The organism is Pantoea sp. sgz302252 (assembly GCF_047713085.1).
Classification (GTDB): domain Bacteria; phylum Pseudomonadota; class Gammaproteobacteria; order Enterobacterales; family Enterobacteriaceae; genus Scandinavium.
In genome coordinates, this window is the sequence record NZ_JBLFJW010000015.1 from 1 (window position 1) to 56904 (window position 56904).

Genomic DNA, 56904 nt, shown 5'->3' on the forward strand with positions numbered 1-56904 from the left:
TGAGGGATATGTGAGGCCGGAAAGGTCGGGTGAGCGCGAAAACAGAGGGATGAGAAAAAATATCGCGATCGCGACCTGCGGTCGCTCATAAAACAGAACCCCACGAAAAACGCGGGGTTCGTCAGCAGTCTGAACGCTGGCATTCGCCAGCGTTGTCATCAGGAGCCTCACCGTACGGTGGGGCTTTTTATTGCTCTGAAGTACGGTATCCGGATTTAATCTCTTCAATCTGATTGTCTTTCTCAACCCACAGCGTGTTCAGCCAAAGCTGGAAGCCTCGTTTGAAGTTCTTATCATTAACGTAGTCACCATGCAGCGCCTCGGCGACTGGCATCAAATCAACACGAACAACGATGCGGGTTAGCTTACCGCTCAGCATATCGAAAAAAGGCGTCTTATCGTTTTCCGGGTAGCAGAGCGTCACGTTCATGAGCTTATCAAACTGGCTACCCAGCACATTCAGCGCCATGGCAATCCCTGCTGCTTTAGGCGGTAACAGATGGCGATAGGGTGAGCGCGTTTCCAGGCGTTTTTCTGCGGTAAAACGGGAGCCTTCCACAAAGTTAACAATCGTTGTCGGATGCTTGCGGAATTTCTCGCAGGAGTGGCGGGTGGTTTCCACATCTTTCCCGCGGCGTTCTGGATGGCGAATCAGGTAGCTTCTGGAATAGCGGCGCATAAAAGGCATATCTAACGCCCAGCACGCCAGGCCGATAAACGGCACCCATGCCAGCTGTTGCTTCAGGAAGTATTTGTTCATGGGGATGTGCTTACGGAAAAGTACACATAGCACCACGATATCCGCCCAGCTACGATGATTGCAGATAAGCAAATACCAGTTTTTCTTGTTCAGGCCTTCGAGGCCTTCAACATCCCATTTCAGCCACGGATTCAGGTGCAGCAGCAACGCCAGCCCGGAACACCAGCAATACATCATCAGATTGCAGAAAGCCGAGACCGAACGCCATACAAAAGGAATGGGCAGCAACAGTTTAATGATCCCTGCCGCAATAATGGGCACGGAACAAAGTACGGTCACAATAATGGTAAGGGCAATACTCAGCGGAAGCGTTATCGCAGCGAGTAATCTCGACATAATCAATTTATTCAGATAGTTAATTGTATAAAGCGCGGGTTTCACAGGCGCAAGGCGCTGATTTTACCAGAAATCACACCTAAAGACGGGTCTTACCAGAGCAGAAAAATAAGCATGAGTGATATCCACATGGATTAAATTGTCACCAGTAATGGAAATATAAGTAGGGATTTATCTTAACGACATGAAAATTAAAGTAAATTTTGTTACATTGTTCGTGAGGTGAACAGAAGTAATCCGACGGAATAAAATTATGCACAAACTTATCCACAGAATGATTTTGCGAGCGATCCAGAGGATCTCCAAATCTTTTGCTGCAATGACAGTGAAAAACTCATGTTTTAGCGCTGTCTGTGGCATCCTTTATCCCTAATCTGATAAACAGGCACGGAAATTATGGCTCAGATCCAAGAAAACCCCCTCATCCTGGTTGATGGCTCATCCTATCTCTACCGCGCATATCATGCGTTTCCTCCGTTGACCAACAGCGCAGGCGAACCGACAGGGGCCATGTATGGCGTACTGAATATGCTGCGTAGTTTGATCCTGCAGTATCAGCCAAGCCATGCGGCGGTTGTCTTTGATGCCAAAGGAAAAACATTCCGTGACGAGCTGTTTGAGCATTACAAATCCCATCGCCCGCCGATGCCTGACGATCTCCGTGCTCAGATAGAGCCGCTGCACGCGATGGTAAAAGCCATGGGTTTACCGTTGCTGGCGGTTTCTGGGGTAGAGGCCGATGACGTTATCGGCACACTGGCGCGTGAAGCTGAAAAAGCAGGCCGTCCGGTGCTGATCAGTACGGGCGACAAAGATATGGCGCAACTGGTGACGCCAGGCATCACGCTCATCAATACCATGACCAACACCGTGCTGGGGCCGGACGAAGTCGTTGCCAAGTACGGCGTGCCGCCAGAACTGATTATCGATTTCCTCGCGCTGATGGGCGATTCTTCGGACAACATTCCAGGTGTGCCTGGCGTGGGTGAAAAAACAGCGCAAGCCCTTCTGCAAGGATTAGGTGGGCTGGATACGCTCTATGCTGAACCTGAAAAAATTGCCGGTTTGACCTTCCGTGGCGCCAAAACCATGGCCGCGAAACTCGAACAGAATAAAGATATGGCTTACCTCTCTTACCAGCTTGCCACCATCAAAACAGATGTTGAGCTGGAGCTGACCTGCGAGCAGCTCGAAGTTCAGCAACCGGCAGCAGATGAACTGCTTGGCCTGTTCAAACAGTATGAATTCAAGCGCTGGATAACAGACGTTGAAGCAGGAAAATGGATGCAGGCAAAAGGCAGTAAGCCTTCGGCGATGCCATCTGCAGCGGCAACAGCCACGGTGGAAGAAGAAGCCGAAGAGCCTGCGACCGCGCTCTCTTCTGAACACTACGTCACCATTCTTGATGAAGAAACGCTGAAGCAGTGGATTGAAAAACTGAAGAAGGCACCTGTTTTCGCCTTTGATACTGAAACAGACAGTCTGGATAACATCTCCGCTAACATGGTGGGCCTGTCTTTTGCCGCAGAGCCTGGCGTGGCGGCGTATGTACCCGTCGCGCATGATTATCTTGATGCGCCTGAACAGATTTCTCGTGATCGGGTGCTGGAATTATTAAAGCCACTTCTGGAAGATGAAAAGTCTCTCAAGGTCGGGCAAAACCTGAAATACGACCGTGGCATTCTGGCCAACTATGGTATCGAACTGCGCGGCATTGCGTTTGATACCATGCTTGAGTCCTACACTCTGGACAGCGTGGCGGGCCGTCACGACATGGACAGCCTGTCCGATCGCTGGCTGAAGCACAAAACCATTACCTTTGAAGACATTGCCGGTAAAGGTAAAAATCAGCTGACGTTCAATCAGATAGCACTCGAAGAAGCAGGGCGTTACGCGGCAGAAGATGCAGACGTCACGCTGCAGCTGCACCTGAAAATGTGGCCAAAACTGCAGAAGCTTGAAGGCCCAGCCAATGTTTTCCAGAACATCGAAATGCCGCTGGTGACCGTGCTGTCACGCGTTGAGCGTAACGGTGTGAAAATTGATCCTGCTGTGCTGCACAACCACTCGGAAGAGATTGGTAAACGCCTGGTTGAGCTGGAACAGAAAGCTCATGACATTGCGGGTGAGCCGTTCAACCTCTCTTCACCGAAGCAACTTCAAACGATTTTATTTGAGAAACAAGGCATTAAGCCACTGAAGAAAACACCGGGCGGCGCACCGTCAACCTCGGAAGAAGTGCTAGAGGAACTGGCGCTGGATTATCCGCTGCCGAAAGTTATTCTCGAATACCGTGGGCTTGCAAAGCTGAAATCGACTTACACCGATAAACTGCCGCTGATGATCAACCCGAAAACGGGGCGGGTGCATACGTCTTACCATCAGGCCGTGGCAGCAACCGGTCGTCTGTCTTCCACCGATCCGAACCTGCAAAATATTCCGGTGCGTCATGAAGAAGGGCGTCGTATTCGTCAGGCGTTTATTGCCCCGGAAGATTATCTGATTGTTTCTGCGGACTACTCGCAGATTGAACTGCGTATTATGGCGCATCTCTCTCGCGACAAAGGGCTATTAACAGCCTTTGCGGAAGGGAAAGACATTCACCGCGCGACAGCGGCGGAAGTGTTTGGCATTCCACTGGATAATGTCACCAATGAACAGCGCCGCAGTGCGAAAGCGATTAACTTCGGCCTGATTTACGGGATGAGTGCTTTCGGGCTTTCACGTCAGCTCAATATTCCACGTAAAGAGTCGCAGAAGTATATGGACCTGTATTTCGAGCGTTATCCTGGTGTGCTGGAATATATGGAGCGCACTCGCGCGCAGGCCAAAGATCAGGGTTATGTTGAAACGCTGGAAGGTCGCCGCCTTTATTTACCCGGCATTAAAGCCAGCAATGCCGCTTTGCGTGCCGGTGCGGAGCGTGCGGCCATCAACGCCCCAATGCAAGGTACCGCCGCTGACATCATCAAACGCGCCATGATTGCTGTTGATGCCTGGCTGCAAAAGGAACAACCACGTGTGCGCATGATCATGCAGGTGCACGATGAACTGGTGTTCGAAGTGCATAAAGATGACCTGGAAGCCGTGTCGAAGAAGATCCATGAGCTGATGGAAAACAGCATGAAGCTGGATGTTCCGCTGCTGGTGGAAGTGGGCAGTGGTGAGAACTGGGATCAGGCGCATTAATGCTGACGGACAGGCTAAATTATCAGCAAATATGCGCGGGTTAAGGGCAGATTATGGGTTGGCGCTTTTTGTAAGTAAGCAACATAACTTATAGCGTTTTGTGATGATCATCGGAATTCGCTATGTAAAGAGTGAAAAAAAACTACAAAAAGTGCTTTGTGGCCTGCGAAAAAAAGAGTAGAGTTATTCGCGTAGGGTACAGAGGTAAGATGTTCTATCTTTCAGACCTTTTACTTCACGTAATCGGATTTGGCTGAATATTTAGCCGCCCCAGTCAGTAATGACTGGGGCGTTTTTTATTGCGCGAAAGAAAAGAAAAAGCGCGGACCTGGCCGCGCTCTGTCTTATTTTTTGCGAGGATAAAACGAATTACGCTTCGCTTTCTTCTTCCTGCTGTGGGGCAATCTCGCTATACCAGGTATCCAGCTTCTGACGCAGTTTATCCACGCCCAGTTTCTTCAGTGAAGAGAACGCTTCGACCTGAATGTCGCCGTCAAAATCTTTCACTGCTTCACGCACCATGTTCAGCTGCGCTTTACGCGCGCCGCTCGCCAGCTTATCGGCTTTGGTCAGCAGAACCAGCACTTCAATGTTGCTGTCGACGGCCCATTCAATCATCTGCCGGTCGAGATCTTTCAGCGGATGACGAATGTCCATCAGCACCACCAGGCCTTTCAGGCACAGGCGTTTTTCCAGATATTCACCCAGCGCGCGCTGCCATTTCAGCTTCATCTCTTCCGGCACTTCGGCATAGCCGTAACCCGGTAAGTCGACCACGCGTTTGCCTTCCGTCACTTCAAACAGGTTGATGAGCTGAGTACGGCCAGGCGTTTTGGATGTACGCGCAAGGCTCTTCTGATTGGTCAGGGTATTCAGGGCGCTCGATTTACCTGCATTGGAGCGTCCAGCAAAGGCCACTTCAATTCCGGTATCGGAAGGTAAGTGGCGAATATCAGGCGCGCTGAGAACAAAATGCGTCTGTTGATAGTTCAGGTTGATCAAGGGTCGTCTCCATAAAATCGGGCTATGCGGGGGAGTATACCTGAACAACAGCAAAAGGCGGCGTTTGTCCTGTGGATGCGGTGTAAGTATTAACCCTGTGCTTTGTGAGACATTTGCCATTGTTCCTATGGGAGATTTAGGAGAAGTTGCAGGTGAGATTTTTATCGATATCCTTTAAATCAATATGTTACTTGTTTGGACTAATCTGAAAATTGATATTTTTACCGGTGAGTTGCTTGTCTGAATAGCATAACAAGGTAAAGTAGCGGTCATCAGGCGGGGATGCCGGAAAGGATAAAGACTCAGGACGAGGGTCAGGAGCGCCAGGAGGCGAAGACGAAGGAACGGCCAGGAGGCAAACGTCCGGAGACGTTATAAAGGGATAAGGAATACGACACGGAGTGTTCAGTGCCAAGGGAAAGACAGGGTGTGTTGTTGGCAAACACGGAATGTGTGACCCGTTAAGGGTTGTGAGTCAAGAAAAAGGCGGCAGATTACTCTGTCGCCTTTTTTCTTTGTCTGCTTTCTGCTAGATTCCGGCTCAATTCTATACTGAAGAAAACAACGTAAGACACCTCATCATGAAAAAACCAACATCCGCACCGCGCAGCAAAGCACCGGGTAAAGCCCGTCGTAAGACGCGCGAAGAGCTGAATCAGGAAGCGCGCGACCGTAAACGCGATAAGAAGCATCGTGGTCACGTTGCAGGCAGCCGCGCGAACGGCGGTGAGGCAAACGCGGCTGGCAAAAAACAGGGCCAGCAAAAAGACCCGCGTATTGGCAGTAAAACCCCCATCCCATTGGGCGCAACCGAGCGTCCGGTGACCAGGCAGCACAAACCGAAGAGCGAGAAACCTATGCTTTCACCGCAGGCCGAGCTGGATTTACTGGAAAATGATGAGCGCCTGGATGCGCTGCTGGAACGTCTGGAAGAGGGCGAAGCTCTCAGCGCAGACGAGCAATCCTGGGTTGATGCCAAACTGGATCGCATTGATGAGCTGATGCAACAACTGGGCCTTTCCTACGACGACGATGAAGACGAAGAGGAAGAAGAAGGCAAAGAAGACATGATGCGTCTGCTGCGAGGCGGAAACTAACGTTTGCACCCACTCGGACTGCCTGTCCTGCTTATAACCCTTTTGGTTGTATGTTATCTGGGGTGGTTATTCATTAAACTACGGCGGTTGTCGCGGCGTCAACAGTGGCTGCGCAACCGGCTTATTGTCCGATCACCGGGCAAGCCGGCACGCCGCCGTTCGCGATACCACCGGAAGGAGTAAGCATGTCTGAGCAGTTAATCGACTGGGATTTGGCCCTGATCCAGAAGTACAACTATTCCGGGCCACGTTATACCTCATACCCCACCGCGCTGGAGTTTTCAGAGAGTTTCGGCGAGGCAGATTTCCAACAAGCGGTTGCCCGTTATCCTGAGCGCCCGCTTTCGCTGTACGTTCACATCCCGTTTTGCCACAAGCTCTGCTATTTCTGTGGCTGCAATAAAATCGTTACTCGTCAACAGCATAAAGCCGATCAGTATCTGGACGCGCTTGAGCAGGAAATTCTCCATCGCGCACCGCTGTTTGCCGGGCGTCAAGTCAGCCAGCTGCACTGGGGCGGCGGAACGCCAACTTACCTGAATAAAGCGCAGATTAGCCGCCTGATGCAGCTTCTGCGGGGGCATTTTGATTTTCAGGCCGAGGCTGAAATTTCCATTGAGGTCGATCCCCGCGAAATCGAACTCGATGTGCTCGACCATCTGCGTAGCGAAGGCTTTAACCGCCTGAGCATGGGCGTGCAGGACTTCAACAAAGAAGTACAGCGTCTGGTTAACCGTGAGCAGGATGAAGACTTCATCTTCGCGCTGCTCAACCATGCGCGTGAGATTGGCTTTACCTCAACCAACATTGACCTGATTTATGGCCTGCCAAAGCAAACGCCAGAGAGTTTTGCGTTCACGTTGAGCCGAGTGGCGGAGCTAAACCCCGATCGCCTCAGCGTTTTTAACTACGCGCATTTACCCACGCTCTTCGCCGCCCAGCGCAAAATCAAAGATGCGGATCTGCCATCTGCCCAGCAAAAGCTCGATATTTTGCAGGAAACCATCACCTCGCTGACGGATGCTGGCTACCAGTTTATTGGGATGGATCACTTTGCTCGCCCGGATGATGAACTTGCCGTGGCGCAGCGTGAAGGCGTGCTACACCGCAACTTCCAGGGCTACACCACTCAGGGTGACAGCGATCTGCTGGGGCTTGGCGTGTCGGCTATCAGCATGCTGGGCGACTGCTACGCGCAGAACCAGAAAGAGCTCAAACGTTACTATCAGCAGGTCGACGAAAGCGGTAACGCGCTGTGGCGAGGGATTGCACTGACGCAAGACGATTGCATTCGTCGCGACGTCATCAAGTCGCTTATCTGTAATTTCCGTCTCGATTTTGCTGATGTTGAAAAGGCGTGGGATCTGAACTTCCAGACCTGGTTTGCTGAAGATTTGGCACTGTTAGCGCCGCTGGCCAAAGATGGGCTGGTGGACGTCAATGAGAAAGGTATTCAGGTCACAGGGAAAGGGCGCTTGCTGATCCGTAATATCTGCATGTGCTTCGACACGTATTTGCGTCAGAAGGCGCGCTTACAGCAGTTCTCTCGCGTTATTTAACGCGCTGATGTCGGGCGGCACTCTGTTTGCCCGACCTACGGATTTTGTCGGCCCGGTAAGCGTAGCCACCGGGCATTACATTCTAGCTGAACAACCCAACCAGCGCCGCACACAGCACCGCAGCAACGGCGGTTTGTGGCGTATGGCTGGCGGCGGCTCCGCTTGATACAAAATTAATGATTGATTCCAGCATGATGCTCTCCTGTCTCTGCGAGCCGGATCATACTGAATTCATTTTGGCAGTAAAGTACAAAAATGCAGCAATTTGCGCTCACTTGCTCATCTTTACACAATGCCATTCGATCACTCCATTCCCAGTTCTTTCAGCTTGCGGGTCAGGGTGTTTCGCCCCCAGCCCAGCAAACGAGCCGCTTCCTGTTTATGCCCCTGAGTGTGACGCAGCGCGGTGGTGAGCAATGTGCGCTCCATTTCCGGTTGAGCTTCAGACAGCAAGTTTTGATGACCGGAACGCAGCGCCCGATCGGCCCACTGCGCCAACAGCGTGGCCCAGTTATCAGGCAGCGAATGAGAAGGGCTGTCTGGCACGGTGCTTTCAAACAGTTCAGCAGGCAAATCCTGAATCAGCACTTCCTGACCCGCGGCCATCACCGTCAGCCAGCGGCAGGTGTTTTCCAACTGACGCACGTTCCCCGGCCAGGCCAGACGCGTTAACGCCGCTTCTGTTTCGGCATGCAGCAGTTTGGCTTCTACGCCCAGTTCACGCGCCGCCACTTGCAGGAAGTGACGGGCCAGACGCGGAATGTCTTCCCGACGCTCGCGCAGCGGGGGCAGATGCACACGGATGACGTTCAGGCGGTGGAATAAATCCTCACGGAATTTCCCTTCCTGAACGCGCAGCTCCAGGTTTTGGTGGGTCGCGGCAATAATACGCACATCGACTTTCACCGGTGCATAACCGCCAACGCGATAAAACTGCCCGTCAGCCAGCACGCGCAGCAGGCGAGTCTGGACATCCAACGGCATATCGCCGATTTCATCGAGGAACAGTGTGCCCCCGTCGGCCTGTTCAAAGCGACCCTGGCGAATCGTGTTTGCGCCGGTAAACGCGCCTTTTTCATGGCCGAAAAGTTCAGACTCAATTAAATCTTTCGGGATCGCCGCCATGTTGAGCGCGATAAACGGCGCTTTCACGCGTGGGCTGTGACGATGCAGGGCGTGAGCGACCAGCTCTTTACCCGTCCCGGATTCGCCGTTAATCAGCACGCTAATGGAAGAACGCGAAAGACGACCGATGATGCGAAACACGTCCTGCATCGCAGGCGCTTCACCGATGATGTCGGTGGTTGGGCCAAACACCGGCGCGTTACGCGGCTGCTGCTGTTCCTGATAATGGCTGATAGCACGCTCAACCAACGCCACCGCTTCATCGATATCAAACGGTTTGGGCAGATAGTCAAAAGCCCCTTGCTGATAGGCGCTGACGGCCGCATCCAGATCGGAATGGGCGGTCATGATGATGACCGGCAGCATCGGATGGCGCTGTTTGATTTGTTTCAGCAATGCCAGCCCGTCCATGCCCGGCATACGAATATCAGACAGTAAAACGTCCGGCGTTTTGCTCGCCAGGGCATCCAGCACTTCGCTGCCGCTTTCAAAAGTGGTACAGGTCAATCCTGCCCCGGTGAGTGCACGTTCAAGCACCCAACGGATGGAACTATCGTCATCAACAATCCAGACTATCCCGCGTTGCATACAATGCACCTCTATTTCCGAATGGGCAGGTAAACCGAAAATTCGGTATGGCCCGGCCAACTGGTGAATTCAATTTTACCGGAGTGTTGGTCGATCAAATTACGGGCGATGGATAACCCCAGCCCGGTGCCGCCTTCACGGCCGCTGACCATGGGATAAAACAGCGTATCCTGCAGGTGCGAAGGGATACCTGGCCCGTTATCTTCCACATCAATACGAGCCGCCAGGCGATAGCGCACGCCATGCAGCGTGAGCTGGAACGCGGTTCGGGTGCGAAGAATAATTTCGCCGCCTTCAGGCCCAAGCGCCTGGAGGGCATTACGCACGATATTCAGCAAAACCTGCTCAATCTGGTCAGGATCGTGCGGTAACTCAGGCAAACTTGGGTCGTAGTCGCGCGTCAAACGTACGTTGTCGGGCAGCTCCATCGACACCAGTTTCACGACCCGTTCAGCCACTTTGTGAATGCTTTCGGTGACGTGCATACCGGGTTGTTGTGGCCCAAGCAGACGGTCAACCAGATTGCGCAGCCTGTCGGCCTGCTCAATGATCACTTTGGTGTATTCCAGCAGCGACGGATCAGGCAGCGCTTTGCTGAGCAGCTGTGCCGCGCCACGCAGGCCGCCCAGCGGATTTTTAATCTCATGGGCAAGCCCTCGCACTAAATCGCGAGCAGCGACCTGCTGAGCGTGCTGGAGCTGTTCCTGACTCAGACGTCGCTGGTTATCCATCGGCGCCATCTCAAGCAGTATCAGGCCGTCTGGCAGCCTCTGAGCGGTCACCGAGAGAATGTGCGAGCGACCGTCGATTACCAGCGTCACTTCGTTGTCGGTGAAGCCCTGGCCCGCCTGCAGGCTTTCATGCATCAGGCCAATGTTCAGCGAAAAATAACTCAACAGTTCCGGTAACGGTGTCCCGAATAATTTACGAGAGCTTTGCGCCAGCAATTGCTGCGCCGCCGGGTTGGCGTAATGCACCGCCAGCTCGTCATCGACCAGTAAGATACTGTTGATCAAAGAATTGAGGATCTGCCCAGCATCGGGCAGCACGCCTGTTGCCATTCAGCAGTCTCCTGAAAGGTGTGCACCATTTTAGTGCATTATAGCGGTTTTCAGCCGTTAAGCGCCTGAAATCAGACTGTTGCTGGAGAAAAAAGCCCATCCGAAGATGGGCTGAAAGTTTCCACGGCAACAAAAAATGTCCTGGGCCTCGGCGAAAGTCATAAAGGCCACAGGATGACTGCTAATTAAACGCTGTAGTACAGTTCGAACTCGACTGGGTGCGGAGTCATGCGCACACGGTCGTTTTCTTCAACACGCAGGGCGATGTAAGCATCGATCGCGTCGTTAGTGAACACGCCGCCAGCGGTCAGGAACTCACGGTCCTGATCCAGTGCGTTGAGCGCTTCTTCCAGAGAGCCTGCAACCTGTGGGATCTCTTTCGCTTCTTCCGGCGGCAGGTCGTACAGGTTTTTGTCCATCGCTTCGCCTGGGTGGATTTTGTTCTTGATACCATCAAGACCGGCCATCAGCAGCGCAGCAAAGCACAGGTACGGGTTAGCCGCTGGGTCCGGGAAGCGCACTTCGATACGACGCGCTTTCGGAGAAGCAACCACTGGAATACGGATGGACGCAGAACGGTTACGCGCAGAGTAAGCCAGCATCACTGGTGCTTCGTAACCCGGGACCAGACGCTTGTAGGAGTTGGTGGTTGGGTTCGCCAGGGCGTTGATCGCTTTAGCGTGTTTGATAACGCCGCCGATGTAGTACAGCGCCTGCTCAGACAGACCCGCGTACTTGTCGCCAGAGAACAGGTTAGTGCCGTTCCTGGACAGAGACATGTGGCAGTGCATACCGGAGCCGTTGTCGCCAAACATTGGTTTTGGCATGAAGGTCGCGGTTTTACCGAAACGGTGCGCCACGTTGTGCACAACGTATTTGTAGATCTGAATTTCGTCGGCTTTTTTGGTCATGGTGTTGAAGCGGGTTGCCACTTCGTTCTGACCAGCGGTGGCTACTTCGTGGTGGTGAGCTTCTACCACCAGGCCCATTTCTTCCATCACCAGACACATGGTGGAGCGCAGATCCTGAGCTGAATCTACTGGAGGAACCGGGAAGTAACCGCCTTTTACGGCTGGGCGGTGACCTTTGTTACCACCTTCGTATTTGGTGGAGGTGTTCCACGCGCCTTCGATATCGTCGATAGCCACGTGAGAACCGTTGATGGCGCTGCCGAAGCGAACGTCATCAAACAGGAAGAATTCTGGTTCTGGCCCGAACAGAACGGTGTCCGCGATGCCAGTAGAGCGCAGGTACTCTTCAGCGCGTTTCGCGATGGAGCGTGGGTCGCGGTCGTAGCCTTGCAGTGTGCCGGGTTCCAGGATGTCACAGCGAATGATCAGCGTAGACTCTTCGAAGAATGGGTCAATGACAGCGGTAGAGGCGTCTGGCATCAGCACCATGTCGGATTCGTTGATGCCTTTCCAGCCACCGATAGAGGAGCCGTCAAACATTTTGCCTTCTTCGAAGAATTCGGCATTTACCTGATGAGCAGGGATAGTGACGTGCTGTTCTTTACCTTTGGTATCGGTGAAGCGCAGATCAACAAACTTCACTTCGTGCTCGTTCAGCATCGTCAAAACGTGTTCAGCGGACATACTTAAACTCTCCCGGATTTGTCATTGTCGTCGTGGTAACGAACTATTCTTGGCACTGCTAATGTGGCGTTGTTGCCGTAAAAAAGATAAAGCGAAAACTGTGCCAACTTTTAAATGCCCCCCAAAAGGCGGTATGATGCGCACCATAGTGCAAAAGTGCTGCACCATGATGGATATCTTGCACCAAAGCAGTGCTTTCATGTAAACAATGAGCACTATTTTGGTGCAATTTACGTTATGGCGCACTTTTTACTCTCCGTGAAAGCGATCACAAAGCATCTCTGCAATACTTGTTTGCGGGGGATGTTTGTGATCCTGTTTTGTAGTGCGATTAATCCGTGTACAATAACGCGCTATTTCTAATGCCTGAGGCAAAGTTGTGATCGAAAATCTGCGTAATATCGCCATCATCGCGCACGTTGACCATGGTAAAACTACCCTGGTTGATAAGCTGCTGCAGCAATCCGGTACGTTCGATGCTCGTACTGAAGCACAAGAACGCGTGATGGACTCCAACGATTTGGAGAAAGAGCGTGGGATTACCATCCTCGCTAAAAACACCGCTATCAAATGGAATGACTACCGTATCAACATCGTTGATACCCCAGGCCACGCCGACTTCGGTGGTGAAGTTGAACGTGTCATGTCGATGGTAGATTCCGTTCTGCTGGTCGTTGACGCAATGGATGGCCCAATGCCGCAGACGCGCTTCGTAACCAAAAAGGCCTTTGCCCATGGTTTGAAGCCGATTGTTGTTATTAACAAAGTTGACCGTCCAGGCGCGCGTCCTGACTGGGTTGTTGATCAGGTCTTCGACCTGTTCGTTAACCTCGACGCCACTGACGAGCAGCTCGACTTCCCTATCGTTTACGCTTCTGCGCTGAACGGTATCGCCGGTCTGGATCACGAAGATATGGCGGAAGACATGACCCCGCTGTATCAGACCATCGTTGACCGCGTTCCTGCGCCAAACGTTGACCTGGAAGGCACCCTGCAGATGCAGATCTCTCAGCTTGATTACAACAACTACGTTGGCGTCATCGGCATTGGTCGTATCAAGCGCGGTAAAGTGAAGCCGAACCAGCAGGTCACCATCGTCGATAGCGAAGGCAAAGCCCGTAACGGTAAAGTCGGTAAAGTCCTGACTCACCTGGGTCTTGAGCGTATCGAGAGCGACGTGGCAGAAGCGGGCGACATCATTGCGATCACCGGTCTGGGCGAGCTGAACATCTCTGACACCATCTGCGACCCGCAGGCGGTTGAAGCGCTGCCAGCGCTGTCTGTTGATGAACCTACGGTGACCATGTTCTTCAACGTCAACACCTCTCCGTTCTGTGGTAAAGAAGGTAAATACGTTACCTCCCGTCAGATCCTTGACCGCCTGAACAAAGAGCTGGTGCACAACGTTGCACTGCGTGTTGAAGAAACGGAAGATGCGGATGCGTTCCGTGTTTCCGGTCGTGGTGAACTGCACCTGTCAGTTCTTATCGAAAACATGCGTCGTGAAGGTTTCGAAATGGCGGTTTCCCGTCCGAAAGTTATCTTCCGTGAGCATGAAGGCCGTAAGCAAGAGCCATTTGAAAACGTGACTCTGGACGTTGAAGAGCAGCATCAGGGTTCCGTGATGCAGGCTCTGGGTGAGCGTAAAGGCGACCTGAAAAACATGAATCCAGATGGCAAAGGCCGCGTACGTCTCGACTACGTGATCCCAAGCCGCGGCCTGATCGGCTTCCGTAACGAATTCATGACCATGACTTCAGGTACCGGTCTGCTGTACTCCACCTTCAGCCACTACGACGACGTTCGTCCAGGCGATGTGGGTCAGCGTCAGAACGGCGTACTGATCTCTAACGGCCAGGGTAAAGCAGTGGCATTCGCCCTGTTCAGCCTGCAGGACCGCGGTAAGCTGTTCCTGGGTCACGGTGCAGAAGTTTACGAAGGCCAGATCATCGGTATTCACAGCCGTTCTAACGACCTGACCGTAAACTGCCTGACCGGTAAGAAACTGACCAACATGCGTGCGTCAGGTACTGACGAAGCAACGGTTCTGGTTCCACCAGTGAAGATGACCCTGGAGCAAGCTCTGGAGTTCATCGATGACGACGAACTGGTAGAAGTCACCCCGACTTCTGTCCGTATCCGTAAACGTCACCTGACCGAGAACGACCGTAAACGCGCTTCTCGTGGTCCTAAAGAAGATTAATTTTTTAATCTGAATGAAAAAAGCCGCTGAATTTCAGCGGCTTTTTTATTGATTACAGCAGGGCGGCAGAGGTTTGCTTCTCTTTTAATTCCTTTGGAAGAGGAACAGCGTATTTCTTCCGTTTCCCTATTTCCGCAATGATAAAAGCAAAGCGCTCTTCATTCAGCTTATAGAAGAGTCCCATCGTCAGCGCCGCCATTATCGCCAGTGCACACGGCCACAGAAAGATGAGTTGCCGCAATCCCAGTAACGTCCCCGCACTTTGAACGACGTTTGGCACATAGCCAATTTGGGTCAACATAATGCCGGGCAGAAAACCGGCGAGGGCCGCTGAGATTTTGCGCGAGAAAGTGTATCCCGTATAGACGGAGCCTTCTGCGCGGATGCCGGTTTTCCATTCACCATAATCCACGGTGTCGGGCACCAGCGCCCAGTTAAGACTATTCACAAACGCGGTGCCAAAGAAGGCCATGCAGGAGAAGGTAACAAACAGCACAGAGTTGTTTCCCCAGACGAAATTCAGCACATCCCCTACAGCCCATAAGAGCAAGCCGCCGAGATAAACCTGCTTTTTGCCAAAGCGTTTCACGGCTCCCGGCACAAGGAACACGCCCACCAGAATGCAGCCCATGCTGAAAAAGCCCATCCACGACAACAGATGAACATCATTGAGGACGTATTGGGTGTAATAGACCTGAATCGCGAGCTTGATATTGAAGGCCGCCAGCGTACAAAGGTTGGCGATACACAGGACCAGCAGCGGCGGATTGCGGAAGATCGCGCAAAATGACTTCAGTATGCTGGGCTTGTGGTGGTCCGGCGCATTCTCGACGTAACGCTCCTTCACGCCGCTGTAGCACCACCACATGCAGCAGAGGCCCCCCGTTGAGAAAAGCAGGGCCGCCACCAGATAACCCAGCGAAGGTTTTGCGCTGAACAATGCCTGAACGGGCATAAATCCGACGGTACACAACAGCAGGCCCAGCGTCGCGCCACCCTGGCGCCAGGCCGCCAGATGAGCTCGCTCGTGCGAGTTTTTGGTGATGGCCGGAACCATGGCGCCATAAGAACAGTTCATCAGGCTGTAGAACAGGCCAAACAGCATAAACAGCACGGTAGCAATGGCGGTTTTCAGGGTCAGGCTGAAGTCATTGGCCAGGAACTGAGCCGATGAAATCAGCGCTACCGGTAACGAAGCGTACAAAATAAAGGGCCGGAATTTCCCTCTGGCGTCAATGTTACGGCGCGAATCCAGCAGAACGCCGGTCAGCATATCGGTGAAGGCGGTAAAGAACTTTGCCACCAGAAAGATAACGCCCCCGTAAAAGGCGGGCAGTCCTAACTGGTCGGTATAGAACTTCAGCAGGTACAGCGTGCCGATGCTCAGCATAAGGTTTGACCCTACATCGCCAATACCGTAGGCACATTTCTCACGCAGACTCAGTTTGAGCGTAAGCGGATCAGGAGCAGCCATCATCGCACCTCCGTTTTTCTCAGCGGTTGCTTGCGAATCTCTATCTCTTCAACGATGCGGACATACAGCTTTTCGTTGAGGTTATAAAAGCATCCCATTGCCACAATGGTCACGACTGCCAGCGCGCATGGCCAGATGAAGATCAGCTCGCGCAACCCTTCCACCGTGCTGGTGGACTGCACAACATTCGGCACATAACCGATTTGCGTCAGCATCCAGCCTGGGAAAAAACCAGCCAGCGCCTGCGAGACTTTGCGAAAGAACGTGAAGCCGGTATACACCGTGCCCTCAGAACGCACGCCGGTTCGCCACTCACCGTATTCCACCGTGTCAGACACCAGTGCCCAGTTAAGGCTGTTGACGAAGGCGGAACCAAAAAAGGCCAGGCAGGAGAAGGCGACAAAACTGACGGAACCGCCACCAAACTGGTAGTTGAGCAAATCGCCCGCGACCCAAATCAGCAACCCGCCGATGTAGACTTTTTTCTTGCCGAAGCGCCGTACCGCGGCAGGCATCAGGAACACGCCAATAAAAATGCAGCCCATGCTGAAAAAGCCCATCCACGAAAGCAGGATCGGATCATTGAGCACGTACTGGGTGTAATAGACCTGAATGGCGAGTTTGACGTTGAAGGCCCCAAGCGTACAAAGATTGGCGATGCACAGGATAAACAGCGGTCGGTTTCCGGCGATGGCGCGAAACGACTGCAACAATCCCGGTTTCTGCGTGGCGTGTGTCGTCGGTACTTCCACGTAACGCTCTTTGACCCCTGAGTAGCACCACCACATGCAGAGCAGACCGCACAGTGAAAACAGCGTGGCAGCGAAAATGTAGCCGCGCTGCGGGCTTCCCTCGATAAGATTCATGACCGGCACAAAACCGACGGTGCAGAGCAACAGGCCGAGCGTTGCGCCGCCCTGACGCCAGGCGGCCAGCGAAGCTCGCTCATCCGGATTCTTGGTGATAGCTGGCACCATCGCACCGTAGGAGCAATTCATCATGCTGAAGACCAGGCCATAGAGCATGAACAACAGCGTCGCGATGACCGTTTTGCCAGTCATTTCAAAAGGCGTACCGACAAAATTGGCGATAGCCAGCAGCGTGACAGGGAAGGCGGCGTACAGCACGAAGGGCCGGAACTTGCCTTTCGGGCCAATCTTTCTGCGTGAGTCGAGCATGATCCCCGTGCCCATATCGGTGAACGCGGTAAAGAACTTCGCGACCAGAAAGATAATTCCGCCGTAAGTGCCGGGCAGCTCCAGCACATCGGTGTAGAACTTCAACAGATAGAGAGTGCCGATATCCAGCAGGATATTCGAGCCTAAATCGCCCATGCCGTACGCCACTTTTTCTCTGAAAGGCAGGCGTAAACGGGCCGGATCGTTGTGATGTTCAGTCATGATGCGTTCTCCATCAGGCTTCACTCGCCGCGCGAATCGCGGCGACTTTCTTGCCAAAGAGCAGGTGCAGAACCAGCAGCAAACCAAAGGCCGGAGCCAAAGCCCCCAGAGCGGAAATGCCCGTTGCGCCTTTGATAAGCATCGCGCCGGAAGCAATCAGCAGCAGGAAAACCATTAGCCGAAAGACTTTCACCGAGATCCGCTTATGCACGTACTGGCCCACAAGCGAACCCAGGATCATGGTCGGGATGCAGAACAGCACCAGCTTGATAGTCGATATCGTCAGAATGCCGCTGGTGGTCAGCCCGCCGATAATGGCGATGTTGTTGGCGGTGAAGAAGGCATTCAGGGTGCCGCGAAACGCGGCGGGAGCCAGATTTCGCAGCATGCCGTAAATGACCACCGGCGGCCCGTTGGTGGAGAACGCAGAGCCTAATGCTCCTGCGATAACGCCAATGGGCATGGCAATCCAGTTTTTGTCGTAAACGGGCAGGCGTGGAATAAACAGGCTGTAAAAGGAATAGAGGATTAAAAAGCCGCCCAGGCCAATTTTCATGATGTGATCGGGCAAATAAGACAGGGCGTAAATCCCCACCGGAATGCCTGCGAAGGAGAACAGGATCAGCACCAACGCTGATTTCCAGTTCGTCTCCTTTCGGGACAGCCAGGTGGCATACAGCGCCGTTGCCGTGCCGACTATCACCGACATCGGCGCGGCCATTTTCAACGGCAACAGCAGAGTGACCAGTGGCATGGTGGTGAGCGCGCCGCCGAATCCGGCGCAAATACCCACAAAGGTGTACATAAACATGATGGCAATGACGATAGCGATCACGCCGTAATCCAACCGGATGCCGTCTGGCGTAAACAGGGTGAAAAAGTCCATGGTCGGTCCTTGTCTCAGGAAGCGCTGATCTGACGCAGTGAGGCGAACAAAGCGCTCCACTCACTCTCGGCACGATAAAAAACGGGCGGTTGGCCGATTGGTGCGGCCACCGACACTTCGCCACCCGAATACACTTCGCCCGTCCACGCGTGAATCCATTTGTCCTGCGGCAGGTACAGCGTCCAGTCGCTGCGGCCTTGTTCATAAACCGGGGCGACAAGCAGATCGCGACCAAACAGATACTCATATTTAAGGTCGTAGGTGCGAGCATCCTCTTCGTAATGCAGGAACAGCGGGCGCATCACTGGCAGACCGGTTTTCGCGTTCTGCGCGACGGCAGCTTTGATGTAAGGCTTCAGAGTGGTGAATACGGAGGTCATGCGAGCGAAGTGGGCGATGGTTTCTGCATCGCTGTCGAACTGCCAGTTGTCACCCGGACGGTTGCCCTCGTGGGTGCGCATCATCGGCGTAAAGGCGCTGAAATCACACCAGCGAAGCAGCAGCTCTTTGCTGCGTTTCATGTCGAACAGTGTGGTATAGCCGCCAATGTCGCTGTGATGCAAACCGTGTCCGGTCATCGCCAGAGAAAGTGCGGCCGGAACGACGGAGGCCAGCCCATCGTCGAGGCTCCAGTCCACGTTCTGATCGCCCGCCCACATCATCAGGGAATGTTTCTGGCTGCCGGTGTAACCCGCGCGCATAAAGAACAGAACTTCGCCCAGCTTGCCGGTTTCTTCCAGCGCTTCGTAGTTGCACTTCGCCCACAGCGCAGGCCAGGCGTTATGCATGATTTCTGCGCTCACACCGTTGTGCAGATAAGTGTCGGTTGGCAGGTATTCGCCAAAATCCGCCATCCAGCCGCCACACCCAAGCGCGATAAGGTTTTGTTTGATAACGCCCTTGTACCAGTCGTAGGCTTTGGGATTGGTCAGGTCAACAACGCCCGCGTAAAACTCACCGAACTCGACGTGGTAATCCTTGCCGTGAGCGTCTTTGGTCAGATAGCCCTGCGTCGCCGCTTCCTCACACAAATCACGGTCGCTGGCGACATAAGGGTTGATGTAGGTGAGGTATTGCACACCTTCCTGCTGCCACTGGGCAATGCGTTCGTCGAGCTGAGGGTAGAGGTCGCGATCCCACTTCCAGTTCCACATCACCCGCTTGCCGAAAGAGGTCATGCGAATGCCGGACCAGTCCTGCGCCCAGATGCCGTTCACCTTCACACCGCCCTTGCGCATCTTGTCGAGTTTTTGTTGGCAGAGTTCCGTTCCGCCCTGAACGCCGAGCGTCACGCCGTCATACACCCAATCGGGAAGCTCTGGCTGTCGGCCAAGCAGTGCTGTGAGTTTTTCCAGCAGTTCGATGTACGTTGGTGCACATTCGAAGCGCAATGTGGCGTTATCTTCCCAGAATGCCAGTTCGTGGTAGTCAGGCGCGCTGAAGTCGAAATTCATGTAGCCGCTGTTATCGACATGGCAGTAATACTTCTGCGTGCTGACGAACGTCGGCTGTGGGAAGAAGGTCCAGTAATAGTCGCCACCGGCATTTTCTTTGCAGTCGGCAAGCCAGGTAACCTGGGTTTTCTTATTGCGGCCCACGCCCTGTTCGCTGGTCCACAGCGGGAACGGTTTGCCGCGCAGATCGAAATAAGAAAATTGTTCGCCGCAGCCGTAAATATGATCTTCAGGCTGGGCGGCCAGCCGCAACCAGATGCGGTTATGGCTGACATCATCGTTGTGCAGTTTCAGTAGCAGGCGACCGTTATCGTCCAGCCCGACAGTGAGCGTAGCGTTCGCCGTATCGCTGCGAGAAAAATGAATCGTCCAGCCCGCGCTTTGTTTCACCACGGTGGCTTCGGTAAGCGCAATCTTTTCATTCAGCTTGTCTTTGATGCTGAAGTTGCCGCGAAACATGTCGATATCTGCCTCGCCCGCGCCAATCCACAGGCAGGGCGACTGGCGGGTATGACGCAAAATAAGGCGTTCCTCAAACGACAGCGTAAACCCGTCGTCGAGCGTAGCAAGATGCAGTGCAGGGTATTGCGAAGCCATTGTGACCTCCGTTGTAGGGTAAGGGGTTTTTCTTTTTTTTCGTTATTCACTGCCAATTTCAAACCGCAAAACATGGGTATCGCCGGGCTGAAGCCAGAGCCTGTCAATGCCGGAGTTGAACGCATCAGGCGGACAGCTCATCGGCTCGACGGCCAGGCCCCTGCGCTGGAGCTTTTCACCGGAATAAACCTGTATCCACGGTTGGCCGGATCGCAGCCAGACCGACATTCCCGTCTGCGGATGCGTCAGACGGACTTCCCATTGGGCTTCGTGCTGCGGCACGTTAAAGGTGTGATCGATGCAGGTATTGCCGATAACTTTGGTCTGCTGGAAATCGAGCGTTTTGTCCGTGTAGTAGCGGCTGGTGGCCACATCGAAGATCTGGCAAACGGGCAGGCGAAGCTCACAGCCATCAACGCTTTGCAGATTGCAGGTCAGATACGGATGAACCCCTGCGCCATAAGGCGCGGTGGTGTCACCAATATTTTTACTCAGAAGACGGGCGCTCAGGCCCGTCTGTTCATCCAGCCGATAAGTGACTTCGGCGGCAAGCATAAAAGGGTAGCCATAGTTTGGTGGCAAAAACGCCGACAGCACCACGTGTGCCGTGGACTGCTCAACAATCTGCCAGTTCTGCCACGCCAGCAGTCCGTGAATCGCGGCATTCCCGGCGCGATCGTTGATCGCAGGCGTTAACGTCACCCCTTCATGCTGATAGCTGCCGTTGGCGATGCGGTTAGGCCAGGGAATTAATACCTTTCCCAAATGCGCCAGAGGCATCGCTTCAGGGGGATGCGGGATAACCACATGACGGCCACGATGGGTGAGCGAGGCCAGTCCCGCGCCTACCGTGACAATCTGTGCCTGATACTCACCCGCCTGAAGCGCTATGGTCGTCCCGCTCTTATGCATGCTTTTTCCCTCGCCTTATTTTGCCAGGCTGTCGAGCAATCCGGCGGCAACAGCAGGCGCGAGCCCCGGAGCCAGCGGCAGACGTGGGATCACCAGGCAATGCAGCAGATGATAAATATCCTGTTTACCGTCCCAGACTTTGGTGGTGACTTCGTTATTGGTGTCGAGCTCCTGCCACCACGAACCGTTTTCATAGTCCATCAGGTATTTGATGCAGTACTCCCACCAGGTTTGATACCAGGTTTCGTACTGCGCTTCGCCGGTTACGGTCCACAGCGCGTAAGCGGTGCCCATCGCTTCCACAATCGGCCAGCGCACACGTTCACGCACGATCGGTTTGCCATCCCAGCCGACGGTGTAAACAATGCCGTCTGCGCCATCCGGTGCCCAGGCGTCGCGAATGGTGGCGTGGAATAGCCCTTTGGCATCTTCCAGCAGCCATTCCGGTGGCGTTTCGAAGCGGGCTTCCAGCGCCGCACGCAGATGCAGCATCAGACGACCCCACTCGATCCAGTGACCAGGCGTGCCGCCGTAAGCGCGGAAGCGGTGCGCCGGGTTGTCTTTGTTGTAATCGCGAATCGGGTTCCAGTTCGTGTCGAAATGCTCGTTCACGCGATACTCACTCTTGCGAGCCACGTCGTGAATAATCACCGACGCCACGCGCAGTGCGCGATCCAGCCATTTACGATCGTGGGTCACGTCATAAACAATCAGGAACGCTTCCACCGCGTGCATGTTGGCGTTGCCGCCGCGGTAGTCTTCCGTTTTGCTGAAGGCCTCATCCCAGGACTCCAGGCACATCTGCTCTTCTTCGCTCCAGAAATACTTCTCGATAATCTCGATGGTTTCATCCAGAAGCTGACGTGCGGCAGGATGCCCGGTGGTCACTGCGCTTGCTGCGCCCAACAGCACGAAGAAGTGCTGATAACCCTGTTTGGACGCATCGACCACGCCTTCATCGTTTACACAGGCGTACCAGCCGCCGTATTTTTTGTCGCGCAGCGCGCCGTTGAGGGCGTTGATCCCATGCTCGACCAGCGCATAAGCGCCGGGGCGACCCATTCCAGCGGCAACGGAATAGGTGTGCAGCATGCGGGCGGTGATCCACAAATGGGTGCCCATATCGGTTTTGATCTGACCGTTGTTGCCCAGCCAGCCGAAGCCTGTTGGGACGGCGGCATTCTTGCCGAAAGCAAAAATCCGGTCTGTTTCCTGCTCAAGCCAGCGGTTGTGGCTCAGGGTGTTAAACCATTTCATTGACGTGTCCTTTTGTTAGCGGCGAGCCATCATTTCGTCGACGATCTCGCCTAAACGTTGCAATTTCGGAGCAGAAACATCGCTCAGCATCAGGTCGGTGTCCGGCAGTCCAACCACGGATGACCAGACCGCTCGTCCAGCGAGGAAGCCGGAAGCGCCAGCCTGCATAGCCACGCGAACGGCGCGCGGGAACAGTTTGTCATCCACACCGGAGGAGAGAATCACCCACGGCATGCTTATCTGGTCATTCAGTTTTTGCGCGGCGGACAGCAGCGCCTGCTGGGTGCCTTTGCCGTACAGCGGCATTTCGCCTTTGTAGAGATCGGCTCCGCTGTCACCGAGTTCTTTTGCCGCAGCGACAATGGCTTGTTCGCGGTCGAAGTTGTCTCCCTGACGCGGCGGGCGTACCACGGGCTCGATAATGCTCAGCAGGCCATTGCTGTGGCAGAGCTGGTTGAACTCGTGAACCATCTGCAGACGCTGCTGTGGGTCTTCATCACTGCGCCACAGCACCAGCAGCTTCAGCGCTTTTGCCCCATCGCGTTTCACTGCCTGCGCGTTGACGTTGTGGTCGATGACCACGCTATCGACAGGAATGCCGTTGCCAGGAATAAACGCATCGGCGGCGACAATCATGGCGCAGCTTTTGGCGACGGCTTGCTGTTCAACGACCTGGCGGTAACAGAACTGCTGATCGAGCAGAATGGCGGAAGCAAACGGCGACAGGATTTTGGCGGCGTTCACTTTGAAATCAGTCAGGTGCTGGTCAGTGACCGGCGTTTTTACGCCTGCAGCGGAGAACATAGAACGCATGGCCTCTCGCTGATCGACGGCAAGCATGGCAAAACCGCCGGAAGGTCGGGTGATCTCTTTCAGGGTGTACTGCGTCATAACATCATTCCTTGTTGATACATGAATTTGAGGTGCGAAGCCCAGCGCTGATGCGGACTTGTTCGAGAATGGCGGACCAGTCTTCGCGACCGCGTCCGGCGGCCCGGGCCTGGCTGTAAACTTCACGAGAGGCTGCGCCAAGCGGCATTGGCACATGCAGTTGATTGGCAACATCAAGGGCGATGCCCAAATCTTTGTGGGCCAGGTCGATCATAAACGCCGGTGAAAGATCGCCTTTCAGCACCTTGTTCGGCCAGGTGGTGGTGAAGTGGCCTTTGCCAGCGGCGGTGCCGCTCATCACTTTCAGGGCGACGTTCAGATCCAGGCCCAGGGACTCGCACAGCACCGCGGCTTCAGCGGAAAGCGCGTTCAGGGCGATGCTCATATAGTTGTTGATAAGCTTCACGCGTATGCCCATGCCCGGGCCGCCTGCGTTAATCAGTTCGTTGCCCATGGCCATCAACACAGGCGTCGCGCGTTCCACTTGCGCTTGCGTGCCGCCAGCCAGCAATAACAGCGTGCCGGAGACTGCATTGTCAGAGGTGCGCCCAACGGGCACGTCCATCATGCTGAAGCCACGTTCGCCCATTTCGGCAATCAGCTTGTCAGTTTGCAGCGGATGGATAGTGGACATATCAATCACCAGCGCCTGTGGGGAAAGCCCCTCGCAAACGCCGTTTTCGCCGAAGAGCACAGCCCGAACCAGATCGCCGTTTGGCAGCATGGTTATCACAAACTCAGCGTCCTGGGCGGCTTGTGCAGGGGTTGCCACGCCTTGAGCGCCTTTAGCTTCCAGCGCCTGCACGGCCTGCGGGTTAACGTCATACACTCGCAGTGAATGCCCCTGTTTAAGCAGGTTGCTCGCCATGGGCGCGCCCATTTGCCCGAGCCCGATAAATGCGATGAGTGACATACTGTTCTCCTGATTCGGTGTCATGTTTTGTCAGAAATTGCGCGTTTGTGTTGTCTGTTTTTGATCGTATTTGTAATTTATGGTCAAAAAATTGACAGCCGTCACTTTTTAAACAATTGGCCAAATTAAAATGGCGGCAGGGTTTAACGAGGAAGGAATAACCATGATTCGCATTGCTTGTGTCGGAATTGCCGTGATGGACAGGATTTATTACGTCGGGGAGTTGCCCAGGGAAGGGGGAAAATATGTGGCGAATAATTATCGGGAAGTGGGCGGTGGCCCGGCAGCGACGGCCGCTGTGGCTGCTGCAAAACTGGGGGCGCAGGTAGATTTTATCGGCCGTGTGGGAGACGACGATACGGGAACCAGCCTGTTGCAGGAACTGGAGTCTTATGGGGTAAGTACGCGTTATACGAAGCGTTTCCAGAACGCCCGGTCATCACAATCTGGCATCGTGGTCGATGCCCAGGGTGAACGCATCATTGTGAATTATCCAAGCCCGGACCTGCTGATGGACGCCAGTTGGCTGGACGAGATCGACTTCAGCCAGTGGGATGTGGTGCTGGCAGATGTTCGCTGGCATGACGGTACGAAGAAAGCTTTTACTCTGGCGCGTCAGGCCAGTGTGACCACCGTGCTGGATGGCGACATTACCCCGCAGGACATTTCCGATCTGGTCAGTCTCAGCGACCATGCGGTGTTTTCCGCCCCGGGTTTACGGCGCATGAGCGGTGAGCAGGATTTGATGATCGGCTTAAAACAATCGAAAACGCTCACAAATGGACATGTTTATGTGACCCATGGATCGGAAGGGTGTTTCTGGCTTGAGAATCAAGATATTGCTCACCAGCCGGGCTTTGCTGTGGATGTCGTGGACACCACCGGCGCGGGCGATGTTTTCCACGGCGCTTTTGCTTTCAGTCTGGCTCAGGGCGTAGCGGGTGCAGAGGCGATTCGCTTCGCCAGTGCCGTCGCGGCGCTGAAATGTACGCGTCCTGGTGGACGCGAAGGTATCCCTGACTGTGATCAAACCCGCTCTTTTTTGTCACTTTATGTATAGAATGCGGGACGAGATGGGATTCAGAGGACAGCCTATGAGCCTTACCGAACTGACCGGTAATCCGCGCCACGACCAGCTACTGACGTTAATTGCCGATCGTGGGTACATGAACATTGATGAGCTGGCTCAACTGCTGGATGTGTCCACGCAAACGGTGCGTCGCGATATTCGTAAGTTAAGCGAGCAAGGTTTGATCACGCGTCACCACGGCGGCGCAGGGCGCGCTTCCAGCGTGGTGAACACGGCATTTGAGCAGCGTGAAGTCTCCTGGACGGAAGAGAAAAAGGCGATTGCAGAGGCAATCGCTGATTTTATTCCGGACGGCTCGACCATTTTTATCACCATCGGCACCACCGTCGAGCATGTCGCCCGGGCGTTGCTAAACCACAATCATCTGCGAATCATCACTAACAGTCTGCGTGTGGCTCACATTCTTTATAAGAATCCACGTTTTGAGGTGATGGTTCCGGGCGGCACGCTGCGTGCGCACAATGGCGGCATTATCGGGCCGGCAGCCACTGCGTTTGTTTCGGGCTTTCGGGCTGATTATCTGGTGACCAGCGTGGGTGCCATTGAAAGTGATGGCACTTTACTGGAATTCGATGTGAATGAAGCCAGCGTGGCACAAGCGATGATGGCGCATTCTCGCCACCGGCTGCTGGCTGCCGATCACACCAAATATCATGCTTCGGCCGCCGTAGAGATTGGCAACGTCAGCCAGATGACCGCCTTATTTACCGATGAAGCTCCGGGCACCGCTTTACACAACCTGCTTAAGGCCAATCAGGTCGAGGTGGTGAAAGTGAGCCTGGGCGATGACGGCAGCGCTGATCCCTGATCCCTCTCAACGTTCCTGCTGGGTGTAGCCGTTCAGCAGGACCGCAACGCGGAATAAATAGCAGCCTCGTTTTCTGCACAGTTATCCCGGTAGTCAAACCGGCCCTTTCCCGCTACAGTTATTTTTCCATGACGCAAAAGGAGAGGATCATGCTCTATATCTTTGATTTAGGTAATGTGATTGTCGACATCGACTTCAACCGGGTGTTTGGCGCATGGAGTGATTTCAGCCGTGTGCCGCTGGCGACGCTGAAACAGAATTTTGTCATGGGCGAAGCTTTCCATCAGCATGAGCGCGGTGAAATCAGCGATGAAGCCTTCGCTGAAGCGCTTTGCCATGAAATGGATTTGCCCCTGAGCTACGAACAGTTTGCCCATGGCTGGCAGGCGATTTTTGTCGGTCTGCGCCCGGAAGTGATCGCCATTATGCACAAATTGCGTGAACAGGGTCATCGCGTGGTGGTGCTTTCGAATACCAACCGACTGCACACCACTTTCTGGCCTGATGAATATCCGGAAGTTCGCGCGGCGGCTGATCACATCTATCTGTCGCAAGAGATGGGAATGCGTAAACCCGAAACACGTATTTATCAGCAGGTGCTGGCGCAGGAAGGATTTTCAGCCAGCGATACGGTCTTTTTCGATGACAACGCCGATAATATAGAAGGGGCCAACCAGCTCGGAATAACCAGCATTCTGGTGACCGGGAAGGACACCATTCCGGACTATTTCGCGAAGCAGCTATGTTAAAAACCATTCATCAAAAAGCCAGCCGACATCTCGGGCCACTGACGGCCTGGTGTAAGTTACTCTGGCGGCGGATTGATGAAGATAATATGACGACACTGGCCGGCAACCTGGCTTATGTGTCGTTACTCTCATTAGTCCCGTTAATCGCGGTGATCTTCGCCCTGTTCGCCGCTTTTCCCATGTTTTCTGACGTCAGCGTGACGTTGCGCCATTTCGTGTTTGCCAACTTTCTGCCCGCAACCGGCGATGTCATTCAGCGTTACATCGAACAGTTCGTGGCTAACTCCAGTAAAATGACCGCGGTCGGCGCCTGTGGGCTTATCGTCACCGCGCTGTTGCTGATGTATGCCATTGATAGTGCGCTCAATACGATATGGCGGAGCAAGCGGGTGCGGCCGAAAGTGTACTCTTTTGCGGTCTACTGGATGATCCTCACGCTCGGGCCGTTACTGGCGGGCGCGAGCCTGGCGATAAGCTCATATTTGCTTTCGCTGCGTTGGGCCAGCGAGCTCAACGGCGTCATCGATAATGTACTGCGAATCTTCCCGCTGCTGCTTTCCTGGATTTCGTTCTGGCTGCTTTACAGCATTGTGCCAACGACGCGAGTGCTTAATCGTGATGCCGTTGTCGGGGCGCTGATTGCTGCATTGCTGTTCGAGCTTGGCAAGAAAGGCTTTGCCCTCTACATCACCACATTTCCGTCGTATCAGCTGATTTACGGCGTGCTTTCGGTCATCCCCATTCTGTTTGTCTGGGTCTACTGGACGTGGTGCATCGTCTTGCTTGGCGCGGAAATAACTGTCACTCTCGGGGAATACCGAAAACTCAAACTCGCTGCACGCGAGGAACAAGACGAGCAACCATGATCGCATTAATTCAGCGCGTAACCCGTGCCAGCGTCACCGTGGAGGGAGAGGTGACGGGAGAAATTGACCAGGGACTTTTGGTGCTATTGGGTGTCGAAAAGGAAGATGACGAGCAAAAAGCCAATCGCCTCTGTGAGCGCGTGCTGGGCTACCGCATTTTCAGCGATGCTGAAGGCAAAATGAACCTCAATGTTCAGCAGGCGGGCGGCAGCGTGCTGGTGGTTTCTCAGTTTACTCTGGCGGCAGACACCGAACGCGGCATGCGCCCAGGGTTTTCACGCGGTGCGGCACCAGAGAAAGCCGAAGCGCTATACGACTACTTTGTTGAACGTTGCCGTCAGCAGGACATGCACACCCAAACAGGGCGTTTTGCTGCTGATATGCAGGTGTCACTGGTTAACGATGGCCCCGTGACCTTCTGGTTGCAGGTATGAGTCTTCATGCCGGTTGGGCGCGGGCCACAAAAGAGAGTTCCGCTATGTATCACCTTCGAGTACCGCAAACGGAAGAAGAGTTAGAGCGTTATTACCAGTTCCGCTGGGAGATGCTGCGCAAACCCTTACACCAGCCAAAAGGCTCTGAACGCGATGCCTGGGATGCCATGGCGCACCATCAAATGGTGGTCGACGAAGCGGGCAATCTGGTTGCCGTCGGGCGGTTGTACATCAACGCGGATTACGAAGCCTCCATCCGCTTTATGGCCGTAGACCCCGCCGTGCAGGATAAAGGCCTGGGCACGCTGATGGCGATGACGCTCGAATCCGTGGCGCGTCAGGAAGGCGTCAAACGCGTCACCTGTAGCGCGCGCGAAGATGCCGTTGAGTTTTTTGCCAAGCTGGGCTTTGTGAATCAGGGCGAAATTACCACCCCGCAAACCACACCAGTGCGCCATTTCCTGATGATCAAACCCGTCGCCACGCTGGACGATATTCTGCATCGCGGCGACTGGTGTGGGCAGCTGCAACAAGCCTGGTATGAACACATTCCCCTGAGCGAAAAAATGGGGGTGCGTATTCAGCAATACACCGGGCAGAAATTTATCACCACCATGCCGGAAATCGGTAACCAGAATCCACACAACACGCTGTTCGCGGGTAGCCTGTTTTCGCTCGCCACCCTGACTGGCTGGGGCCTTATCTGGCTGATGCTGCGTGAACGCCATCTCGGCGGCACCATCATTCTGGCAGACGCGCATATTCGCTACAGCAATCCAATCAGTGGAAAACCCAGCGCCATCGCCGATCTCGGCTCATTAAGCGGCGACCTCGACAGACTGGCTCGCGGGCGCAAAGCACGCGTTCAGCTTCAGGTTGAGCTGTTTGGCGATGAAACCTCTGGCGCGATCTTCGAAGGCATCTACATCGTGCTGCCGGCAAAACCTTTCGGGCCGCTGGAAGAAGGCGGGAACGAAGAAGAATAATGCCCCTCAGCCCGCTGCGCCGATGCGGCGGGCCACGTCTTTCATTACTTCCCTCGCCGACTCGCTGATCCCCCCTAATTGAAAGAATCCGTGTATCACGCCAGGGTAATGTGTGCGGGAACACTCGCCGCCTTGTGCCTGAATACGCTGCTGTAATTCCATTCCTTCGTCACAAAGCGGGTCGTACTCTGCGGTGATGATGTGGACTGGCGGCAGACCGTGGAAGTCTTCACGCCATAACGGACTGGCTTCAGGGTGTGTGCGTGCAAGCGTGCCGAGATAAAGTTCATATCCGCTCAAAAGCGTGTCGCGAGTGATCACGTAGTCTTGCCCATTGCGGCTATAACTCGCAAAACTCGCTGTTGCATCGACCATCGGGTAGATAAGAATGAGTTTCGCAGGTTGCCATTGTGCCGCAGTTTTAAGGCGAAGGGCGGTGACGAAGGCCAGATGGCCGCCAGCGCTATCGCCTGCGAGGGTGATACGGCCAGCATCGATACCGAGCTGATGGGCGTTTCGCCAGACTATCTTTGCACCCCTTTCAGCATCGTCGTGCGCTGCGGGATAACCGTGTTCAGGTGCCAGTCGGTATTGAACGGCGATGACGTGACAGTGACCCTGGTACGCCATCTGTCGCAACTGGTTGTCGTGTGTGGCAAACCCACCGCTGACAAAACAGCCGCCGTGATAGTAGATAACCGCAGGAAGAGGGCTTGTCACATTTTGCGGGGACACGACGCGAAAGCGCATGCCCTCAAGCTCAACATCGCTAACCTGCACGCGGGCTTCTGTTTCACCGGCAAGCGCCGTACTTGCCACATAACCCTTTCTCCGATCATCAATACTTTGATCCTTTGAGGAGGGACGACCCGCGGCAATGAAGTCCTTCACCAGTTCCGCAATACCGTGTTCCAGCGCCATCATCAATCCTTTTTACTGTTTGGATATCCAGTTTTATAACCTGGATTTGCGGTGATGAAAACAACCAAAATCGCACAAAATTTGAATCTGGAAAGCAGTACGCAAAAAGCGACAAATCTCAGCGGTTTGATGCGTATTCACGCGAGTTTTAAGCCAATTAGCGGTAGCGTATTTGAATTTGGTGTACGTCATTGACGTACTTTTTAATTATGCTACTCTAAGCCAATGGCGTACTATTATGATCTTTATCGAAACGAGTATGTTCACGGAAGACGTTGAGCAGTTGCTTGCCGAAGAGGAGTACAGGCAGTTTCAATGTTTTCTCACGATTCATCCGCAAGGCGGGGATGTGATCCCGGGAACTGGCGGGCTAAGAAAGGTTCGTTGGGTCGCAAACGGGAAAGGGAAAAGCGGGGGTGTGCGGGTGATTTACTACTATCGCCCACGAGCCGAAGAGATTCGGTTGTTGCTCATCTACCGTAAAGGCCTGAAAGATGATTTGTCAGCGCAAGAAAAAGTCATACTGCGAAAACTCAATGAGAGGTGGTAAATGGATAAGGCACTTTTTGAACGCTTAACGAAAAGCATGGCAGAGATGAATGATATCGCGGAAGGCACTCGTGAGCCTTCGCGTGTTTTCGAAGTCGATGCCATGAAAATCAAAGAAATTCGCCACGCATCGGGGCTTTCTCAGACGCGTTTTGCCAGTCTGATTTCTGTCAGTGTTGATACCCTGAGGAACTGGGAACAAGGTCGGCGTTCCCCTACCGGGCCTGCAAAAGCGTTATTGCGCGCCATTGCTAACGATCCGGTCAACGTGATTGCGGCTTTGGCACAATAAACCGGGCGCATTCGCACCCGGCTTTCACACGATTATTCCCCTTCGCCCGGGAACAGGAACGGGTTGATGGAACTGCGGGCAAAGCCCTCTTGTTCCATGCGTGCGTCCAGCACCAGCGAAGCGAGGTCATCGGCCACCGGCTCGACGTTCGGGTCTTTTTCCTGATAGAGAATTTTCAGGTAGGTGCCGCAGTCGCCGCAGCTTTCGGCTTTGATGGAAGCCTGCTCGTTATCCAGCGACCAGTAATGCAAATCACGGCTTTGCTCGCAGTTGCTGCACTTCACGCGCACCACATGCCACTCGGATTCACACAGGTTGCAATGCAGATAGCGCAACCCTTGCGTCGTACCAATCTGCACGACGCTGGACACCGGCATTGAGCCGCAGACTGGGCAGAACTGGCGGTGCTCGCCATATTCAGCGCGGGCTTTGCCAGGGATCAGGTTTGCCATTTGCGCCCAATACAGTGACAACGCAGCCCAGATAAACGGCGCTTTGTCGCTGCTGACGGAGGCAAAATCCGAAGCAAACAGCGCAGTGGCCATCTCTTCGAGTTCCAGATCGGACGCTTTCTCCAGATTCTCGATGACCGATAACGCGGGGCCGCTCATCTCGGGTTTCAGCTCGGCAATCATCGATTGCAGCAGCTTTTGCCAGTGTTTGTCGCGCGGCAGCGTGTGGATATCAAGCGGCGGTTTGCCCTGATCTGCGGCTTCTTTGATGCGCGCGGTTAAGTCCATCTGCAGAGGATGGTCGTACAGCACCACTTCCTGCGCGTGGGCAATCAGCGCCGCAAAACGCAGATAGTCGCCCAATGGATTTTCCTGCGCCAGCTGCAGCAGGCGTTCCGCCCGGCGGTGGTAGAGGTTCTTCAGTCGCGGGAATAATAACGGCGGAATTGCTTCCGCCGTACGTTTCTCGCTACTCCCCAGTTCATCCTGAGGGATTATGCGAATACTCATTCGGTCGATTTTTCCTGTTTCTGGCGGACTTCACGGTACCAGCGCGGGTGATGTTTCTTCGCCCAACTGCTGGTGACCCATCCTTCCACCATCGCGGTAATGGTGCCTTTAACCCAAAGGGCGGCGTAGATATGCACCATAATAACCACAATTAACGCTACCGCGGCAAATGAATGCAGCATCAGCGCGAAGCGGATAACCGGAATGGAGAAAGCTGGCGCGAAGTACGGTCGCCAGATAATGACGCCGCTCACCAGCAGTAACACCAGGAAGATAATCGCCGCCCAGAACACGCACTTCTGGCCGAAATTATAGCGCCCGGTATCCCCCACTTCCTCGTTGACGACGATCTTACGAATATTCTTCGCCCAAAAGATATCATCCCGATTGATTAGGTTGTGGTGCCAGTAGCGGAAGAACATGATGATGAAGGAAGCAAACATCACCACCCCGACGAACGGATGCAGAATGCGCGCCAGCTGCGGCGTACCAAGAATGTGCATCAGCCAGTTAAAGGACGGGAAGAAAAAGCCCAGCCCGCTCACCGCCGCCAGAATGAAGCAGAAGGCGGTGACCCAGTGGTTGATGCGTTCCGGTGCGGTGTAGCGCACGATGGTGTCACGACGTTTCATTTGCGCACCTCGTCTTTCTCTTCATGCAGATTGTCCTCTTCCTCTTCAGCGCGGTTTGGACCCACACCCACATAGTGGAAGATGCTGGCGGCAAACGTCGCCGCAAAGCCGACCGCGGCGAGCGGTTTCCAGATGCCTTTCCAGAACTTAACGGTCTGGCTGATTTCCGGGTTCTCCGGCAAGCCGTGGTAGAGCGTCGGTTTGTCGGCATGATGCAGCACATACATCACGTGAGTGCCGCCTACGCCCGCTGGATCGTACAGACCTGCGTTATCGTAACCGCGCGTTTTAAGCTCAGCCACACGTTCGCCCGCGAGGGTTTTCATGTCCTCTTTCGAGCCAAAGTGGATAGCGCCGGTTGGGCACGTTTTCACACACGCCGGTTCCTGGCCCACGGTGACACGGTCTACGCACAGCGTACATTTGTAGACGCGGTTGTCTTCCGGGTTCAGGCGCGGCACGTCGAACGGGCAGCCAGCGATGCAATAGCCACAGCCGATGCACTGCTCAGACTGGAAGTCGACGATGCCGTTGGCATACTGAATGATAGCCCCTTCCGACGGACAGGCCTTCAGGCAGCCAGGATCGGCGCAGTGCATGCAGCCATCTTTACGGATAAGCCATTCCAGTTTGTCGTTCTGCTCCACTTCGGAGAAACGCATCACCGTCCAGGACTTCGCGGTTAAATCGGCTGGGTTGTCGTACACGCCAACGTTACTGCCGATTTCATCGCGAATGTCGTTCCACTCCGAACAGGCCACCTGACAAGCTTTACAGCCGATACAGGTGGTCACGTCGATAAGCTTCGCCACTTCCTGTTGGTGATCCCGCGCCTGAGGCGCGGGGGTGAAACCGTTAGTCGCGGAACGACGGATGATATCTTGCGATTGATAAGCCATAAGTCGTCTCCGTTACACCTTTTCCACGTTCACGAGGAAGGATTTAAACTCCGGCGTCTGGGTGTTGGCGTCGCCGACGAATGGCGTCAGCGTGTTGGCGATAAAGCCTTTCTTCGCCACGCCTTCGTAACCCCAGTGGATTGGAATGCCAATGGTATCAATGGCTTTTCCGTCAACCGTCAGCGTGCGGATACGTTTGGTCACCACCGCCTTGGCCTTGATGTAGCCGCGGTTGGAGGAGACTTTCACCGTATCGCCGTGGCTGATGCCGAGCTTGTTCGCCAGCTTCTCGCCAATTTCCACAAACTGTTCAGGCTGCGCGATAGCGTTCAACAGCGCGTGCTTGGTCCAGTAGTGGAAGTGCTCGGTCAGACGATAAGTGGTGCCCACGTACGGGAACTTATCGGCTTTACCCATCGCTTCCATATCATCTTTGAACACGCGTGCTGCCGGGTTCGATATAACGTTCGGGTGCAATGGGTTGGTGCCGAGCGGCGTTTCAAACGGCTCGTAGTGTTCCGGGAACGGCCCTTCGGCCATCTTATCGATAGCAAACAGACGCCCCATCCCTTCCGGCTGCATGATGAACGGCCCGACGTCGGTGCCCGGTGCGGCAGCACTGTAGTCCGGAATGTCCACGCCGCCCCATTTCGCGCCGTCCCATTTCAGGAGCTGGCGTTTCGGGTCCCACGGTTTGCCCTGTGGGTCAGCGGAAGCACGGTTATACAGAATGCGGCGGTTAAGCGGCCATGCCCACGCCCAGCCGAGCGTGTTGCCCAGGCCTGACGGGTCGGCGTTATCGCGGCGTGCCATCTGGTTGCCGTCCGGTGTCCAGCTGCCTGCGAAAATCCAGCAGCCACTAGCTGTGGTGCCGTCATCACGCAGCTGCGCGAACGACATCAGCTGTTGGCCTTTTTTGACGATAACGGCGCCGGTTGCCGGGTCGGTGATATCCGCCAGCGCTTTACCGTTGCTTTCCATCGCCACTTCTTCCGACGCAGGCTCATCCGGCGTGGAGTAGTTCCACGTCATGTTGAGCACTGGCTCTGGTGCCGGGCCGCCATCTTTGGCGTACATCTCACGCAGACGCATGAAGATACCCGCCAGAATTTCGCCGTCGGTTTTCGCAATCCCCGGGGCGTCCGCGCCTTTCCAGTGCCACTGCAACCAGCGGCCGGAGTTCACGATAGACCCGTTCTCTTCGGCGAAGCAGGTGGACGGCAGACGGAAGACTTCGGTCTGGATCTTCGAGGAGTCAACATCGTTAGACTCGCCGTGGTTTTGCCAGAACGTCGAGGTCTCGGTGTTGAGCGGATCGATGGTTATCAGGTACTTCAGCTTAGAAAGTGAAGCCACAATCTTGTTTTTGTTCGGGAACGACGCGACAGGGTTGAAGCCCTGACAGATGTAGCCGTTCACCTGGCCTTTGTACATCATGTCGAAATACTGCAGGACGTCGTAACCCTTGTCCCACTTCGGCAGCCAGTCAAAGCCCCAACTGTTTTCCGCGGTCGCTTTGTCGCCGAAGAACGATTTCATCATCGAGACGAAGAACTTCGGATAGTTGCCCCAGTAGTTCACCTGGCCTTCCAGCAGCGGTTTTGGCGTGTTGGCGGTCAGATAACTTTGCAGGTCGGTTTGTTTTTCACTCGGCAGTGTCATGTAGCCTGGCAGGCTTTGTGACAACAAGCCCAGGTCAGTCAGACCCTGAATGTTGGAGTGACCACGCAGGGCGTTAACGCCACCGCCAGCCATCCCCATGTTACCGAGCAGCAACTGGATCATCGCCATGGTACGGATGTTCTGCGCACCAACGGAGTGCTGTGTCCAGCCCAATGCATACAGGAACGACGCCGTTTTATCCTGGGCGCTGGTTTCGGCGATGTATTCACAGACTTTCAGGAAGTCCGCTTTCGGCGTACCACAGATGTTCTCGACCATCTCCGGCGTATAGCGGGAAACGTGCTGCTTCAGCAGGTTCCACACGCAACGTGGATGGGTGAGGGTGGTATCGCGCTTCGCATGGCCGTTTTCATCCAGCTCATAGTTCCAGCTGGTTTTGTCGTACTTGCGTTTGTCAGCGTCGTAACCGGAGAACAGACCGTCTTCGAACGCGTAATCTTCACGCACGATCAGGCTGGCGTTGGTGTACGCCTCGGTGTACTCGCGGTTAATTTTTTCGTTGTTCAGCAGATACAGGATCACCCCTGACAGGAAGGTGATGTCAGTGCCGGAACGAATCGGGGTATAGAAATCCGCCACCGATGCCGTACGCGTAAAGCGCGGATCGATAACGATAAGTTTCGCACCGTTGTGGATTTTGGCTTCCATCGCCCAGCGGAACCCTACTGGATGCGCTTCAGCGGCGTTACCGCCCATCACCACAATCAGGTTGGCGTTCTTAATATCCACCCAGTGGTTGGTCATCGCACCGCGACCAAATGTTGGAGCAAGACTTGCTACCGTTGGTCCGTGTCAGACGCGTGCCTGGTTGTCCACCGCGAGCATACCGAGCGCACGGGAGAATTTCTGGGTTAAATAACCGGTTTCGTTACTGGAAGCAGAAGCGCACAGCATCCCGGTGGAGAGCCAACGGTTGACGGTGGTGCCTTCGGCGTTCTGGGCGATGAAGTTGGCGTCACGGTCAGCTTTCATCAGTTTGGCGATGCGATCGAACGCGTCGTCCCAGCTGATTTGCTGCCATTTATCGGAGCCTGGCGCACGGTATTCAGGGAATTTCAGGCGGCTTTCGGAGTGGATGAAATCCACCAGTCCTGCACCTTTCGGGCAGAGCGCACCCCGGTTGACCGGATGGTCCGGGTCCCCTTCAATATGGAAGATAGAGGCTTTGGCGTTTTTTGCTCCATCGCCGAGGCTGTACATCAACAGCCCACAACCGACAGAACAATAAGTGCAGGTGTTACGGGTTTCACGGGTCCGTAGCAGTTTGTACTGCCTTGTCTCCGCCAACGCGACACCTGGGGCAAAGCCCAGCGCCGCTGCCGTGGTTCCTGCCATACCGCCAGCACAGATCTTAAAGAACTGCCTTCTGCTGACCTGCATGGGTCGCTCCTTGTTTCGACATTGCTCCCCGTCGCCTTCAATACCTAAACCGCTAAGGGGATGGATTGTTATTAACCTTTGCGGTCGATGCCGCAAAGGTTCAGAATTAGGGTAATTCCCCTCATTCCTGGAGGGATATGCTCAGAATACCACATTGTGTGTATGTGTGTTCCAATACGGTTAATGCAAAGTGAACGAAAACCCATCAAAACAGGTCAGTAATGTGATTGAAATCACTGGAATGCGCCAGGTGAGTCTGTGGAAACGGCAAGATCTCCACCACACGCAGCAGGACGAACTGGCTGAGGAAGTGCCTGTGGCGCTGGTTTACAACGGGATTTCGCATGTTGTGATGATGGCGTCGCCGAAAGACCTCGAATGGTTCGCCATCGGTTTTTCCTTATCCGAAGGGGTTATAGAGAACCGCTCTGACATTTACGGTATGGATGTGGTGCAAGTCTGCAATGGGCTTGAGGTTCAGATTGAGCTGTCCAGCCGCCGTTTTATGGCCCTGAAGGAGCGCCGCCGTGCGCTGGCCGGACGGACAGGCTGTGGCGTTTGCGGCGTTGAACAACTCAATGATGTGGGCCGCCCGATTACGCCGTTGCCGTTTACCCAAACCTTTAACCTGAAATATCTCGACCTCGCGCTGGAACACCTCAACGACGTGCAGCCTGTGGGCCGCATGACTGGCTGTACTCACGCCGCGGCATGGGTGATGCCGGACGGCACACTGGCGGGTGGGCTTGAAGATGTCGGTCGCCATGTCGCGCTCGATAAACTGCTTGGCAAACGTGCCACAGAAGACAAGGCGTGGGATCAGGGCGCGGTGTTGGTGTCGAGCCGCGCCAGTTATGAAATGGTGCAGAAAGCGGCGATGTGTGGGGTGGAAATTCTGTTTGCTGTCTCCGCAGCGACCACGCTGGCGGTAGAAGTGGCCGAACGCTGCAACCTGACGCTGGTGGGTTTTTGCAAGCCAGGTAGGGCAACGATTTATACCCATCCGCAGCGGTTAATTGCCCCTTAATCTTCCGCACGGTTTGCCTGAATCGGGTTTTATTCAGTGATAAAATCTATGCTGTTGCTGCAATCATTTTAACTGCATGACTATTATCTCTATTTTATTCGTCAATGTGTTTTTATTTAATTGCCCTGTATCGGACATGGAGCCCATCTAATAAATTGGTTATGATGAATTTCTTAAATTTATATAATCATGGATGGCGTGTATGAAACGAAATTTATTATTTGCGACAATAATTATCAGTATCGGTGTGTCCAGTTTAACAGGGTGTGATGATAAAAAAGAGGAAACGGCAAAAGCCCCCGCAGCAAATACCCAACCCGCCAGCCCGGCACCTGCTGAAAAGCCGCAGCCAAAGCCCGAAGCGCAACCCGCGACGGCTCAAAATACGCAAGCAGATGCTGAAAGCATCTACGACGAAAAAATGGGCGTGTACGTCAAATGCTTTAATGCATTACAGCTGCCTGTAAATCGCAGCCTGACGCGTTACGCTAGCTGGCTGAAGGATTTTAAGAAAGGGCCAACCGGGAAAGAGGACATTGTCTACGGCACCTATGGGATAACCCTCTCCACGTTGGCTAGTTGTGGTGCGGACATGAAGCACGTGGTGGCACTTAAGCCGGAACTGGCGCCGATCGATGGCGTAGCGGGTCACTATATTGATGCTATAACAGCCCTGGGAAATACCATTAATGAAATGGACAGCTATTACACTCAGGAAAATTATAAAGACGATGGCTTTGTGAAAGGGAAAGCGCTGCATCAGGAATTACTCAAAAATATAGCTACCTTTGAGCCTGTGGCTGATAAATATCATGCCGCAATCGTTGAGGTCAATGACAGGCGTCAGAGTGTTGAGCTGGCAAAAATAGAAAAAGCAGAAGGGAAGACCTTTCATTACTATGCCCTGTCGACTGTTATCCAGGCTAAGCAAATCAACAAGGTTATTGCCCAGGATAAATTTGATGGGCAGGTCATGATGGAAAAAGTCACAGAACTGGAAGCGACGGTGAATTTGCTCAAGCAAGCAGATAAACAGAGCCTCAACTTCTCGTTTGTTAACGACGCCGGGCAGTATCAACTTGCGGCGAAGAAATACATCCGCCGTATCCGCGATCATGTGGCCTTCAGCGAAGATGAAAAAGAAGAACTTAAAGAACCCTTAAGTGCCTGGATGGTGGAAGATTCCTACCCTGCGGCTCTGAAGGCGTACAACAGCATGATCGACAGCTTTAACCTGCTCCGCTGATCCCGGGATCGGCGACCCAAAGCCAGTTGTACCTGACTGGCTTTTTTAATTCAATAAATTTGAATGATGTAAGCAAAACCTTCCGCTATCAGTTGTCAGTCTCTGGGCCTATTATTTATCACATTAAGGCGCGGTGCCTTACCAGGACAACTTAATTGAAGGGTTTATATCATGAAAAGCATCAAAACTTTTGTCGCAGTTATCGCTCTGGCTACTTCTTTCGGTTCTTTCGCTGCACAGACAGTGACCGCAACGTCCACCACCCTCGACGGTGCTGAAGCGAAAATTGCCGCTCAGGCTCAGGAAGCTGGCGCGTCTTCTTACAAAATTACTCAGGCTTTCAACGGTAACCAGGTCCACATGACTGCAGAACTGAATAAATAAGTTTTAGCCGCTGTCCCTGGCTCCTCTGAGCCCGGGACAGGTTTACTCCCTCAGCAGTGTCAAAAAATCCTCAACGTTCCGTAATCCCGCAATTTTTCCCGGCACATGTTTATACAGCGTTCGTGCAAGATAGCTAAAAATCTTTGATTCATGTCTGGCAGACGCGCTGGCGCAGGCTATCAGCATATGGCTGACAGGCTCATGATTCACAGTGGTTGGGCGTGAAAGTGTGATAAAAAATCCCCGAAACGAAGCTTCTTTATCGCTCCAGCAGTGTGGAATAGCCAGTTGATTGACGATCAGATTTTCCCCTTCCTGTTCGCGCTGGCAAATTCGCCAGGCTTCATCCGCCGTGAGATATCCTTCACGAGAGAGCCGCTGGCTTACACGGGCGCAAATCTCCAGCCAGCTCTCCCCCGACTGATTATCATCATGAAAACTGGCCTCCGCCGGAAACAGCCTGTGCAGGCTCTGGCAAATAAAAGCGGTGTCGAGAAAATCTTTGATTTGCCCGATACCTGTCGGGGTGATGATGTTGCGGATGTTTAGCACATTTTCAGTGGCGTCATCCAGCGGCAGGTGGCTGTTATTGATGATGCAGACGGGCTGAATTTCTTCGGATATACCCTGCAGGGCAGCGAGGCTGTGCACGATATGCACCCGGCAGTTCAGGACGTCACGCTCGATAGCGAGCTTATTGATGGTGGCGATCGCGTTTTGCTCGGTGAGCAGGATCACCGGCTGGCGATCGGTCTGCTGGCGTTCCAGCGCGCAGGCAAAGTAAAGGCCAACCAGATCGCTGTCCGAGACGACGACCCCTAATTTTTCCCGCAGAAGATGAATAAAGTGAATACTCATATCAAAGGCCACGGGCCAGGCCGCTTTGAGGTTATTCATGCTGCCCTGTCGATTTTCCGCCACCCACATGGGGGAAGCGGCGCAGCGCGTCACATGTCCGGTTAAGTCTTCGATTAATTGACTATCCAATACGCTGCCGGGGTGCGCCGTTTGCGTGTCGCTGAGCAGTTGCTGAATCAGCGACGGCGTGATGGATTCGGCCTGACTCTGGAGTTCATCCAGCAGCGAAACGAGCACGCAGAGCGTTTTCGCACTGAAATAAAGCCCTGCGGCTTCGATACAGCCTGACACCTCATGATTCGCCCAGGTTTGCAAACCGCCGCGCACAAGGTTGCGCATCGACCATACCGCGAGGATCACGCTGACCACATAGTCCCGGTGAATAGCAGGCCAGGACGGTAAAGACGCGATGGCCGCAGAAAGCCGCTCTACGGTGGCATAGTTAAAACCAGTCAGTGAAGAAACGAAGGGGTCTTTCTTCAACAGGTTGGCGAGCAGCAAAATTTGCCGTGACTCAGGTTCGTCGATGAAATAACCCACGCCGGGGCGTCCTGCGAGGGTAAAGATTTTTTCATAGCGCTGGCGCAGCTTCACCAGTTTATCGGCAACCAGCGTTTCCGGAAGATGCAAAGCATCTGCCAGTTGAAGACGAGTGGTAAACCCGTTCAGCAAGAGCAGCGCCAGCAACTGATCGTCATTGTCGTGGCGCTGCAGGAGCTGGAAGTAGTGCTTTCGGTCGAGGATTTCCAGGTGAACGCCCGCGTTGCCTTGATTGATCACCCGCGCACGACCGCTGAGCGTAAAATTCAGGTAGTCGATATCACGGGTGATAGTTCGGGCAGAAACGCCAGCCTGTTGTGCCAGCTCCGCAAGAGCGCTGGGCTGCTGTTCCAGTTTTTCTAAAAGCCCTAGCTGACGTTCGTTAAGCATCCCTGATCACCTGAAATCACAAAGTGTGGCCACCGTATCACCGTTCAACTGCTGCAAGAGGTGACGCACCATGGAAAACAGCGCAGCGTAATCCTTTTCAGAAATCATCCCACTGTTGGCGTGCAGATAGCGTGTTGGCAGGCAAAGTGCCAGCACCGGGCGACCACCTCCCATTACGTTGTAGCGCCCGCCGTCTGTCGCCCCGGTTTTCATGATGCAGAACTGGAGGTTCGCTTCCGTTTTTTCCGCCGACGCTTTCAGCAGCGCCGTGAGTTTCTGATTCGGAAAATAGCGCTTATCAAACAGCATCGCCGCAGGGCCGTTGCCCAGCTTCAGCGGAAACTTCACTTTGTCGATGCCGGGTACATCCCCTGCCACGGCGGTGTCCAGCACAATGACGACGTCAGGTTTAATGGTTTCTGCCGATGTCTGAGCGCCACGCAGGCCGACTTCTTCCTCCACGCTCGCCACGCCATACAGAGTAATCGCCGGGTTATTGACGGCCATAAACAGCTCAGCCATTAATGCGCATCCTGCACGGTTGTCGAGCGCTTTGGCGACGATTTTGTCCTCGCCCCAGCGGGCGAAATGGCCTTCCGGGCTGATAAAGTCGCCAATGGAAATGCCACGGATGGCCACTTCTTCGCGACTGTTGGCACCAATATCGATGAACATCTCATCAAAATCGACCGGCTGCTGCTTTTGCTTTTCAGTCAGCGCGTGCGGTGCAACCGAACCAACTACGCCCGGCACATGCTGGCCGGAGCGTGTGCGCACGGTCACCCGGTGGTTGAGCATCGACTGGCTCCACCATCCGCCCACGGTGGCAAAACGCAGAAAGCCGTCGTCGGTGATGTGGCTGACCATGAACCCCACTTCGTCCATGTGCCCAACAATCGCCACTTTTGGCCCGTGGCTGCCTTTGCGGGCGATAAAACTGCCCAGCCCGTCAAAGTTGATTTCCTCGGCGTGGCCCTCCAGCGTGGCGTGCAAAATATCGCGAACTTCCTGTTCATCACCGCTTACGGCGGTGGCCTGACACAGCTGCTTAAGCAGTTCGTTGTTCATGAGCCGTTTCCTGTTGGGGGGTTTTACGTTTAAGCCAGAGGCCTTTCAGCACAATAATCAGTGAGATATTCAGCGCGAGCCCGACTGCCAGCACCAGATAGAAAGAACCCACCGGGGACATCAGCCCTATGAGCGGATCGAACACGCCAAGACCCGGCGCAAGACGCTTGATGCCAAAAGCAATGACCAGCATGCCGGTGATGCCGCCGCTCAGCGTATTGGCGGTAATCATCGGCAGTGGGGCAGCCAATGCATAAGGAATGGCCGGTTCGGTAGCGACCGTTGCGCCGACGACGATGGCGCTACTGGCGGCGCTTTTTTCCTGTTGCGTGAACAGTTTTGGTGCGAGGTAGGTGGCGATCCCCGCCGCCATCGGTGGCATCAGCGCCACCACGCCCACAATGGCGTACCAGTCATAAATGTGTTTTTCGAGCAGCGAGAAGCAGAAGAACCACGCGGTTTTATTAATGGGCCCACCCATATCGAACGCCAGCATCGCCCCGACCAGGAACGCCGCGCCAAGCTTCATCGAGGGCGGAATGGTGTTGAGAAAATGCAGCAGGCCGCTCATCAAATCGGACATAAACGGCCCGACGAGGTAGTAGGTGAGCACGCCAAACAGCAGAAGGGTAACAAACGGAATCAACATTGAACCGAGCAACGGTTGCAGGGCCTTACCCAGGCGAACCTTGCGAAACCACAGGACGAAATAGCCAATCGCCAATCCAAGTACCACCGCGCCCAGAAAACCCGCGCCGGACTGTGTGCCGAGCAGGCCTTTATCGTTAGCGAGGTAGCACACCAGAAACGCCGGGGCGAAGGCGGGTTTATCGGCAATCGACGAGGCGATATACGCGCCCATAATCGGGATCATAAAGGTGAACCCGAGGTAGCCGATGGATTCGACAACCCAGGTAAACGACGGCGCGCCTTTGGCCATGTCGGTGTAAGGCAGCCCCATTTGCACCAGCATGTTGGCGATGGCGACAAGAATACCGCCGCCGATGACAAACGGCAGTGCCGCAGACACGCCCGCCATTAAGTGGCTCATCACGCTGCCCTGCACAACGTCCTGTTTGCCCAGCTTCATGGCGCTATCTGCGCTAAACATCTGAGAATGGGTGGGTAATTGAGTGAAAATCTGATCGATGTTCTTCAGTGCCTGCGAAATGGGGATTTCATAGACTTTTTTCCCGACGAAGCGCTGACGGTCATCGTTACTGATCCCACGTCCGGTAGCGAGAATAACGTAATCTGCCGCTGCAATTTCAGCGTCGCTCAGGCGGTTTTCGACTCCGCTGGAGCCTTGCGTTTCGACCCGAATGACATGGCCCAGCGCACGGGCTTTCTGCTCCAGCGCTTCGGCAACCATATAAGTGTGGGCGATCCCCGCCGGGCAGTTGGTGATGGCAACAACGCGCAATGACGATTCCATAGCAGCTTCCTTTTACTCGCTGAGCGTCTGATTGAGCTGGGTGAGAATGCGGCTGACGTCACCCGTTTGCAGTTGGCTAATAAAGTCGGCGTGAATGATCTTGCGGCACAGGCTGCCGATCATTTTCACCTGATTGTCTTCCCCTTCCTGCGGCACGCCGATGCAAATCCAGCAGTTGACCGGCTCGCCATCAGCGGCCTTCCAGTCGACGCGTTCGGATTTACGGGCAAACAGAACAAAGGGTTGCTTCACGCAGGCGCTTTTGCCATGCGGCACAGCAATGCCTGAGCCAAAGCCGGTGGAGTGCAGCTTTTCGCGTTTCAGCAGCGTTTGCAGAAACAGGGCTTTATCCGTGACAAAACCGCGCTGATAAGCCATATCTGCCAACGCCTTGAGAATGGCGTAGTCAGTATTGCCGCGAATATTGAGGTTGATGCAGTCGGGGGTTATTACAGCCATCACATGACTCCAGAGAAAAAATACCCTCTGATAGTAACGGCAGTCTGGCCCGGTAATGAGCGGTAATATGTCCGTGGAAACTGACAATATGAGGTTTAATCCACGAGAAATTATGTGGGGTAAAGCACACTTCGGCGTCATTTGCAGGACGTCAGCGCCCTTTGAAAACAAAAAAACGAGGTAAGGCTCACAAATTTCCATTTCGGATTTTCCTCTGCCAGGCGCAAAAGCACTTCCTCGCGTGCTATCGCCCTCTTCTTAATTAACTCCCTGAAATACAATATTAAAATCAGAAAATATTCAGAACACATAAATTTTATTAAGTGATGCATATCACAAATAATTCCCTTAAATACCCCATGTCAAACATCTGGCTCAGTGAAATTATGAGATTTTTGTGATCTCAATTGCAAATGTGACTCTTGAAGTCAGGGAAAAATAGTGGAAAGAGACCAGTAAGGATATGAGATGAAAATCGGTATTGTCGTTAGTGGTGGTGATGTTTCAGGCATCAATAACTTTATCTTTCAAATTGCGAGACTGGCTCAGGCGGATATCACTCTTTTTAATGGGGGAATTCCGGGGCTACTGGAAAAAAACCATCAGGAAGTGTCTCTCCGCGATTTGGTGGATTACTCTATTTCTGCCATGCCGATAATTACGTCGGGTCGTACCGCGCGAAAACTTATGCGCGTGGAATACGAAGAGATTGCCAAAAAGCTCAAGTCATTACGTATTGATATTTTAATCATGGCAGGTGGCGATGGTTCGTTGCAGTTTTTAAATACCCTGAGCGAATTTGATGTTAATTGCTTTGGCGTCGGCATGACCATCGATAATGACGTGTATGGCAGCGATTATACGATTGGATTTTCAACGGCCTGCGAGCAAATTATTAAGGAAGTGGCCAAGCTCAGAAATACGGGAAGAGCCTTGCCCGGTCGGGTGTTTATGGTCGAAGTCCTGGGCGGATATTGCGGTGAGCTCACCCTTCAGGCCGCTATAAAAAGCAATGCGGATCTGGCGCTTATTCCGGAATGCCAGATTCCCCTCGCGAACCTTGTAACACGTATTCAGGACAAACTCAGCCAGCAGAATAGCGTCGTTATCCTCTGCTCTGAGGGCTACACCAGGGAATACTCCCCCGGGTTTCAGGGGGCCGTCGACACCATGATCAAACAGCTGGAACCTAAAATCGGCGTACGCATCCGTAAAGCCATTGTGGGCTTTGGCTTACGCAGTGGAGAACCCACCTGTGAAGAGATTTATCAGGGCACCATTATGGCTAGCGAAGTTGTGCGCTGTATTCAGTCCGGCATGAGAAATAAAGCCATTATTATTAATTCCAGCAACAAACCGATTCCGATTGATTTAATTAGTATAACAAAACGTCTGGTAGATACCGAAGGACATCATTATAAACTTGCCATGCAACTCAAAATTATTTGAGGAGACCCTACATGTTAAAAGTTCTTTGCGTATGTGGCTGCGGCCTCGGCTCAAGCTTTGCAATTGAAATGAGTGCTAAAGCCGTATTAAAAAAACTGGAAATTCCGGCGCAGATTGAGCACACCACAGTGTCCGAGGCTGGGGCATTTAAATCTGATTTGATTCTGACCTCGAAAACCTTTGCCGATATTTTAACGGCAGATGCCAGTGAAGAAGAATCGAAGCGCGTCATTATTTTGCAGAAATTAACGGATAAAGAGGAAATCGAAAAGAAAATCGTCGCTTTTCTCAAAGAGAAAAATTTGATGGTGGCCGATCATGAATAGTTTCATCGAATTTATCGTTAAAGATTTGCTGGGGCAGGCTTCAATATTGGTCGCGTTTATTGCGATGCTGGGGCTTATCCTGCAAAAGAAATCACCGGGTAAAATTGCGGAAGGAACGTTTAAAACGCTGCTGGGCTTTCTGATCATGATGGCCGGGATCAATATCATTGTGGCAACGCTGACGTTCCTCAACGATATCTTTACCCAGGGTTTCGGTATGAAAGGCTATATCACCGATGTGGCAGCCATTGCCGGGTTGGCGAATAGAGAGCTCGGTTCTGAAGTGGCGATGACGCTAATGGTTATCTTCGCCGTCAATATCATCATTGCCCGACTCACGCCGCTGAAATACATCTTTCTGACCGGGCAGGCCTTATTGTGGATGGCAACCATCGGCACCGTGATTGGCTATAAAGCCGGGTTGACCGGGCTGCCATTAATTTTAACCGGCGGTATTTTCGGTGGCGTCATGGCGGTTGTCATGCCTGCGCTGGCGCAGCCGGTGGTCAGACGCATTACTGACTCCGATGACGTGGCGCTCGGGCACTTTTGCACCATCGGCTATCTGGTTCAGGCCGCAGTGGCGAAAGTGGTCGGGAAGGGGTCTCGTTCAACGGAAGATCTGGAGCTGCCCGATAACTTCAAATTCCTGCAAGACACCTACCTTTCGATGGCGGTGGTGATGGTGCCGATGTACCTGATCCCTGCTCTGGCGGCGGGTCCTGGGTATATCGCTCAGTTCTCTGGCGGCATGAACTACCTGATGTATGCCTTTATGCAGTCCATTCAGTTTGTGGCTGGCGTGTTTGTTCTCTACAGCGGCGTGCGTTTGCTGTTGAACGAGCTGGTGCCTGCATTCCGTGGGATCGCCATGCGGATTGTGCCGGATGCAAAACCCGCCCTCGACTGTCCGGTGCTGTTTCCTTATGCGCCTAACGCCGTGATTGTTGGTTTCCTGGCGACCACCGTTGGCTCAATCATCGGCATGCTGGTGTTCCCGATGTTTGGCCTGGCGATGATCCTGCCCGGCTTGCTCACTAACTTCTTTGCCGGAGGCACCGCAGGCGTGTTTGGTAATGCGCTTGGCGGCCGTCGCGGCGCAATGATTGGCGGTGTGGTGCACGGTCTGTTTATCACGCTGCTGCCAGCCATTCTGGTACCCATGCTTGAAAGTTACGGCTTCACTGGCGTGACCTTCAGTGATTCCGACGTTATCAGTACTGGCCTGGTTCTGGGGCATGCGTTCCAGAATAACTGGTTGTTCGTCCTGCTGTTTAGTGTTTTTGTCGCTGCACTTGCCTGGTTTGTGAATGGCAAATCAACCAAGCCTAAAGGGGAGAAGGTTCATGAGTCTGCTTAATTTTAACGCGATACTGGATGTGGCTCAGCAACGTCAGTTCAAAGCGATTGGGTCATTCAATTTACACTGCATCGAAATGTTGCCCGCTTTTTTCCGGGCGGCCAAAAAAACGGACAGCCCGTTGATGATTCAGATCTCTACCGGCACCGCCGAATATTTGGGGTATAAACTGCTGGTCGATTCCGTTCGCTCATTAGCGGAAAGTGAAAATGTCCCGACGTGCCTGCACCTTGATCATTGCTCTGATATTAAAGCCATCGAAACCGCCATGAATGCCGGGTTTTCTTCCGTGATGTATGACGGCTCGCATTTATCGCTGGAAGACAATATTGCCAATACCCGAATTGTGGTGGAGATGGCGCGTCCAGGAAATATCTCTGTCGAAGCGGAGTTGGGCGCTATCGGTGGCTCTGAAGATGGAAAGGCCGTGGCGGAAGAAGATATTTGTTTTACGACTGTGGAAGAAGCCAGGCATTTTATTGAAGAAACACATGTAGATATGCTGGCGGTTTCGGTTGGTACTGTTCATGGGCTTTATACGGGGAAAGCCCATATTCAACATCAGCGGCTAAAAGAGATCAGCGAAGCCACCAAAACGCCGCTGGTTCTGCACGGTGGGACGGGCGTCAGCGATGCTGACATGCGGCTTGTCGTGACCGAAGGTATTAATAAAGTGAATGTCGGAACCGAAATGAATGTGCAGTGGGTCGGGCAATGCAAGACCATGTTTGAGAAGGGAAAAGTGAATGACAGCGTGCGCAAATTTTTAATCCCGGCAAACGATGCGGTCACCAATGTCTTAATGGAAAAGATCGCCCTGTTTAAATAAGTTCCGTCTATTTTATATTCAAACCCTGGTGCCCCGGCACCCGTCGGGGCTGGAGTCGGCTATGTTTAAATCGCTCAAGTCATTATGGGAAAAAGCGCCAGAGAAGGGTGTGGAAAATGATCTTCAGGCGCAACAGCTCTCTGAGGAAATAGCGGAACTGGAGGCGAGGCTTGAAAAAGATCCTCGCGACAGTGAAGCACAGAAACAATTAATGCTGACCTACAACCGTGCGCTAAAAGTGTATGCCAGCAGCCAGCGTTATCGCTCACAGGTGGACACGCTCTTTGAGCAAATTGATGCCTTACGTAATGTGATTCGTCGCAACATATAGGGAGCAGCAATGGCGATTAAAGAATTACTGATTGAAGCCAATGCCATTCAGGTGGGTGTCACACTTTCTCGGTGGCAGGACGTTATTCGTCAGGCGGCCAGGCCGTTGGTCGAGAACGGGTTTATTTCTGAACAGTACGGTGAAGCGGTGATTCAGAATACGCTCGAACACGGGGCTTATTATGTGTTTGATGAGGGTATAGCGATCCCTCATGCGCGGCCGGAGTGTGGGGTGAAGCGCAACTGTTTTAGCATGGTGTTGCTGACGGAGCCGGTCAGGTTCGGCGACAGCGAGGCGGTGGATATCGTCATCATGTTTGGTGCCAGAGACAGTAACGCCCACATTGAAGAAGGCATCCGCGCGATTGTCGACCTGCTGGATAATGATGCTCGGCTGGCAAGGTTGAGAGCCGCCAACAGTAAAGAAGAGGTGGTGGCGCTGCTATGAAACACGGTCTGTTAACCGACTGCAAAACGGTCATTCTGGTAAACGGTATTCCCGCGTCGGGGAAAAGCACGATCACTCGCGAACTCTCAAGCTATCTGGGCGCGCCTTCGTTGACGATTGACGGAATTAAAGAGCCTTTTATGGCGACATTCGAAACCATCGATCGGCCCTTTAACCGCAAGTTGGGTTGTGCGGCCTACGAAGTCATCTGGTCTATCATCGCTCAGGCCCCGGCAAACTGCGTATGGATTGTGGATGCCTGGTTTGGTTTTCAACCCAAAGATGCACTGTTGCGTTTCTTACAGCAGGCGGGTGTGGAGCGGGTGCTTGAAATCTGGAATCAAATTTCACCAGAACTTGCCGTGAGCCGCTACGCTCAGCGGCTGGATGCCCGCAAAATGGGTCATCCAGGCGAAGAGTACTTACCCGAACTGGCGCAGTTGGCGAGCCGGGCGAAACCGATGATGATTGGCCCGGTTTATCATCTGCACCAGGACCAGCTTCCCGCTGATTTCACTCGGCTGACGGCCTGGGTAAAAGAACACCTTACGGAAGGCCAGCCAGCCTTAATAACGCCGTAACCACCGCGGCGGCGATGATCACCACAATCAGCGGCACTTTTCGCCAGGCCAGGAACACCGCAACGGCGACGCCAATCGCCCTGGCGCTGCCGGCAAAATGGCTGCCTTCAAAGAAGGTTATCGAACGAGTATCCATTATAATGAACGCAGTCAGATCGTTTTTCAAGATGAACGATTCGTTCGATTTAACCTTCTATCGCAACAAATACGGAGCCGTGTATGACACAGCCAATCAGCGTCATCGCCAAAAGTCTGGTGCGGGAGCGCCAGCGAACCGGGCTGTCGCTGGCGGAAATTGCTCGCCGTGCCGGGATAGCCAAATCTACGCTGTCACAGCTGGAAGCGGGCAACGGTAATCCTGGCCTGGAAACGTTATGGTCGCTGTGCGTTGCGCTGGATATTCCTTTTGCGCGTCTGCTTGAACCGCAGGCGGCGACAACGCAGGTGATTCGCCGTGGAGAGGGCACCAAAGTGGTGGCGGAACAAGCCAACTATCAGGCCATTTTGTTGGCGACCTGCCCACCGGGTGCGCGTCGTGACATCTATCTGCTGATGACCCAGCCGGGGGCCGACCGAATCTCTCACCCCCATCCGCCAGGATCGGTTGAACATATTATCGTGACGCAGGGCCGGGCATTGGTGGGGCTGACGGAAGCGCCTGAAGAGCTGAATGAAGGGGATTACATTTGTTACCCGGCAGACAGAGAACATGTGTTTAAAGCCCTGGAAGAAGATACCCAGGCCATTCTGGTCGCCGAACAGAATTAATGATAACCGGCCTCAATATTGAGGCCGTATTATTTATAAATAATCCATGAAAAAAATTTCAGACGTTATACCGCTCACGTTGTGAGTTATTTTTCATGTCGTCTTTTCTCCCTTAATAATATTCTCCTTGGGTTTGTTCTTTTCCTTAGCGCAAACAATCAGTTGGCTAATTTATATATCAGTTAGCTGATGAATGAAAAATAGAAATAGTATTCATCGCAAATATCTATTCATGGCGAAATTGTGTTTCGCTTTATTTTTATTTCCTCAAGGATTGTGACACATGAGAAAAACGACACTGGCTGTCGCTATCGGGCTACTTTTATGCGCGAATGCCGCCTCAGCAAAATCAACCCAACTCACCGTAGAACAACGACTGGAATTACTGGAACAGCGATTAATTTCTGCCGAAAACCGGGCAGCGGCAGCGGAACAGGAAGTGGTTCATCTGAAAGCGCAGCAAACGGTAGACAGACAAGAGTTGCAGGACGTTCAACAACGCGTCACTGTCAAAAATGAAACGCCAAAAGAAGAGACGGCGAAGAACGCCTCCAGTCCGGCACTTTCCTTATCCGGCTATGGCGACCTTAAAATCTACGGCGACGTCGAATTCAACATGGATGCGGAAAGTAAGCGCGGCATGTTGGCGATGACCAGCGCCGACCTGAATAACCCTAACGATAATGAAAACTGGAACCTCAACGGACGAATTTTGTTAGGTTTCGACGGCATGCGGAAACTGGAAAATGGCTATTTCGCCGGTTTCTCTGCACAGCCTTTAGCGGATATGACCGGCTCGGTGGATCTCGATGACGCGGTCTTCTTCTTTGGCCAGGAAAACGACTGGAAAGTGAAAGTCGGGCGTTTTGAAGCCTACGATATGTTCCCGCTGAATCAGGATACCTTCGTCGAGCATTCCGGTAATACGGCGAACGATTTGTATGACGACGGGAATGGCTATATCTACATGATGAAGGAAGGACGCGGACGTTCCGATGCGGGCGGTAACTTCCTGATGAGCAAGCAGATAGACAACTGGTATTTCGAACTCAATACCCTGTTGGAAGACGGCACCTCTCTTTATAACGAAGGGGGCTACCACGGTCGTGATATGGAACAACAGAAAAACGTCGCCTATTTACGTCCGGTCGTTTCCTGGTCTGAAGGCGCGTTTTCTGTTGCTGCGGCGATGGAAGCGAACGTCGTGAGTAACGCGTACGGCTATTACGATGAAAAAGGAAATTTTGTCGATCAGTCCGATCGTACCGGTTACGGGATGACCATGACCTGGAACGGCCTGAAAAACGATCCGGATAACGGCATTGTCGTGAACCTGAATACGGCTTATATGGATGCGCCAGAAGAGAAAGATTTCACCGCAGGCATTAACGCACTGTGGCAGCGCTTCGAACTGGGTTACATCTATGCGCACAATAAAATCGACGATTTCAGCGGCATGATTTGCGATAACGACTGTTGGATAACCGATGAAGGCACCTACGATATCCACACGATTCACGCTTCGTACCAAATCCCGAACGTAATGGATATGCAGAACTTCAATATCTATCTGGGGGCTTATTACTCCATTCTTGACGCTGAGGATAAGCCATCCGACAGCGATAACGATGATCGTTACGGCGCTCGTGTGCGGTTTAAATATTATTTCTGATGCTTCATGATGATACCCGGCGAGCGTTGCCGGGTATTTTGTATTTATGTCATCAATACTCAGCGCCATAATGCTTTATCTGGTCAGCAGCACGATGAGCTTTCACCCAAGGATAGTCACAATGCCTGAGAACGATTTGATCCTCTATACCTCTGAAGATGGCGAGTCCCGGTTTACCTTGCGTCAATTAGGTGGACAGGTCTGGCTCACGCAACTGGAGATGGGCGAGTTGTATCAAACCACCAAGCAGAATATTGGCAAGCACGTGAAAAGCGTGATCGCAGAGGGAGAGCTGTCTGAAGAGGCAGTTGTAAACCGTAAGTTTACTACTGGATCGGATGGAAAAGCGTATCTGACATTACTCTATTCACTTCCGATGATCATCGCTGTCGGCTATCGCGTTCGATCGTCACGGGGAACCCAATTCAGGCAATGGGCGACCCAAACGCTTGGTGAATACCTGACCAAAGGTTTTGCCATGGATGATGAACGGCTGAAAAATCCAAAATGGGATTATTTTGATGAGCTGTTGGAGCGTATCCGTGATATTCGTTCTTCCGAACTGCGCTTCTATCAAAAGATTCGAGACCTTTTCACGCTCGCCGAAGATTACAGGGCCAATGAAAAAGAAACAGGTTTGCTTTTTGCTGAGGTACAAAATAAGTTGTTTTTTGCCGTGACAGGCTATACCGCTGCTGAATTGATCGTGCAGAGAGCTGATGCCAGTAAAATAAATATGAATTTGCTGAGCTTCAAAGGAGTCAGAGTACGTAAGGCCGATGTGGTCATTGCGAAGAACTACCTCGATGAAAATGAACTGGATAATCTTAATCGCCTCTGCTCTATGTTCTTTGAATTTGCAGAATTTCGGGCAAAACAAAAAAAGCATGTGTTGCTGGCGGACTGGCGACAGTTCATCGACAAATTTATGGCGTTTAACGAGCAACCGCTGCTCAAGCATTGCGGCTCTCTTAGCCACGAGCAGATGGTCTCCATTGCACATGAACGCTATGCGTCATTTGATAAAATCAGAACAACAGAAAATGCCATTGAGGCTGACCGTCTGGAGTTAGATCAATTGGAACAGCTTGAAAAAAAACTGACGCAGAAAAGCAAACTCAAGGGATAGGCGAAGGTCCTCTGCCACCAAAGCAGCAGAGGACAACAGAGATTATTCCAGCCAGAACACTTCTTTCAGTTCCGTACTCACCGGGCTGTTATCCGGATTAGACGGCATCACTTCACCCATGTATTTCCACCAACGCTGGCAGACATCGGTGCTGGCGACAGCATTCCAGCGTTCCTCGGATTCAATTTCTACCGTGGCGAACAGCAGGTTCCGCGCTTTATCCAGATAGATAGCGTAATGGTGCGCGCCGTGGTCTTTAAGCACCGATTCCAGCTCTGGCCAGATTGGATTATGGCGGCGCTCATATTCATCGTGCGTGTGCGGATGCACCTGCATGACAAACGCTTTGCGGATCATAAAGCCTCCAGATAGAGTTCACGCACTTCGTCGCGGCTGGCGGTGCGCGGGTTGCATGGTGCGCACGGATCAGCGAGGGCTTTGTCCAGCCAGCCTTCGATATCCGCTTTGGTCACGCCGAGTTTGCTGAAGCCAGAAGGAATACCCACTCGGGCGCTCAGATCGCGAATGGCCTGAATCGCCGACATGCTCGCCGCTTCATCTGTCATTCCACGAGTCTCAACACCCATGGCTTGTGCTACGCGAGCGAAACGCGCCACGGCTTTTGGTCGGTTAAAGTTTTCGATGATGGGCAGCAGGATGGCGTTACAAACACCGTGCGGCAGGTTGTGGGTTGCGCCAGGCTGATGCGCCAGGGCATGCACCAAACCCAGACCGGCGCTGTTAAAGGCCATCCCCGCCAGATACTGACCGAAGGCCATTTGCTCGCGTGCTTCCAGATTGTGGCCATTGTCCACTGCTTGCGGCAGCCAAAGCGTGATCAAACGAATCGCTTCCAGCGCGTTGGCATCAGTCAGTGGATGCGCACCGATGGAAACATAGGCTTCGATAGCGTGCGTCAGTGCATCCATACCTGTTGCTGCGGTCACGGCAGCAGGAATATCGAGCATTACGCTGGCATCGTCTACCGCGATATCCGGAATAATGTTCGAGTCGATAATCACTTCTTTGACCTGGCGCTCGCTGTCGATGATGACCGCGTTGCTGGTCATCTCTGCTGCTGTGCCTGCGGTGGTGTTGATGGCAACCAGATGCACGCCTGGGTTTTTCACTTTGCCAACGCCGGAATAGTTTGTTGACGGGCCTGGGTTTGCGGTGAGGATTTTAATGGCTTTCGCTGTATCAATCGGGCTGCCGCCGCCGAAGGCAATGATGTAATCGCATTCGGCATCGCGATAAGCCTGATACCCTTTTTGCACCAGGGCTTCCGTTGGGTTTGGGAAAACCTCATCGAACAGTTGCCAGGACATCTCATGCTCGTCCATGGCGGTGAACAGGCTATTGAGCAGCCCCATTTTGACCAACTGACCGTCGGTGACAATCAGGGCTTTACCCCATTGTTTGCCTGAGACCAGATTGACCATATCGCCAATAGCACCTGCACCGTGCAGGCTGATTTTTGGAAGTGCCAACATAAAGCTCATATGTATTCTCCTTAACATTGTTGATTTTTCCTGCCCGGTGGCGCTGGGCTTGTCTGGCCTACAACTTCGTAGGCCGGGTAAACGCAGTGCCACCCGGCATTAGATCCGTCTTCGTTGCATGATCCGGCGAGTAATAATGGGCAGTGAAATCACCACGATCAGCATCGCGCCAATGATTATCGACATCACGATACCTGGCACGTTAAGCAGGCTCAGGCCGAAGGTCACCAGACCCATCAGGAAGGCGGCGATGATCACGCCCGGCATACTGCCTGAACCCCCGAGGATATTGACGCCGCCGAGCACCGCCATGGTCACCACCGAAAGCTCCCAACCCAGTGCGATGGTGGGGCGCGTGCTGCCTAAACGTGACGTCAGCAGCACGGCGGCAAGGCCTGACATCAACCCTACCAGCACAAACAAAATCAGGTTGTGACGCTTGACGTTAATTCCGGAATACCATGCACCCGTCGGGTTATTGCCGATGGCAAACGTGCGGCGGCCAAAGTTCGTTTTATGCAGCAGGAAGGTAAACACCACGGCGAGCACGATAAACAGCGTGAACTCGAAGGAGAGCGCCTCCCAGACGTAGCCTTGGCCAAACCAGGCGAAGCTTGCCGGATACTGGTTCAGCGCCTGATCGCCCAGCAGAATGTAAGAAATTCCGCGGAACAGGCTCATGGTGCCGATGGTTATCACGATGGAAGAGAGGTTGAGCCGGGTGACCAACAAGCCATTGAGCAACCCGCACAACACGCCAACGCCAGGCCCCACGCAGACGAGGAGCGGGGTGTCCATTCCTGCGGCTGCGCAAAAGCCCATCGCGGTGGAACTCAGTGCAATGATGGCCGCCACGGAGAGATCAATTTCCCGGGCGATGATCAGCATCGCCATCGGCAGCACAATGATCGCTTTTTCGGTGAAGTTGAACGTTGCATCTGAAAGATTCCAGATGTTGAGGAAGTAAGGCGAAGCGAGGGCGTTCGCCACGAAGACCAGCAGCGTCACCGACAGTAAAAACCCTTCCCAGCACGCCAGGCGCTGGAAAATAGAAGGGGTCGGTGAGGGCGTCTGCATGTCGTCAGAGGTCAGCATTTTACTCATGATTTCACCGCCTGTTTCTGTCGGGCCATCGCCGCATCACGCAGAATGAGACGCCCTTTACGCTTGTTGCCGCGCTCGTTGAGCACCACCGCAATCACAATGACCGCGCCGGAAATTGCCATTTGCCAGAAAGGCGAAACGCCGATAATCGGCAAGGCGTTATTAATCACGCCGAGAAACAGAGCGCCAAACAAACAGCCGAGTACGCGCCCGGTGCCGCCCATGGTGCTGATGCCGCCGATCACACAAGCCGCCACGACCTGCAATTCGAAGCCGTTAGCGACATCGACATAGGCCACGGCAAAGCGGGAAATCCACAGATAGCCGCAAAAACCCGCCAACGCACCGGACAGGCAGAAGCTGACAAACTGCATTTTTCCGGCGTTGATGCCGGTGTAATACGCCGCCGTCGCGTTGCCACCTGCGGTATAAAGTGCACGACCGGTACGGCTGTAGCGCAGGAAATAGCCCACGATAAACAGCGCTGCGATGGCAAACCAGCTCAGCACCGGCAACCCGAGCAGAGGCGTACGTTGCAGGCCGAGAAACGCAGGGCTCATCTGATTGGCGTTCACCCAGCCGCCATTGGACAGCAGGAAAATAATCCCGCGGTAAATGCTCATGGTGCCGAGCGTCACCACTATCGCCGGGATGCCTAATTTCCAGACCAGCAACCCATTGATGATGCCCATCAGCAGGCCGAGTAACGTGGCGAGCGCCAGCAGCGCGATGACCGGAATATCCGGATGATGGAAATTGAGCAGAGCGACAATCATCCCGGTGAGTGCCAGATTGGCCGCCATCGACAAATCGATGCCCTTGGTGAGCAGCACCATCATTTGCCCGAGCGCGAGGATGATTAGAATCGAGGTGTCATTGAACATCTCGACCAGATTGCCCGGCGCGATAAACGACGGTGTGCGGCTGCCAATCGCCAACACCAGAAGCACAATCACCGCCGCGAGCAGGGCTTCGCGATTTTTTAGCAGTTGCTGCATCATGCGGCTTCCCTCCCGGCACCGCTGGCGGCACTGACAATCACTTCCGCCGTTGCTTCGCCTGCGCGGTATTCCGCCACCATCAGGCCTTCATGCATCACTATGATGCGATCGGCCATGCCCATCACTTCCGGCAATTCAGAGGACACCATGATCACCGCCAGTCCCTGGCCGACCAGCTCGGACATAAACTGGTGCACAGCGGCTTTCGAGCCGATATCGATGCCTTTGGTCGGCTCATCGAGAATGATCACTTCCGGATGCGTGGCGAGCCATTTACTGATGACGACTTTTTGCTGATTGCCGCCAGACAGCGTTTCGACCGCCTGCCGCCAGCTAAAGGCTTTCACCTGCAGGCGTTTGGCGTAATCGTCAGCCAGTTGCCATTCGCGTTCATCGTGCAGAACGCCGTTAGGATTCAATTTACGTAACTGTGGCAGGCTGATGTTTT

The 56904-nt window shown here is 53.5% G+C and carries 54 protein-coding genes and 1 pseudogene (1 of these 55 only partly in view); 26 read left to right on the forward strand and 29 right to left on the reverse strand.

All coding sequences use genetic code 11. The annotated features are described in order from the left end of the window. Nucleotides 1-187: 187 nt before the first annotated feature. On the reverse strand, nucleotides 188-1096 hold the full coding sequence (locus ACLW56_RS12870; protein ID WP_330984168.1) for an acyltransferase: 909 nt from the start codon (nucleotides 1094-1096) through the stop codon (nucleotides 188-190). Between the two features lie 396 nt (nucleotides 1097-1492). Between ACLW56_RS12870 and polA the strand changes: the two genes are divergently transcribed. Then, nucleotides 1493-4285 (forward strand): DNA polymerase I, encoded by a 2793-nt coding sequence (gene polA, locus ACLW56_RS12875; protein WP_330984169.1) that lies wholly within the window; start codon nucleotides 1493-1495, stop codon nucleotides 4283-4285. A gap of 369 nt (nucleotides 4286-4654) precedes the next feature. Here polA and yihA read toward each other — a convergent pair whose 3' ends face one another. Then, nucleotides 4655-5287, reverse strand: a complete 633-nt coding sequence (gene yihA, locus ACLW56_RS12880) for a ribosome biogenesis GTP-binding protein YihA/YsxC (protein WP_330984170.1) — start codon at nucleotides 5285-5287, stop codon at nucleotides 4655-4657. Between the two features lie 581 nt (nucleotides 5288-5868). Here yihA and yihI point away from each other — a divergent pair. Then, nucleotides 5869-6384: a Der GTPase-activating protein YihI gene (gene yihI, locus ACLW56_RS12885; RefSeq protein WP_330984171.1), complete on the forward strand. Its 516-nt coding sequence runs from the start codon at nucleotides 5869-5871 to the stop codon at nucleotides 6382-6384. Between the two features lie 185 nt (nucleotides 6385-6569). Further along, nucleotides 6570-7943, forward strand: coding sequence for an oxygen-independent coproporphyrinogen III oxidase (hemN, locus tag ACLW56_RS12890; protein ID WP_330984172.1), 1374 nt, complete (start codon nucleotides 6570-6572; stop codon nucleotides 7941-7943). A gap of 82 nt (nucleotides 7944-8025) precedes the next feature. On the opposite strand, the gene ACLW56_RS12895 is transcribed toward hemN, so the two are convergent. From ACLW56_RS12895 to glnA, 4 genes are all read right to left on the reverse strand, one after another. Then, nucleotides 8026-8136 carry a YshB family small membrane protein gene (locus ACLW56_RS12895; protein ID WP_330984173.1) on the reverse strand — a complete coding sequence of 37 codons (111 nt, stop codon included), beginning with the start codon at nucleotides 8134-8136 and terminating at the stop codon, nucleotides 8026-8028. A gap of 110 nt (nucleotides 8137-8246) precedes the next feature. After that, nucleotides 8247-9656 carry a nitrogen regulation protein NR(I) gene (glnG, locus tag ACLW56_RS12900; RefSeq protein ID WP_330984174.1) on the reverse strand — a complete coding sequence of 470 codons (1410 nt, stop codon included), beginning with the start codon at nucleotides 9654-9656 and terminating at the stop codon, nucleotides 8247-8249. An 11-nt stretch (nucleotides 9657-9667) separates the two neighbouring features. Then, a complete protein-coding gene (gene glnL, locus ACLW56_RS12905) occupies nucleotides 9668-10717 on the reverse strand; it encodes a nitrogen regulation protein NR(II) (protein WP_330984175.1) in 1050 nt (349 codons plus the stop codon). A gap of 185 nt (nucleotides 10718-10902) precedes the next feature. Beyond that, nucleotides 10903-12312 (reverse strand): glutamate--ammonia ligase, encoded by a 1410-nt coding sequence (glnA, locus tag ACLW56_RS12910; RefSeq protein WP_330984176.1) that lies wholly within the window; start codon nucleotides 12310-12312, stop codon nucleotides 10903-10905. Nucleotides 12313-12691: 379 nt separating this feature from the next. Between glnA and typA the strand changes: the two genes are divergently transcribed. Then, nucleotides 12692-14515: a ribosome-dependent GTPase TypA gene (gene typA, locus ACLW56_RS12915; RefSeq protein ID WP_330984177.1), complete on the forward strand. Its 1824-nt coding sequence runs from the start codon at nucleotides 12692-12694 to the stop codon at nucleotides 14513-14515. Between the two features lie 52 nt (nucleotides 14516-14567). Here typA and ACLW56_RS12920 read toward each other — a convergent pair whose 3' ends face one another. The 8 genes from ACLW56_RS12920 to yihU are packed head-to-tail and all read right to left on the reverse strand — an operon-like array spanning nucleotide 14568 to nucleotide 24299. Beyond that, nucleotides 14568-15989 carry an MFS transporter gene (locus ACLW56_RS12920; RefSeq protein ID WP_330984178.1) on the reverse strand — a complete coding sequence of 474 codons (1422 nt, stop codon included), beginning with the start codon at nucleotides 15987-15989 and terminating at the stop codon, nucleotides 14568-14570. Continuing rightward, nucleotides 15989-17389, reverse strand: coding sequence for an MFS transporter (locus ACLW56_RS12925; RefSeq protein WP_330984179.1), 1401 nt, complete (start codon nucleotides 17387-17389; stop codon nucleotides 15989-15991). The genes ACLW56_RS12920 and ACLW56_RS12925 overlap by 1 nt, the downstream gene beginning before the upstream one ends. A gap of 13 nt (nucleotides 17390-17402) precedes the next feature. Next, the gene (locus tag ACLW56_RS12930) at nucleotides 17403-18275 is read right to left on the reverse strand and encodes a sulfite exporter TauE/SafE family protein (RefSeq protein WP_330984180.1); all 873 of its coding nucleotides are present in this window, start codon (nucleotides 18273-18275) and stop codon (nucleotides 17403-17405) included. Nucleotides 18276-18289: 14 nt separating this feature from the next. Further along, a complete protein-coding gene (locus tag ACLW56_RS12935; RefSeq protein WP_330984181.1) occupies nucleotides 18290-20326 on the reverse strand; it encodes an alpha-glucosidase in 2037 nt (678 codons plus the stop codon). A 42-nt stretch (nucleotides 20327-20368) separates the two neighbouring features. Next, complete coding sequence (locus tag ACLW56_RS12940; protein WP_330984182.1) at nucleotides 20369-21238, reverse strand: aldose-1-epimerase; 870 nt, start codon at nucleotides 21236-21238, stop codon at nucleotides 20369-20371. Between the two features lie 15 nt (nucleotides 21239-21253). Next, entirely contained in the window at nucleotides 21254-22495 is a 1242-nt protein-coding gene (yihS, locus tag ACLW56_RS12945) for a sulfoquinovose isomerase (RefSeq protein ID WP_330984183.1), read from the reverse strand. 15 nt (nucleotides 22496-22510) lie between these two features. Then, on the reverse strand, nucleotides 22511-23386 hold the full coding sequence (yihT, locus tag ACLW56_RS12950) for a sulfofructosephosphate aldolase (protein WP_330984184.1): 876 nt from the start codon (nucleotides 23384-23386) through the stop codon (nucleotides 22511-22513). A gap of 4 nt (nucleotides 23387-23390) precedes the next feature. Next, nucleotides 23391-24299 carry a sulfolactaldehyde 3-reductase gene (gene yihU, locus ACLW56_RS12955; protein ID WP_330984185.1) on the reverse strand — a complete coding sequence of 303 codons (909 nt, stop codon included), beginning with the start codon at nucleotides 24297-24299 and terminating at the stop codon, nucleotides 23391-23393. Between the two features lie 163 nt (nucleotides 24300-24462). Between yihU and ACLW56_RS12960 the strand changes: the two genes are divergently transcribed. The 6 genes from ACLW56_RS12960 to fabY all read left to right on the forward strand — a co-directional run bounded on the left by ACLW56_RS12960 (nucleotide 24463) and on the right by fabY (nucleotide 29232). Further along, complete coding sequence (locus tag ACLW56_RS12960; protein WP_330984186.1) at nucleotides 24463-25359, forward strand: sugar kinase; 897 nt, start codon at nucleotides 24463-24465, stop codon at nucleotides 25357-25359. Between the two features lie 34 nt (nucleotides 25360-25393). Beyond that, entirely contained in the window at nucleotides 25394-26197 is an 804-nt protein-coding gene (locus ACLW56_RS12965; protein ID WP_330984187.1) for a DeoR/GlpR family DNA-binding transcription regulator, read from the forward strand. Between the two features lie 149 nt (nucleotides 26198-26346). Further along, nucleotides 26347-26946, forward strand: coding sequence for a glucose-1-phosphatase (gene yihX, locus ACLW56_RS12970; RefSeq protein ID WP_330984188.1), 600 nt, complete (start codon nucleotides 26347-26349; stop codon nucleotides 26944-26946). Further along, nucleotides 26940-27812 (forward strand): virulence factor BrkB family protein, encoded by an 873-nt coding sequence (locus ACLW56_RS12975; protein WP_330984189.1) that lies wholly within the window; start codon nucleotides 26940-26942, stop codon nucleotides 27810-27812. The genes yihX and ACLW56_RS12975 overlap by 7 nt, the downstream gene beginning before the upstream one ends. Beyond that, on the forward strand, nucleotides 27809-28246 hold the full coding sequence (gene dtd / locus ACLW56_RS12980; protein ID WP_330984190.1) for a D-aminoacyl-tRNA deacylase: 438 nt from the start codon (nucleotides 27809-27811) through the stop codon (nucleotides 28244-28246). Before ACLW56_RS12975 ends, dtd begins: the two co-directional genes overlap by 4 nt. A 44-nt stretch (nucleotides 28247-28290) precedes the next feature. Next, the gene (gene fabY / locus ACLW56_RS12985; RefSeq protein ID WP_330984191.1) at nucleotides 28291-29232 is read left to right on the forward strand and encodes a fatty acid biosynthesis protein FabY; all 942 of its coding nucleotides are present in this window, start codon (nucleotides 28291-28293) and stop codon (nucleotides 29230-29232) included. A gap of 6 nt (nucleotides 29233-29238) precedes the next feature. Here the strand turns inward: fabY and ACLW56_RS12990 are convergent, their stop codons facing one another. Beyond that, complete coding sequence (locus ACLW56_RS12990) at nucleotides 29239-30153, reverse strand: alpha/beta hydrolase (protein ID WP_330984192.1); 915 nt, start codon at nucleotides 30151-30153, stop codon at nucleotides 29239-29241. Between the two features lie 54 nt (nucleotides 30154-30207). Here ACLW56_RS12990 and ACLW56_RS12995 point away from each other — a divergent pair, with 54 nt between their 5' ends. Genes ACLW56_RS12995 through nadS form a run of 3 tightly spaced genes read left to right on the forward strand, consistent with a single transcriptional unit; the run spans nucleotide 30208 to nucleotide 30994 of the window. After that, nucleotides 30208-30348 (forward strand): hypothetical protein, encoded by a 141-nt coding sequence (locus ACLW56_RS12995; RefSeq protein ID WP_330984193.1) that lies wholly within the window; start codon nucleotides 30208-30210, stop codon nucleotides 30346-30348. Between the two features lie 43 nt (nucleotides 30349-30391). Continuing rightward, nucleotides 30392-30703, forward strand: a complete 312-nt coding sequence (locus ACLW56_RS13000; RefSeq protein WP_330984194.1) for a type II toxin-antitoxin system RelE/ParE family toxin — start codon at nucleotides 30392-30394, stop codon at nucleotides 30701-30703. After that, entirely contained in the window at nucleotides 30704-30994 is a 291-nt protein-coding gene (gene nadS, locus ACLW56_RS13005) for a NadS family protein (RefSeq protein ID WP_330984195.1), read from the forward strand. A 32-nt stretch (nucleotides 30995-31026) separates the two neighbouring features. Here nadS and fdhE read toward each other — a convergent pair whose 3' ends face one another. From fdhE to fdnG, 4 genes are read right to left on the reverse strand one after another with little or no spacing between them, the layout of a single operon-like run. Then, the gene (gene fdhE / locus ACLW56_RS13010; protein WP_330984196.1) at nucleotides 31027-31956 is read right to left on the reverse strand and encodes a formate dehydrogenase accessory protein FdhE; all 930 of its coding nucleotides are present in this window, start codon (nucleotides 31954-31956) and stop codon (nucleotides 31027-31029) included. Next, a complete protein-coding gene (gene fdoI, locus ACLW56_RS13015) occupies nucleotides 31953-32588 on the reverse strand; it encodes a formate dehydrogenase cytochrome b556 subunit (protein WP_097164483.1) in 636 nt (211 codons plus the stop codon). Before fdoI ends, fdhE begins: the two co-directional genes overlap by 4 nt. Continuing rightward, on the reverse strand, nucleotides 32585-33487 hold the full coding sequence (gene fdxH / locus ACLW56_RS13020; RefSeq protein ID WP_330984197.1) for a formate dehydrogenase subunit beta: 903 nt from the start codon (nucleotides 33485-33487) through the stop codon (nucleotides 32585-32587). Before fdxH ends, fdoI begins: the two co-directional genes overlap by 4 nt. 12 nt (nucleotides 33488-33499) lie before the next feature. Beyond that, nucleotides 33500-36550, reverse strand: a complete 3051-nt coding sequence (fdnG, locus tag ACLW56_RS13025) for a formate dehydrogenase-N subunit alpha (protein ID WP_330984198.1) — start codon at nucleotides 36548-36550, stop codon at nucleotides 33500-33502. A gap of 241 nt (nucleotides 36551-36791) precedes the next feature. On the opposite strand from fdnG, the gene fdhD reads away from it, so the two are divergent. From fdhD to ACLW56_RS13040, 3 genes are all read left to right on the forward strand, one after another. Next, the gene (fdhD, locus tag ACLW56_RS13030; RefSeq protein WP_330984269.1) at nucleotides 36792-37577 is read left to right on the forward strand and encodes a formate dehydrogenase accessory sulfurtransferase FdhD; all 786 of its coding nucleotides are present in this window, start codon (nucleotides 36792-36794) and stop codon (nucleotides 37575-37577) included. Between the two features lie 202 nt (nucleotides 37578-37779). Then, nucleotides 37780-38823, forward strand: coding sequence for a YiiG family protein (locus tag ACLW56_RS13035; protein WP_330984199.1), 1044 nt, complete (start codon nucleotides 37780-37782; stop codon nucleotides 38821-38823). A gap of 171 nt (nucleotides 38824-38994) precedes the next feature. After that, nucleotides 38995-39207: a DUF1471 domain-containing protein gene (locus tag ACLW56_RS13040; protein WP_330984200.1), complete on the forward strand. Its 213-nt coding sequence runs from the start codon at nucleotides 38995-38997 to the stop codon at nucleotides 39205-39207. Between the two features lie 42 nt (nucleotides 39208-39249). Here the strand turns inward: ACLW56_RS13040 and ACLW56_RS13045 are convergent, their stop codons facing one another. Genes ACLW56_RS13045 through ACLW56_RS13060 form a run of 4 tightly spaced genes read right to left on the reverse strand, consistent with a single transcriptional unit; the run spans nucleotide 39250 to nucleotide 43957 of the window. Continuing rightward, nucleotides 39250-40995 carry a putative frv operon regulatory protein gene (locus ACLW56_RS13045; protein ID WP_330984201.1) on the reverse strand — a complete coding sequence of 582 codons (1746 nt, stop codon included), beginning with the start codon at nucleotides 40993-40995 and terminating at the stop codon, nucleotides 39250-39252. A 6-nt stretch (nucleotides 40996-41001) separates the two neighbouring features. Then, a complete protein-coding gene (locus tag ACLW56_RS13050) occupies nucleotides 41002-42063 on the reverse strand; it encodes an aminopeptidase (protein ID WP_330984202.1) in 1062 nt (353 codons plus the stop codon). Next, nucleotides 42044-43498: a PTS fructose-like transporter subunit IIBC gene (locus ACLW56_RS13055; RefSeq protein WP_330984203.1), complete on the reverse strand. Its 1455-nt coding sequence runs from the start codon at nucleotides 43496-43498 to the stop codon at nucleotides 42044-42046. Before ACLW56_RS13055 ends, ACLW56_RS13050 begins: the two co-directional genes overlap by 20 nt. Nucleotides 43499-43510: 12 nt before the next feature. After that, a complete protein-coding gene (locus ACLW56_RS13060) occupies nucleotides 43511-43957 on the reverse strand; it encodes a PTS fructose transporter subunit IIA (protein ID WP_330984204.1) in 447 nt (148 codons plus the stop codon). 468 nt (nucleotides 43958-44425) lie between these two features. Here ACLW56_RS13060 and ACLW56_RS13065 point away from each other — a divergent pair, with 468 nt between their 5' ends. The 7 genes from ACLW56_RS13065 to ACLW56_RS13095 all read left to right on the forward strand — a co-directional run bounded on the left by ACLW56_RS13065 (nucleotide 44426) and on the right by ACLW56_RS13095 (nucleotide 49280). Continuing rightward, complete coding sequence (locus ACLW56_RS13065) at nucleotides 44426-45406, forward strand: 6-phosphofructokinase (protein WP_330984205.1); 981 nt, start codon at nucleotides 44426-44428, stop codon at nucleotides 45404-45406. 11 nt (nucleotides 45407-45417) lie between these two features. Next, complete coding sequence (locus tag ACLW56_RS13070; RefSeq protein WP_330984206.1) at nucleotides 45418-45732, forward strand: PTS sugar transporter subunit IIB; 315 nt, start codon at nucleotides 45418-45420, stop codon at nucleotides 45730-45732. Continuing rightward, nucleotides 45725-47092, forward strand: a complete 1368-nt coding sequence (locus ACLW56_RS13075) for a PTS sugar transporter subunit IIC (protein ID WP_330984207.1) — start codon at nucleotides 45725-45727, stop codon at nucleotides 47090-47092. Before ACLW56_RS13070 ends, ACLW56_RS13075 begins: the two co-directional genes overlap by 8 nt. Continuing rightward, complete coding sequence (locus ACLW56_RS13080; protein ID WP_330984208.1) at nucleotides 47079-47921, forward strand: class II fructose-bisphosphate aldolase; 843 nt, start codon at nucleotides 47079-47081, stop codon at nucleotides 47919-47921. Before ACLW56_RS13075 ends, ACLW56_RS13080 begins: the two co-directional genes overlap by 14 nt. Before the next feature lie 61 nt (nucleotides 47922-47982). Continuing rightward, entirely contained in the window at nucleotides 47983-48252 is a 270-nt protein-coding gene (locus tag ACLW56_RS13085) for a hypothetical protein (protein ID WP_330984209.1), read from the forward strand. Nucleotides 48253-48261: 9 nt separating this feature from the next. Continuing rightward, complete coding sequence (locus tag ACLW56_RS13090) at nucleotides 48262-48699, forward strand: PTS sugar transporter subunit IIA (protein ID WP_330984210.1); 438 nt, start codon at nucleotides 48262-48264, stop codon at nucleotides 48697-48699. Beyond that, entirely contained in the window at nucleotides 48696-49280 is a 585-nt protein-coding gene (locus ACLW56_RS13095) for an AAA family ATPase (protein WP_330984211.1), read from the forward strand. The genes ACLW56_RS13090 and ACLW56_RS13095 overlap by 4 nt, the downstream gene beginning before the upstream one ends. Here ACLW56_RS13095 and ACLW56_RS13100 read toward each other — a convergent pair. After that, nucleotides 49246-49398 (reverse strand): annotated as a pseudogene (locus ACLW56_RS13100) (AzlD domain-containing protein); the annotation flags it as partial. The gene ACLW56_RS13095 and the pseudogene ACLW56_RS13100 sit on opposite strands and share 35 nt — an antisense overlap. A 101-nt stretch (nucleotides 49399-49499) precedes the next feature. On the opposite strand from ACLW56_RS13100, the gene ACLW56_RS13105 reads away from it, so the two are divergent. The 3 genes from ACLW56_RS13105 to rhuM all read left to right on the forward strand — a co-directional run bounded on the left by ACLW56_RS13105 (nucleotide 49500) and on the right by rhuM (nucleotide 52849). Beyond that, the gene (locus tag ACLW56_RS13105; protein ID WP_330984212.1) at nucleotides 49500-50048 is read left to right on the forward strand and encodes an XRE family transcriptional regulator; all 549 of its coding nucleotides are present in this window, start codon (nucleotides 49500-49502) and stop codon (nucleotides 50046-50048) included. Between the two features lie 283 nt (nucleotides 50049-50331). Then, the gene (locus ACLW56_RS13110) at nucleotides 50332-51720 is read left to right on the forward strand and encodes a carbohydrate porin (protein ID WP_330984213.1); all 1389 of its coding nucleotides are present in this window, start codon (nucleotides 50332-50334) and stop codon (nucleotides 51718-51720) included. Nucleotides 51721-51841: 121 nt separating this feature from the next. After that, entirely contained in the window at nucleotides 51842-52849 is a 1008-nt protein-coding gene (rhuM, locus tag ACLW56_RS13115) for a RhuM family protein (protein ID WP_330984214.1), read from the forward strand. Nucleotides 52850-52891: 42 nt separating this feature from the next. Here rhuM and rhaM read toward each other — a convergent pair whose 3' ends face one another. The 5 genes from rhaM to ACLW56_RS13140 form a co-directional block, all read right to left on the reverse strand. Then, a complete protein-coding gene (gene rhaM / locus ACLW56_RS13120; protein ID WP_330984215.1) occupies nucleotides 52892-53206 on the reverse strand; it encodes an L-rhamnose mutarotase in 315 nt (104 codons plus the stop codon). Beyond that, complete coding sequence (gene fucO / locus ACLW56_RS13125; protein WP_330984216.1) at nucleotides 53203-54351, reverse strand: lactaldehyde reductase; 1149 nt, start codon at nucleotides 54349-54351, stop codon at nucleotides 53203-53205. The genes rhaM and fucO overlap by 4 nt, the downstream gene beginning before the upstream one ends. 99 nt (nucleotides 54352-54450) lie before the next feature. Next, nucleotides 54451-55455: an ABC transporter permease gene (locus ACLW56_RS13130; RefSeq protein WP_330984217.1), complete on the reverse strand. Its 1005-nt coding sequence runs from the start codon at nucleotides 55453-55455 to the stop codon at nucleotides 54451-54453. Continuing rightward, nucleotides 55452-56456 carry an ABC transporter permease gene (locus ACLW56_RS13135; protein ID WP_330984218.1) on the reverse strand — a complete coding sequence of 335 codons (1005 nt, stop codon included), beginning with the start codon at nucleotides 56454-56456 and terminating at the stop codon, nucleotides 55452-55454. Before ACLW56_RS13135 ends, ACLW56_RS13130 begins: the two co-directional genes overlap by 4 nt. Beyond that, on the reverse strand, nucleotides 56453-56904 hold the 3' end of the coding sequence (locus tag ACLW56_RS13140) for a sugar ABC transporter ATP-binding protein (protein WP_330984219.1). The gene runs 1060 nt beyond the window's last position; 452 of the gene's 1512 nt are visible here — the last part of the coding sequence; its start codon lies beyond the right edge, outside the window — the gene reads right to left on this strand; the stop codon is at nucleotides 56453-56455. Before ACLW56_RS13140 ends, ACLW56_RS13135 begins: the two co-directional genes overlap by 4 nt.

Excerpts from the sequence above, each read along its gene's own strand:
- fdhE (WP_330984196.1), bottom strand. The coding sequence starts at position 31,956 with ATGAGTATTCGCATAATCCCTCAGGATGAACTGGGGAGTAGCGAGAAA.
- ACLW56_RS12895 (WP_330984173.1), bottom strand. The coding sequence starts at position 8,136 with ATGCTGGAATCAATCATTAATTTTGTATCAAGCGGAGCCGCCGCCAGC.
- ACLW56_RS13065 (WP_330984205.1), top strand. The coding sequence starts at position 44,426 with ATGAAAATCGGTATTGTCGTTAGTGGTGGTGATGTTTCAGGCATCAAT.
- ACLW56_RS12935 (WP_330984181.1), bottom strand. The coding sequence starts at position 20,326 with ATGGCTTCGCAATACCCTGCACTGCATCTTGCTACGCTCGACGACGGG.
- ACLW56_RS13055 (WP_330984203.1), bottom strand. The coding sequence starts at position 43,498 with ATGGAATCGTCATTGCGCGTTGTTGCCATCACCAACTGCCCGGCGGGG.
- ACLW56_RS12920 (WP_330984178.1), bottom strand. The coding sequence starts at position 15,989 with ATGGCTGCTCCTGATCCGCTTACGCTCAAACTGAGTCTGCGTGAGAAA.
- glnG (WP_330984174.1), bottom strand. The coding sequence starts at position 9,656 with ATGCAACGCGGGATAGTCTGGATTGTTGATGACGATAGTTCCATCCGT.
- ACLW56_RS13040 (WP_330984200.1), top strand. The coding sequence starts at position 38,995 with ATGAAAAGCATCAAAACTTTTGTCGCAGTTATCGCTCTGGCTACTTCT.
- ACLW56_RS13110 (WP_330984213.1), top strand. The coding sequence starts at position 50,332 with ATGAGAAAAACGACACTGGCTGTCGCTATCGGGCTACTTTTATGCGCG.
- rhaM (WP_330984215.1), bottom strand. The coding sequence starts at position 53,206 with ATGATCCGCAAAGCGTTTGTCATGCAGGTGCATCCGCACACGCACGAT.
- ACLW56_RS13105 (WP_330984212.1), top strand. The coding sequence starts at position 49,500 with ATGACACAGCCAATCAGCGTCATCGCCAAAAGTCTGGTGCGGGAGCGC.
- ACLW56_RS13075 (WP_330984207.1), top strand. The coding sequence starts at position 45,725 with ATGAATAGTTTCATCGAATTTATCGTTAAAGATTTGCTGGGGCAGGCT.
- ACLW56_RS12975 (WP_330984189.1), top strand. The coding sequence starts at position 26,940 with ATGTTAAAAACCATTCATCAAAAAGCCAGCCGACATCTCGGGCCACTG.
- fdhD (WP_330984269.1), top strand. The coding sequence starts at position 36,792 with ATGCGCCAGGTGAGTCTGTGGAAACGGCAAGATCTCCACCACACGCAG.
- ACLW56_RS13035 (WP_330984199.1), top strand. The coding sequence starts at position 37,780 with ATGAAACGAAATTTATTATTTGCGACAATAATTATCAGTATCGGTGTG.
- dtd (WP_330984190.1), top strand. The coding sequence starts at position 27,809 with ATGATCGCATTAATTCAGCGCGTAACCCGTGCCAGCGTCACCGTGGAG.
- ACLW56_RS12940 (WP_330984182.1), bottom strand. The coding sequence starts at position 21,238 with ATGCATAAGAGCGGGACGACCATAGCGCTTCAGGCGGGTGAGTATCAG.
- ACLW56_RS13135 (WP_330984218.1), bottom strand. The coding sequence starts at position 56,456 with ATGATGCAGCAACTGCTAAAAAATCGCGAAGCCCTGCTCGCGGCGGTG.
- nadS (WP_330984195.1), top strand. The coding sequence starts at position 30,704 with ATGGATAAGGCACTTTTTGAACGCTTAACGAAAAGCATGGCAGAGATG.
- glnA (WP_330984176.1), bottom strand. The coding sequence starts at position 12,312 with ATGTCCGCTGAACACGTTTTGACGATGCTGAACGAGCACGAAGTGAAG.
- ACLW56_RS12930 (WP_330984180.1), bottom strand. The coding sequence starts at position 18,275 with ATGGACTTTTTCACCCTGTTTACGCCAGACGGCATCCGGTTGGATTAC.
- fdxH (WP_330984197.1), bottom strand. The coding sequence starts at position 33,487 with ATGGCTTATCAATCGCAAGATATCATCCGTCGTTCCGCGACTAACGGT.
- ACLW56_RS12960 (WP_330984186.1), top strand. The coding sequence starts at position 24,463 with ATGATTCGCATTGCTTGTGTCGGAATTGCCGTGATGGACAGGATTTAT.
- ACLW56_RS13000 (WP_330984194.1), top strand. The coding sequence starts at position 30,392 with ATGATCTTTATCGAAACGAGTATGTTCACGGAAGACGTTGAGCAGTTG.
- fucO (WP_330984216.1), bottom strand. The coding sequence starts at position 54,351 with ATGAGCTTTATGTTGGCACTTCCAAAAATCAGCCTGCACGGTGCAGGT.
- ACLW56_RS13095 (WP_330984211.1), top strand. The coding sequence starts at position 48,696 with ATGAAACACGGTCTGTTAACCGACTGCAAAACGGTCATTCTGGTAAAC.
- ACLW56_RS13050 (WP_330984202.1), bottom strand. The coding sequence starts at position 42,063 with ATGAACAACGAACTGCTTAAGCAGCTGTGTCAGGCCACCGCCGTAAGC.
- yihS (WP_330984183.1), bottom strand. The coding sequence starts at position 22,495 with ATGAAATGGTTTAACACCCTGAGCCACAACCGCTGGCTTGAGCAGGAA.
- ACLW56_RS13060 (WP_330984204.1), bottom strand. The coding sequence starts at position 43,957 with ATGGCTGTAATAACCCCCGACTGCATCAACCTCAATATTCGCGGCAAT.
- ACLW56_RS12925 (WP_330984179.1), bottom strand. The coding sequence starts at position 17,389 with ATGACTGAACATCACAACGATCCGGCCCGTTTACGCCTGCCTTTCAGA.
- rhuM (WP_330984214.1), top strand. The coding sequence starts at position 51,842 with ATGCCTGAGAACGATTTGATCCTCTATACCTCTGAAGATGGCGAGTCC.
- ACLW56_RS13045 (WP_330984201.1), bottom strand. The coding sequence starts at position 40,995 with ATGCTTAACGAACGTCAGCTAGGGCTTTTAGAAAAACTGGAACAGCAG.
- ACLW56_RS12965 (WP_330984187.1), top strand. The coding sequence starts at position 25,394 with ATGAGCCTTACCGAACTGACCGGTAATCCGCGCCACGACCAGCTACTG.
- fabY (WP_330984191.1), top strand. The coding sequence starts at position 28,291 with ATGTATCACCTTCGAGTACCGCAAACGGAAGAAGAGTTAGAGCGTTAT.
- yihU (WP_330984185.1), bottom strand. The coding sequence starts at position 24,299 with ATGTCACTCATCGCATTTATCGGGCTCGGGCAAATGGGCGCGCCCATG.
- ACLW56_RS12990 (WP_330984192.1), bottom strand. The coding sequence starts at position 30,153 with ATGGCGCTGGAACACGGTATTGCGGAACTGGTGAAGGACTTCATTGCC.
- ACLW56_RS12995 (WP_330984193.1), top strand. The coding sequence starts at position 30,208 with ATGAAAACAACCAAAATCGCACAAAATTTGAATCTGGAAAGCAGTACG.
- ACLW56_RS12870 (WP_330984168.1), bottom strand. The coding sequence starts at position 1,096 with ATGTCGAGATTACTCGCTGCGATAACGCTTCCGCTGAGTATTGCCCTT.
- ACLW56_RS13130 (WP_330984217.1), bottom strand. The coding sequence starts at position 55,455 with ATGAGTAAAATGCTGACCTCTGACGACATGCAGACGCCCTCACCGACC.
- yihX (WP_330984188.1), top strand. The coding sequence starts at position 26,347 with ATGCTCTATATCTTTGATTTAGGTAATGTGATTGTCGACATCGACTTC.
- ACLW56_RS13080 (WP_330984208.1), top strand. The coding sequence starts at position 47,079 with ATGAGTCTGCTTAATTTTAACGCGATACTGGATGTGGCTCAGCAACGT.
- ACLW56_RS13070 (WP_330984206.1), top strand. The coding sequence starts at position 45,418 with ATGTTAAAAGTTCTTTGCGTATGTGGCTGCGGCCTCGGCTCAAGCTTT.
- ACLW56_RS13090 (WP_330984210.1), top strand. The coding sequence starts at position 48,262 with ATGGCGATTAAAGAATTACTGATTGAAGCCAATGCCATTCAGGTGGGT.
- ACLW56_RS13085 (WP_330984209.1), top strand. The coding sequence starts at position 47,983 with ATGTTTAAATCGCTCAAGTCATTATGGGAAAAAGCGCCAGAGAAGGGT.
- glnL (WP_330984175.1), bottom strand. The coding sequence starts at position 10,717 with ATGGCAACAGGCGTGCTGCCCGATGCTGGGCAGATCCTCAATTCTTTG.
- hemN (WP_330984172.1), top strand. The coding sequence starts at position 6,570 with ATGTCTGAGCAGTTAATCGACTGGGATTTGGCCCTGATCCAGAAGTAC.
- yihI (WP_330984171.1), top strand. The coding sequence starts at position 5,869 with ATGAAAAAACCAACATCCGCACCGCGCAGCAAAGCACCGGGTAAAGCC.
- yihT (WP_330984184.1), bottom strand. The coding sequence starts at position 23,386 with ATGACGCAGTACACCCTGAAAGAGATCACCCGACCTTCCGGCGGTTTT.
- fdoI (WP_097164483.1), bottom strand. The coding sequence starts at position 32,588 with ATGAAACGTCGTGACACCATCGTGCGCTACACCGCACCGGAACGCATC.
- polA (WP_330984169.1), top strand. The coding sequence starts at position 1,493 with ATGGCTCAGATCCAAGAAAACCCCCTCATCCTGGTTGATGGCTCATCC.